Source organism: Roseivivax sp. THAF197b (assembly GCF_009363255.1).
In the GTDB taxonomy this organism is placed as follows: domain Bacteria; phylum Pseudomonadota; class Alphaproteobacteria; order Rhodobacterales; family Rhodobacteraceae; genus Roseivivax.
In genome coordinates this window covers 2,610,975-2,668,645 of sequence record NZ_CP045318.1, presented here as the reverse complement: position 1 = coordinate 2,668,645, position 57,671 = coordinate 2,610,975, and the positions used below count along the sequence as shown (strand labels likewise).

The window sequence follows — 57,671 nt, the reverse complement described above, 5'->3', positions numbered from 1 at the left end:
GGGTGATATTCTCGACCGTCTTGCTGAGCTCGAGGTTCGAGCCCTCCGACTGGCTGGAGAGACGGTCGGTATTGGTGTCCCGCTCCACGATGGTCGTGCCGGTATAACTTGTCTCGGCGGTGATCTCGAAGACATGCACCGCGCCGGTGCCGATGCCCTGATCGGCGGCAACGCGCGCCACGAGGCAGATCCGCGTGCCCTCCGTCACGGTCATGGGGCCGGTCACGGGCGAGACGGGCGTGCCGTCGCAGGCGGGATCGAGAAAGAGCGTGGCGCTGAAGCTGCCCGCTGGGACCTGGCTGATATCCACGAGCGCGAAATCCACATTGCCCGCGCTGTGCGCCAGGTATTCGTGGCGCAGCGCGACGATCTGGCCCGCGGCAATCGTGGCCTCCTGATCCTGTGTCAGGGTTGCCTCGCGGATCAGGCCGAAATCGAGCCCCGCGTAATCGGTCGCGGGATCCGGCAGAAAGCGGATGGCGCCATCGGTGGCGTCGGGCAGGACACGGCCCGGCAGGGGCGCGCCTGTTTCCGAGATGATCAGGTAATCGCCGGTGGCGGCGAGGGTCACGGTGACCGCTCCATTGTAGCCATCGGGCAGGGTGAAGGCCCAGGTGCCATCGCTGCCGGGCGTCGCGGTTCCGAGCACCGTGCCCGCCGCGTCGGCGATTGTGACGAGGGCGGCGCTGGTGCCGCTCTCCGCGCCTGCTTGCGTGCCGTCATGGGCGGTTGCTCCCCCCGCACCGGTATCGAGGAAGATCGTCCCTGACAAAGTCGCGGCGTTGGCCCGCAGGGTGACCGAAACGCTGGCCTCGTCATCGTCGGCAATCCCGTCGCCCAGATCGTCGCTCGCCGCACCAACGGCGGGATCACTGTCCGGATCGGGTACCGAGGACGCGATGATCTCCGCGCGGTTCACATGCACGCCATCGGCCTGCATCGTCGCCCGGATCGTCAGCACGCGGGACTGACCGGCGGGGACGCTGCCCACCTGCCACAGCCCCGTCGCGGCATCGAAGCTCATGCCCTGGGCTGCGGCATCGTCCAGGAGATAGGCGAGACCCGAGGGCAGGAGATCGCGCACCACCACACCATCCGCGGTGCCGGGGCCGTCATTGGTCACCGTCAGCGTGAAGTCGAGCAATGTGCCCGCCACCGCATCGCTGATCGCGGCACCCAAAGTGTCCTGCACGGTTTTGGTCAGGGACAGATCGGCCTCGGGCGGTGGGCAGGTCCTGGTTTTCAGCGTGAAGTCGTCCCACAACACGATCTCGGGGGCGAACTGGCCGAAATGCGTGCCGGAGCGCGTGTCGCCGTAGACATTGACGCGCACGTAATAGGTTTGATTGGGGTTGATCTGGACCACGGTGCCGTCGGCGTCGAAATGGCCGAAGCCGTAGATGTTCCAGCCGGTATCCTGTGTTTCGATGGCCTGCGCGCCGGGGAAGGTCACACCGTCGATCTGGCCCTGGGTCAGCAGCACATCGGCACTGCCGAAGGTCGGATCGTCATCGATGAGAACCGAGAAGCTGAAGGCGCCGCTGCTGTCGGCATACCGCCCATTGTCGTCGTCATATGCGCCGACGCCCACGCCCCAGATCTCCGCGATATCAGTATAGGCGCCGGTGGTGAAACTGTAATCGAAGGACCGCGCGGCATCGAAGCGGTCGGGCAGGGACGTCCGCTCGATCTCGGTCACCGTGTTGATCTGGGCCGTTGAGAGCCCGCGCACGATTTCGGGTCCGGGGATCGCGAAGATGTCCGGACGCGCGTTGTCGTAGCCCAGCGCGTCGTTGTTGTGCCAGTTGAGCCCGTAATCTTCCCAGGCGGTCGTGGGGGTCGTTGCGCCACATTGGCTGGCCGCGAGTCCCGGACCCGGCGTGAATGGGGTGGGGGCTGTCGTCACGACCGCAACGCTTGCGGTGGCGGGGCTTGATTGCAGGCGGTCCGCGAAGGTCTGACCGGGCAGGCCGATGGCCGCGATCGCGGTCGTGTCGATGCGGCCCGCGCCGGCATCCGCGCTCGTGGCGAGGGTCGTCGCCGTGCATTCCAACGTGCCGCCGGGCGCGATGTCTGTCGTGATCGCGGGACAGCTGACCGATCCCACGCGCGCATCCTGCACCACGATGGATTGCGACGGGTTCAGCGAAAGGTCCCCGGCATTGGTGATGGTGTAGGTGTAGCGCACCGTGTCGCCCACCAGATACTCCGTCTGGTCAGGCGTGATTGACAGGGTGATGCCCTGGTCCTGCGAGGAAAAAGACACCTCGCCCCAGACGGAGATACCACGCGCATAAGGGTCTTCGCGTCCATTTGGCGGCCGTATGGACCCGATGGATTCGTCATAGGTAATGCTGGCCTCGGTCAGACCGTCTGGATGCCTGACGATCAGAGTTCCGGTTCTGTCGTTGTCGGATGTCGGCGATACTCTTCGCCCTTCGACATACGCACATTGCGCCTGGTTCGCCTGCAAGGCGCCTGTGCGTCCAGCCCCCGGACCCGGCCCAAGCAGGAACACGGGCGTTGCCGAGGCCGCGCTCAAGATGGGAGGTCCGGAATCGCCGTTCACGGTCACGAAATCGCATCGGTCATCGAGGGCATCATTGTCCGAGGCGTCGATGTCGTGAATTTCATAGCGCAGGCCGTTGACCGCGTAGGGCGCACCGCCCGCGCTGAAGCGCAGCCGCGACAGGATCGAGGATTCTCCGACGGCGCCCCGGCCCAGAGGCGCATCGCCGATGAGCGCAAGCGCGGGCGCATTGCCACCGAATATCTGCAGATCGTCGGGAGTGGGCGGGTTGAAGGCCGGATCGGCAAAGGGACCGCCGCCATGTGAAAAGGTGGCCGCCAGTCGGTAACCATGTTCGTCGGTCAACGTGACACGAGCGTTGCCTGTGAAACCTGCCGGATAGTCGAGAAGCGTCCAGTCGACCGTGAATTCGCCGGCCTTAGCGCCGCTCAGCGCTGTTTGTGCCATGACAGCGGTCAGAAGCGCCGTACGGAGACGGCGCATGCGGGTCTTGAGGCGGGGCGTTTTGGCAAGCATGGCGGTGAACCAGACATTTGTTGGCAGGGGCGGTTGACGCAAAGTGTCACGAAATGCGGGCCGGGTGGCCTCGGCAGAAGTTCAGCGCGGGCGTTCTGCCGCATAGGCCGCTAGCCTTTCGTACAGTCGTGGTCTGCGTCTCCGGCGTGCTGATGACCGCAGACATGACACGCCCGGACCCGCCCCGCGCGAAGGACGCGGAACGGGTGGGGAGAGCGAGGGACGGAGAGAGCGATAGAAGACCTTCGGGGCGCGTCTGGTGGGCTATCCGGAGCGGCCTGGACGATTTTGTCTGTGGTGCACCTGCCCGGGAGGCGCGAGGCCATGCCGGACAGGGCTGTCATGCGCCGGCACTGGGGGCTGCCATTGCATGCGGGGCCTTTGGTTTCGTTCCGATGCGCCGCGACCTTCACCCTGTTTGTATCTCTTGCCTGTCGCGGGTGATGGGCGCTTTGCTGGGGTGGGGCACGCCAGGCGCGCGGCGCATCGGGGGGTCTCCGGGGACCGGACGGCATGAGGGGGGATCCGTCCCGTTCCGGAGTGTTCTTTTGCGGATGCGCCTCAGGCCGTGCCGGCGAGGGGCGCACCACCGTCAATATGGGCGAAGACGTTGCGGATGGTCATCTGAGCGCGGCGGTTGCGCGGCTTGTCCGCGAGAGCTGCGAGGGCCTTGCGGCGGTTCAAGCGGGCTGTCTGCTCAAGGTAGGACATCTGGTGTCTCCGGGTTGGGCTGCTGTGGTCTGTCTTCACAATAGCCCGACCCAGGGTGCCCAAGCTATCGCGCGGAGGAGGAGCGCCGACGTCTCGCGGCATAGGGGCGCTGTTCTTTCGTATATGGCGACATGCATATATCCCGGGATCGCGCGCATCATCCAACCCGTTGAAACGGATTTTTCCTGGTCGGGTTGGATGATCCGGGGTCTTTGCATCGCTGCTTCGGCGCGTCCGTGCCTGCTGGCGGTTCAGGCCGCCTGCAACTTGTCCATGTGCACCGCGATGACCTCGGCGAAGGGCATGCCGCGGGCGGCTTCGGCATTGGCGCGGGCCAGCGCCTCGGAGGCGTCCGTCTCGCGCAGGCCGCGCAGGATCGCCGCGGCCATGCCATCCACGTCGCCCGGTTCGTAATGCAGACCGGTCAGCCCTTCATCTTCGCAGAGATCGACGAAATCGCCGATGCGTGGGAAGACCGGAAGCGCGCCATAGCTCGCCGTCTGGTGCAGCACGCCCGACGAGCCGGTCGTGGTCTCGTAATCGAAGACGGAAATGCGCGCGGTCTCGAAGAAGTCGGGGATTTCCTCCTCGGCGAGATAGCCGCGGAAGCACACGCCGGGATCTTCTGCGCGTGCGGCGGCCAGCCCCGCCATGTAGCCCGGCGTATTGGGGTGATCGCTGCCGCCGATTTCCAGCGTGAGCCCTTCGAAACCTGGCGTTTTGCGCACGCGGTCGAAGGCTTCGAGCAGGGTCTCGAGCCGCTTGTAGGTGCCGAACTTGCCCATGGTCACGATCTTCAGAGGGCGCGTGGACAGCGGATGCCAAGGCCGCTGCTCGGTATCGAACGTGCCATGCGGCACGAGCGAGATATCGGCGCCGGGATAGCGTGCCTGCATCGTCTCGGCATAGCTGCGCAGCGTGACGGTCATGTAATTCGCCCCGGTCATGGCGCGGGTGATGAGCGACGCGCCCGCGCGCACCACGGCCTGCCGGACGGGCTGGCCTTTCAGGAGCGTCTGTTCGAGATCGACACCGGTGACGAGGTTGTGCGCGATGATGCCGCTTGGCAGGCCTGCCAGTCGCGTGGCCAGCGGTGTGCACAATCCCAGCGCCGCGGGAAGTTCGCGGTCGCCGAAACTGGCCATCTGGAGGTTGTAGACAATGCCATCGGGGCGTTCGCTGCGCAGCGCGCGCAGCAGATCCACCGGCGTGCCGAGCGCGTTGAACCGCCAGACCCGCCGCACGCGGATCTTGGGGCCGAGGTCCAGCTCGGCCATCGGCGCATCGAGCCTGTCGGCCAGCACCACCACTTCGGCCACGTCGGGCCTTTCGGCAAAGCCGCGGGCGAGGTGCAATCCGTATTCGTTGAGGCTGCCTTTTCCGGGCGGAAAGGCACTGACGAGGGCAATCTTGCGTGAGTGGATCATTGGGGGTCTCCGGTCTGGAAGGATTTGAAAGCGGTTCTGACGGTGTTGGCGGCGGGGCGGGGCGAGCCATCGGCGGCGATCAGGCCGAAATGGGATTGCAGCCCGCGCACCCAGGGGGAGGCGCCGATTGCGGTGGGATCGGGGTCGGGGAAGTCATGCAGCGTCCAGATCATCACCCCGTCGGCGTCCGACAATCCGGCCATCCGCTGGGCGAGTTTGCGATCCTGCGCGTTGGGCGAGCTCGGAACGCCTGCGGCGATATCCCAGGCGGTGACACCGATTTCGGTGACGAGAACGGGGCGCGCGCCGATCCGCGCCTTCAGTTCCGACAGCCGGTCGGCCGTGCCCTCAAGGGGGGCGTAATCGTGGTAGCTGACGGCATCGAGCTCGTACCAGAGCGCGTCTGCCGCCTCGGCTGATGCCCAGCCGATGGTCAGCGCCGTCTCGGGCGCCGCGCGCCGCACGATGCCGGTCATGCTCAGAAGCCAGGCCAGGACATGGGCCTCGCCATGGGCCTCGAAATCGAGGTCGGGTTCGTTTTTCAGATCGATCAGCGCGACCGCGGGCGAGGTTGCGAGAACCGGCAGCACCGCGTCGAGATACTGAACATCGCGGTTCCAGTTCGAGGTGGCGTAGCTGTGCTTGAGGTCGAACAGCGTGGGGATCACGTGCAATCCGCGGGCCTCGGCCTGGTCCAGAAGGTCTTGCAGATGCGCGAGGTTCGTCTCGAGCGCGGCAGAGCCGGGGCGGAAATCCTCCTCGGGCAGGAAGACCCGAACCGCATTGCCGCCCAGTGCCGTGACATGGTCGAAATCCGTGCCGATGGTCGCGGGATCGTAGTTCGGCCAGAACAGCCGCCACGGCGTTTCGGCGGGATAATAATTCACGCCGACCAGCGGCAGCGGCACCGAACGCGGCGCGCTGTCTCGCGCTTCGGGGGTCCAGCCCATGCGCTCATGGGATGCGATGTGCCAACCGGTCGCGCGGTTCACGAGCGTGCTGCGGTTATGATCGACGCCCAGCTCGTAGAAGGCCAGCCCGTCGGCATCGGCGGCATAGCGCACCGTCAGCGCGTCGGTCTCGAGCTGCATGATGGAGCCGTCGAGATGGTAGAAGCTGGGCCGCGCGGTCTGGCGCAGGACCACCATCCGGGTGTCTTCCCGAAAGGCGGTGTCCGCCGCGCGCTGGGCGCGTGTCTGGGCGCTGCCACCGAACCAATCGGCCAGCATCGCGGTCTCGCCGGTCTCCTGCGCCAATGCGAAGCTGACCCAGGCATCGCCCAGGCGCCGCTCCAACACGCGGCGGTCGGTGTCGTTGATCTCGCGTACGAGCGGGCGGGTCTCGGGCTCCCAGCGGATCGGCTGCAGAAGCTGTTCCGGGCGGCTCAGCGCCTCGTCGATATAGCGGTATTGCACCTGCCGTTCGAGCAGCGCCTCATATTGCGTCGAGACGCCCGTGAGCGGCAGAAGGTAAAGCAGGACCGCGCCGCAGGCGAGGCCGAGCATGGTCTGGATCGGGCGTTTCATTCGCGTGTCCTTTTTGGCCCTGCGAGGACGAGCCGGGGATGGGTGGTTTGCGCGCCAAGCGCGCTTGTGACGGTGACGCGGGCGGGCAGGCCCGCGCCCAGATCGGGCAGGATCGCCTCGGCCATGCCGTCGCGGATCCAGGCGTCGCGCACCTGCAGATTGCCGTGGCGTGTCTCCGTCTCGATCCGGGCGAGGGCGCCATCGTTGAGCACATGGCCCGCATCGGTCAGGAACGGTCCGACGCGCAGCTGCATCGCGTCGATCTCGGGCAGGGGCACCACCTCGGCACCAAGGGCACCGGCGGCCTGCATGCCGCGCAGATCGAACGCGCTCTTCGGTGCGCTCCGGTCTCCCAGCGAGGCCGAAAGTTCGGCAGGGCCGCGCAGCCCGCGGGTCAGCAGCCGCGCACGGGCGATGGCGCCCGAGGCGGTGCCGGTCAGCCGCGCCTGGCGGCCATTCGCATCCTCGATCCAGAGAGGCAGGGCCAGCCCGTCCTCGGCGCGATTGCCGAACCGGTCGACCAGCGGCTTTGTCGTAAGGTCGACGAAGCTTTCGAGTTGCGCCGGGCCGGGGCGCTCCAGCCGGGGCGCCATGCTCGAGATATCGGCGACCACGCGATAGATGGCGCGGCTGCTTTGCACCGTCCCGCTCGCTGCGCCCGCATGGTAGAGTGCGGCCCGGTCGCTCGGATCGTGCAGCAGATCGGCAAGCCCGCCTGTCGCGGCCCGGATGGCCCCGCGCCCGTCGCCGGTGGTCAGGGCCACGCGCGTGCCGTCCGATACGGCATTGCCATGCGCATCGAAGCCAAGCGCCACGATATGCACGCGGTCCTTGCCCGCGGGCTGGCTTTTGGGACCTGCGAAAATGGCGAGATCCTTGACCTCGTCGGGGGCGACGACCTTGCGGAAATCGGCATCTTCGCCAAGGACGAGCCCGGCCCAGCGGCCCCGCTCGGCATCGCTGCCCTCCCGGTAAAGACCGAAGGCGTCGCTGCGCCAATCCTCGGCGGCCGCCGGAACAGGCGCTGTCGCCGCGACAAGCAGGGCCGCGAGGGCGAAAAGAGACGCGCGCATCGTCATCGCAGCGGCTCATAGGTCATGGCAGTGAGGTGCAGACGCAGCGCGCCGCAGCCGCCGAGACCCGCAAGCGTCAGCGTGCCGTCCTCTGCGCCGGGCAGGGCGATGTCGATCTGCTGACGGCTGGCATTGACCACCAGGTCCGCCTCCGCGACCGACGCCACGACCTCGATGTCGCGACAGGCGGGCAGGGTCAGCCGGATGGGCGCGCTTTGTCCGGGATAGAGATTGCTTTCGACAAAGCCGGTCTCGCTCCAGATCGGCAGACCGTTGCGGTCGTAAAGAAGCGCGTTGACCGCCGGGATCGTGGCCGTCTCGGTGCCCGCGTTCGAGGCCAGCGCTTCCAGCACGAGGCCGTCTTCCGTCTCGCGGATGTCGAGATCGGTCAGGATGATACCGCGATAGAGCCCTTCGGTCCCGACCAGCGCGCGCGCCTCGATCCCCGCGCCATCGGGGGCGGCCTCGAATTCCGGCGGCACGAACATCTCGGGATCGAAGGCATCGTCTGCAGCGGCATCGGTCAGCGACAGAACGTTCTCGAAGGTGACGCGGAAGCCTGCCGCCTCGGCGGGAAGCAGGCGGTGGGCCGCGTCCACGCCCGCATTCTGGCGGCCTTGCGGCGTCTTGCCTGCAAGGGCGGTGGCTTCGATCGTGGCATGGGCGGGGTCCGCATCCGCGTTGGTCACCTGGCCGACCACCGAAAGCTTGCCCTCCGCCCGCACCAGCCGCGCGCCGGTGATGGCGATGCGGGGCCGGTCGAGGCGGTCGCGGTGCAGATCGGCCTCGGGGCGCGGCTGACGGCGTCCGACTGCGTTCCAGACCGTTGAGACCTCGCGCTGCAGCCGCACGGGCGTCTGCCAGGGCCGCAGGTCCATAGGCATGAGGTACCAGTCGCCATCGCGCCGGACGAGTTGCAGCCGCCGCGTCTCCTGCCGCATGTCGAGCGCGGTCAACCAGTCCAGCGTGACCTCTGCCGACAGGGTGCCGCCATCGCCATCGAGCGCGGTGATCGTGAGATCCGAGAGCTTGCCGTAGGAGGCCAGAAGCCCGCCGGTCCAGCGCCAGGCAAAGAGCGTGTCGTCAAGCGGCGCACGGGTTTCGGGATCGAGCAGTTCGTACGCGTCTTCGAAGCGGCGGAAATCGAGATGGGTGAAGAAGTTGGTGATCGCCTGCTCGGCGCTGACCGGACGATTGAGCTCTGCCACGATGCGTGCCGAGAGCGCGGTGCCGCCCGCAACCGCGAGGAACAGCAGCACGAGGATCACGCGGCGCAGCCGGTGCGGCGCGGGATATGCGGCCGCCTGGGGCAGGGGCTGCGGGCGCGGCAGGGCGGGCAGGTTGCGCGTGAGGCCGAAGGCGGCCCCGGTCATCGCGAGGGCTGCGAGAACCAGCGCGCTGGGCGGCACGATCCCCCACAGCAGCAGATGCGATGTCGGAAATTCGCGGCGGGGCATCAGCCGCGGCAGGGGCGGCGCGTCGGGGCGCTCCCAGACCACGACGCCGTTCTGCAGCCGGTTCAGGGGGTTCCAGCCCGCGAAATAGAGAAGGGGGTCGTAGAAGGCATCGTTCGAAAAGACGTATTTGAGGTTGTAATGCCCCGCATTGACCAGGAATTGCCGCAGCGATCCCAAGCCCGGCACGCCGAGATATTTGGCATTCTCCAGCCGCTCCACCGAATAGCGCGTGAGGTCGGGCAGGCGGCGGGCGGAATGGTAATTGCCGTCGACCGATTGCGCTGTGGTCTGCGCCGAGAGATAGGCGAACTGGTCCCCGAAGCCCAGCGTGAGATACCGCCAGCGGTGATGCTCATCGGTCTCGAGGAAGCGCACGATGGGGGCGGGGTCGATGAAATCGGGCTGCGTCGGCCGGATCGTCGGCAGGATGGCCGCGAAGACGGCGATGATGGCAAGGCCCGCGAAGATACCGCCGGTGATCGCGCGGCGCAGGGTGCGGCCGAACATCTCGTCGAGAAGGCGTCCCGAGCGGCCATGCAGCAGGCTGTCGATCAGCACGCCAAGGAAGGGCAGGATCAGGATCGTCGCCCAGAAGGTGAACCGGTCGAGCGTCAGGATGTCGAACGCGCCGCCGAGGATCATCCGCGAAATGGGCGTCGTCCCGCCCGTGCCCAGCACGAAGCACAATAGCACCGCTCCGCCCAGGGGCCAGAGCCGCGTGGTCAGCGTCTTCCACAGCACGTAAGGCAGGGCCAGAAGCGGCAGCCCCCAGGGCAGAAGGAAGAAGATGAAGCCGAGATCCTTGCGCTCGAGAAAGCTTTCGCGGGAGCCGTGCGGGATCGGCACCTGCGTGATCGGGTCCGAAATGGACCACAGCCAGTAGGGCAGCACGGTGGTGGCCACGGCACCGATCATCAGGATGGCGAGGAACACGCCCCGGCCCACGGGCTTCACGTAGCGCAGAGCGCGCCGCCAGGCGGGCTGGCCTCGGCGCGGATCGCGCAGCGTGACCTGCCGCAGGGTATCGAGCGCCAGCGGAATGATGAACAGCACCGCGCCGAAGATCGTGGTGACGTGATGCGCCGCGGTGGTGGCTGCCGAGAGCAGGATCGCCATGGCCAGGTTGCCCCAGCCGCCGATGACGAACCAGCGATGCACGTAGGGCAGGGCGTTGAGGAAGATGCTCAGCGACACGATGGTGGGCAATTGCCCGAAAAGATGCACCGTCTCCGACACTGCGGAGGAGAGCGCGAGCGCAATCGCGGCATAGCCCGCCGCCCGCGCGGGCACCCAGATCAGCGCAAAGCGGTAGACGCCCACGACCAGCAGAAGAACGCCGGTCAGCTGCACCGTGATGAAGGCGGCGCGCAGGGGCATCACATGCATGAGGGCGGCCTGCGCCATATGCGTGCCCGGCGGGTAGGAGGTGGTGGCAAAGCCCGTGTACCAACGCGGCTCCCACACATCGAACCAGCTGCGGTGATAGCTGTCGGCGAAGAACATGTGGATGAAGGCGTCGTAGGTGTTGCCGTGAGTGAACGGCAACAGCCCGCCATGCAGCACGAAGGCGATCATCAGCGCAAACATCAGAAGCTGCGTGCCCTTGGGCTGCGCGGCATCCGATTGCGCATGAGGGGGCTGTCCCCCGCATCGATGCGATGTGGCAGGTGTCATTGGCGGGGCCATGAAGATGAAGGTCAGGGCTTAAGCGACTGGCAGGTGCTCGGGCCGGGACGCGTTGGATTTGGGGGGATCAGACCAGGTAGCGGTCGCGTGCGATCATTGCAGCCTGTGTGCGATTGCGGGCGCCGAGCTTCCGGCAGAGCGTCTTGACGTGCAGCTTGATGGTCACTTCCTGCAGGTCGGTATCGCGGGCGATTTCCTTGTTGGACTTGCCCTGGCAGATGCCGCGGAGCACCTCGAGTTCGCGCTTGGTCATCGGACCCGTGCCATCGTCTTCGTTCTGCTGCATGAAGCCGAAGGGGGCGTAGATCTCGCCCGCGGCCATGAATTGCGCCGCCACGACCAGCGATTTGGCGGCCAGGGTCTTGGGAACGAAGCCCTGCGCGCCGGCCTTCAGCGCGGCTTCGGCCACTTCGCGCGGTGCCGTGCCCGACAGGATCGCCACCGGTTTTTCGTTGTTGGCCTTGCGCATCTTGGCCAGCCCGTCGAGCCCGTCCATGCCCGGCATGGAATAATCCAGAAGCACGAGGTCGAACGCGCCCACTTCCCGGACCGTGTCGAGCGCCTCGGGCAGGCTGGAAACGGTGGTCACTTCGGCAAAATCGTCGGCCTGCAAAAAGGCAGCAATCGCATCACGTACAAGAATATGGTCATCGGCAACAAGGATACGCAGGACATTCTATCCGCCCTCCAGGGGTCATCAGAGTTAAATCAATTTTGTTATCGCGCCCGAATTTGACGCCTTTGTGGTCAGAGCGGCAATTCCGAGACATTGCGATGTCTTTCGTCATGCCACCTTGCGCAAAGGGCCGCGTCAAGCGATCTGCGGTTACATTAACCCAATAAGTTGCACGTGACTTTCGCTCTTCTGAAAGGCGGCAACGCCACGCCGCATAGACAAACTATGCGAAAGTATAGGCCGAGCATACATTTGCAGTTGTGACTGCGCGAAGGCAATACGCCATGCTGTACGAGTTAGATGCGTTAACCATCAAGGATCCTGGATCAATGCAGAATATCACTGGCCTTCCCCGCGCTGCCATTGTCTCCATCGCGCTCGCGTGCTCCGGTTCGGCGGCTCTGGCCGCAGACCTCGCTCAGCCAGAAGGAGATGTGATCCTGACCGTTTCGGGAGAGCTCGCAGCGACGAATGTCGGCGACACCGCACAATTCGACCGCGCCATGCTGGAAGAGCTTGGCCTCGTGACGATCACGACCTCGACGATCTGGACCGAGGGCGAACAGGAATTCTCCGGCCCGTCGCTCAAGGCGCTGACCGATCTGCTTGGCATCGAAGAGGGCACGCTGACGGCCACCGCCGTGAACGATTACGCGGTCGAGATCCCGGTCTCGGACGCGGTCGAGGATGGCCCGATCCTCGCGCTCGATCGCAACGGAGAGCCGATGTCCGTGCGCGACAAGGGGCCTATCTGGGTCGTGTACCCCTATGACGCCAACCCCGACTACCAGAGCGAAGTGCATTACTCGCGCAGCATCTGGCAACTCGACCGCCTCGGCTTGGCGGACGGATCGTAACGAATGCGCCGCGCGGCGCGTAACGGAGGACAATCGTGTCCCTGACCGGTATCTTCAGCGTGAAACGAGGCCTTTTCGGCCTCGTCGTGCTTTTGCTTTGCGGTATCTGGCTGTTCCTGGCCAGCGACGTTTTGCGTCAGCTCGATCAATTGGCCACGGCCTCTTCGGACAACGTGCAATGGACCCTGTCGCAGGGCGAGGTTGAACTGGCCGCGCTGGACAAGGCCGTCTCGGTCGCCGCGCTGGACCCCGAGGCCTCCCTGGTCGAGCTGCGTCGTCGCTTCGATATCTTCTACAGCAGGGTGACGACCCTGGCCGAAGGTCCGTCCTTTGCCACGCTGCGTCGCGATCCCGATGCCAATGGCAGCCTGATGGAATTGCGCGAATTCCTGAATCGCAACGTGTCCTATTTCGACAGCGAAGATCCGGTTCTGCGGGAGGCGTTGCCGCGCATTCAAAGCGAGGTCGTGGCGCTGCGTCCGGTCATGCGGCGCGTCGCCCTCAAGGGCATAGAGCGTTTCGCCAATCAGAGCGATCAGAACCGCACCGGCGTCTCAGACACGCTGAGTTACGTGGCGCTGGTCACGACCGCCCTGATCGGCGTTCTGATGTTGATGCTGGTCGTCATGGCCCGCCTTGCGCGCGTTGCCGAACGAAATGCACGCAACAGCCGGGCCGTCAGCGACCGGATCGAGACGATCATTTCCACCTCGATCGACGCGGTCATCGTCATCGACCTCGAGGGAAAGGTGGTCGAGTATAACGGTGCGGCCGAAAAGATCTTCGGCTACACCCATGCCGAAGCCGTGGGGCAATCCATGGCCGAACTGATCGTCCCCGACCATCTGCGTCAGGCCCATAACAAGGGCATGGAGCGCTTCATCAAGTATCGCCAGGAACGGGTGGTCAATCAGGGGATCGTCCAACTCGAGGCGAAGCGTCGCGACGGCACGCTGTTTCCGGTGGAATTGTCCATCGCCAGCGTTCAGCGGCCCGAGGGCGAGATCTTCGTGGGCTATATCCGCGACATCTCCCGCCGGGTCGAAGCCGAAAATGACCTCAAATCCGCGCGCGACCGCGCCATCGCGGGCGAGAAGTCGAAGGCCAACATGCTGGCCGTGATGAGCCACGAGATGCGCACGCCGCTCAACGGCATGCTGGGCACGCTCGACCTGATGGAAACGCTCGATCTCGATTCGAAGACGGAGCGCTACGTCAAGACGATCCGGTCTTCGGGCAACGTGCTGTTGGGGCATGTGAACGACGTTCTCGACATCTCCAGCCTCGATGCGGGGCGGATGACGATGACGCCGCGGATCTTCGATCTCCACGCTTTCCTGGAGGAGCTGGTCGATACCTATTCCCAGCCCGCGCGCGAAAACGGCAACGTGATCGTTCTGAACGCCGCCGGACGCGAGCTGAAGCATGTCTACAGCGATCCGGTCCGCGTCCGGCAGATCCTGATCAACCTTCTGGGCAACGCGATCAAGTTCACGCGGAACGGCCAGATCACGCTGGAGGTCGAATGCCTGAACGGGCTCGACGAGGTGGAGATCCGCGTCATCGACGATGGCATCGGGATGGAGAAGGAAGACCTGTCGCGAATTTTCGAGGATTTCGTGACGCTCGACAGCTCTTATGCGCGCAACAACAACGGCACCGGCCTGGGCTTGGGGATTTCCGCGCGCATGGCCAAGGCGCTCGGCGCTGAGATTGGCGCGGACAGCGCGCCTGGCGAGGGAAGCCGCTTCTGGCTGCGCCTGTCGCTGAAGCCGCCCGCGGGGCAGGAATTGCCCGCGCCCGACGCATCCTCCGGCGGCGCCCGGAGCAAGGCCGCGAAGCCCGCCCACACGATCCCGGCCCGCAACGTGCTGTTGGTCGAGGACAATGCGGTCAACCGATTGGTGGCCCGCGAGATGCTGGAACGCGACGGCCATCGCGTCGAAGAGGCCCATAACGGTCGCGAGGGCGTCGCTTTGGCCAGCCGCAAGGCCTTCGACGTGATCCTCATGGACATCTCCATGCCCGAAATGGACGGGACCGAGGCGACCCGCGCCATACGCTCGGGCGGGGGACAATCCGCCGACAGCCCGATCATCGCCACGACCGCCCATGTGTTGCAGCATGACGTGCAGCGCTTCCGCGATGCGGGCATGACCGATGTTCTGGCCAAGCCGATCTCCATCGCGGCTCTGCGCCGGATCATGGAGACCTTCGCATCGGATGCCGACGACGAGGACGAGGCAGAGCTTCTGGAGGCCGAACAGCCGCTCTTTGACTGGGAGCAGGCCCGCACTGTGCGCCGCACGCTCAACAAGGAGCGTTTCGCCGCCGCGATGGATGCCGTCTGCGATGAGTTGGAAGCGTTCATCGACACGCTGGATGCGCAAGTCGCGGATCCCGCGCAGCATGACGCGCTGGCCGCCGAGGCGCATCGGCTGGCCGGGTCTTCGGGTATCTTCGGTGGGCTCCGGCTGGCCGAATTGCTTCGCGAGTTCGAGGTTCAGCTTCGCCTCGGGCCGGATGATACGCTCGATGAGGCGGCCGATGACATCAAGGCGTGCTGGTCCGAGACGGTGGAGATCTACCGCGACGAGAGGCAACTGGAGCTGACCTGAGACGGGCGCGTCGTCTCGGAACTGCCAAATCGCTCATGACCCCGCGGGCTTCGGCGCGCGGGGTTTTGCATGTCCGAAGGGCGGGCGGTTTTGTCGTCGGTGCGCGGCCAGCTCGGTGTCTGTCGCTCGGTAGGATCTCGGCGGCGCTGGGCTTGGACAGCGGCACTGCGTAGAGGGCGCGCACCCAAGCGCGGACGTGATGCCTTGAAGAGGCGACGGCAGGCCGTTTAACGGTCTTGCCCCGCGGTACAGGCGTCACGCCCAAAGATCACATCAGGGCACGATACTCGATATTTGATGCGCAGCGCGGGATCGCAATGGAGCTGAGCAGCCCATGCTCGGGCACTGCGACGACAAGGGGCAATGCGCGGAGATCGGGACGCGTATGGGGCTGGGAGCCATCTGGTGCTCACAGCCCTGCGGCCCGATGGCGGCAAGGTCTTGATCGCGCCCCGCCCCTACGCGACAGGCACGCCCCTCCGGAACGCCGTGCGGCCCCGAGCATCTTCCGCCACCGAACCGCATCAACGGAAAAAGGCCCCCGTGGTGTCCACCACGGAGGCCTCCGTTTAAGCGGCGGTCGGTGCTGCCACACCCGACCGCCTTTGCAGGGGGACGCCCCACGGGGTCACCAACCCCTGTACCACCCTGCAAATACCATGGGACCGACATCGAGTGTGTCCTCGACCCAGCGATAATCGGCCTCGATCTTGACCCCCGCGAACAGCTCGCCCTTGGTGATGGGGCGGCGCACTTTGACGCCTGCGGCCGGGATCAGCTTGTTGTTGTAATTGTTCTGGTCCTTGTCCCAGGCGAAATGCATGTCCGCGAAGGGCACCATCAGCCACTTGCTGTCGGCGATCTTGTATTCGAGCGAGTACTCGCCCCCGACGGTCAGAACGATATTGGTGTCGCCGGGCTCTAGCGAGCCGGGAGCGGCCAGCGTGCCGTAGCTCTTGAACACCGAGGAGACCCGGTCGAACGGGCCGAAACCGCCGCCTTCCTTGGGGAAATAGCGGTAGTAGTAATAATCCGCGGCAAAGCGCCAGCCCGACTTCTCGAGCCCGCTTTCGAGCTCGGTGTACCAATCGTGGCGCGCGGAGAAGGTCAGTTCCAGGTGGTCGCCCAGCCGCGTCGAAAGCTGCACGCCGAGGCCGTGCTTGGTGGAGTTGTTCCAGGGGTTCGGCTCGGTGTCGCGGACGTAGTTGCCGAGGTAGAAGAACTGCAGCTTGGTGTCGCCGCGCTGCCAGACCTGCACGCCCTGCTTGAGCCAGGCCTCGGCGAAGGCGTTGCCCTCATCGGAGTCCTGATTGGTGTTGGGAAAGCGCAGGATGCCGCCGGTGGCGCCGGGAAAGGTGATCTTCGGCAGACGGGCGGCGTCGTCCTCGTTGGCCTGCGCGGCGGGCGCGTTGAGACAGAAGAGGGCGGCGGCAAGAGCAATGGATTTCGCGAGATGGAGGCAGCGCATGGTGCGATCCTTTCAAGGGATGGTGATGATCGGCTGGTGAGGCCGGGATGTGGGGGCTTGGGTTTGGTCGGTGTGGCGGCCGGGCGGGCTTGGCAGGCCCGCCCGGCGCTGTCGTGCCGGGGTCAGTGGCGGTCGTAGACATCCTCGAAGCGGGTGATGTCGTCCTCGCCCAGATACGGGCCCATCTGGACTTCGATCAGGCGCATCGGGACCTTGCCGGAATTGGCCAGCCGGTGCTTGGCGCCGAGCGGGATGAAGACGTGGCTCTGCTCGGGCAGGAGCCGGACATCCTCGCCCACCGTGACGGTTGCCGTGCCTTCGACGACGATCCAGTGCTCGGCGCGGTGCATGTGGCTCTGCAGGCTCAGGATGCCGCCGGGATCGACAACGATGGACTTCACCTGGAAGCGACCGCCGAGCATCAGCGATTCGTAATGGCCCCAGGGGCGGTCTTCGCGGGTGACGGCAGGGGTCTCGGCCTGGATGTGCATGTGTTTGGTCATGGGCGTGGTCTTTCGTGGTTGGTGATTTGAGGGGCGTGCGGGGCTGCGCTCATCCGGGCATGGGGGCCGGGACGGGCGCGGGTCGTTTCGGGACGGAGCGGAAAGCGGCAAGGCTGAGCATCAGGAGGGCGAGGCCCAGCTGAACCTGCAGCTTGAGCGTGACGAGCAGGGCGAGATCGGCCTGGCCGGTCAGTTGCGCGGCGAGCGGTACAGCGCCCAGGTAAAGCGGCACCGCCACGGCGAGGAGCGCGATCCCGCGGTAATCGTTCTGGGCCGAAAGCCAGGTCGCCACGAGGTAGCTCAGCGTGAAGGCGGTGGCGGCGCCTGCGGCCTCGGCCAGATGGGGGGCGGCATCGCGGAAGGCGGGACCGGCCAGCAGCGTGAGCAGGACCTCGGGGATGAGGAGCGCGGCCAGCATCAGCGGCACCGAGACCAGCAGGAAGAGAAGCGCCACCGGGCGGGCCGCACGCAGCACGCTTTCGCCGCGGGCAAGGGCAAGGCCGATTGTGGGCAAAAGCACCGAGGCCAGGCCGAAACAGGCGAAGAACTCGATCCGCTGGAACAATCCGAGCACGGCAAGCTGACCGGTCTCGACGGGCGTCAGCAGAAGCTTGGCGAGCAGCAGGTCGCCATCCAGAAGCGCCACCTGGGCCAGTTGCAGAAAGGCGAAGGGCAGGGCGGCAATGGTCAGCCCGCGGATGAGCTGGCGGGAGGCGGGCTGTGCTGTGGCGCCAGGGTCAGTGGCGGGCACATCGCGGGCAATGACGGCCCAGCCCAGCACGATCGACAGGGCCAGCGCGGCACTGATCCCGGTCAATCCCCAGCCCATCTGCCAGGCCAAAGCGCCGCCCGCCAGACGCACGAGCATCTCGATCTGGGTGGAGCGGATAACGGCGCCGACCTGCAGCCTGCCGGTCAGCACCCCGCGCAGCAGACAAAGCGGCATCGCGAAGGGTAGGGCCAGTGCGAGAAGCATCAGCGCGCCCGGCTCCGACAGCGACAGGGCCTCACCGGCTTGCGCAATCCAGAGCGCGAAAAGGCAGATGGGCAACGCGATACCGCCCCAGAGGAGGGCGTTGCGGGCCAGTCGGGCATGGGCGCTCGTGACGGTCGCGCCGTCTTCGGCGGCCACGCGTTTGGAGACCGCCATCTGCACCGCCGTGAGCGCGGCCAGAATGCCCAGTTTCAGCGTCAGGAGCAGGGCCAGATCGCCGAACAGCTCCGGTCCGAGCCAGCGGCTGAACAGCATGTTGTAGGCGAGGTTGCCGACATTGGCGATGTTCGAGGACACGAAGATGGCCGCCGCCGGGCTCAGGGCGAGCGCAGTGGTCGAGAGCCGACCGAAAAGGGGCATGGGGCGGGGCATCGGATGATCCTCGGGGGGGCGGTCAGAGAAACGCGGCGCGCTGGGCCAGTGGGGCGATGCGGATCTCGGCGATCAGGCCCAGCATCTGCACACCGGCGCGCAGAACCGCGCGGGCGCTGACCTTGGAGCCGGGGATCTCGTACCATTCGGCCAGCGGCATTTCGTAGAAGGCGGCCTGCGTCGTCCCGTTCGTGCCGAGCCGCGAGAAGAGCTCGATGTCGAACAGCCATCCGGCCTGGAACGGTGCGGCAAGCGCGCGAGTCAGCGACGGGGTGGCGCGCAGCATCTTGGCGCCGCATTGCGTGTCGCCGATGGGCATGCGCAGCGCGACACGCGCCAGTGCGTTGCAGATCCTTGAGACGAGGCGACGATTGTCGGCGCGCTCGATCTTGTGACCCAGCAGCGGTCGGCGGGAACCGAAGATGACCTCGACATGGTCATGGCGGTTCAGAACCCGCAGCATGTCACCGATGGCATCGAGCGGCGTGGCGAGATCGGCATCCCAGTAGCCGGTGATGGCAGCACCGCGGGCCGTGGCTTCGATCAGGCCCTGCCGGACAGCCTCGGCCTTGCCGCCATTGCGGGGCAGCGCCAGCACCGAGATGCGGCTCGGTGCGCGTTTCGCCATGTCCTGCAGACGCTCGAGCGTCGCGTCGCGGCTGCCATCGTCCACAAAGAGAAAGTCGATACCGGGCAGCATCTCGAGCGCGGCATGAAAGGCACCGACATCGAGGCGCTGTGCCTCGTTGTAGCAGGGGACCACGATGATCGTGCGTCCGGTCGAATAGGAAAAGGACGGTGCGGTCGCGGCGGTCAGGGTGGGGTCGATGCGCATTTTCGGAAGTCCGTGAGCAGGTGACTGGTTGCTCCTGTCTTCCCATGCAGCGCGGCCTCCGTCGCTTGGGCGTCGGGTTACGGCGCGCACCATCGGCAGCGAATGGGGAGGCGAGTGGGTCGCCGGGCAGCCCAAGTGCCGCGCACGGCTATACGTTCGATTAGGGCGCTACGCCGGTGGGGGCATCAGGGGCCAGAATCGGGCGGTTCGCGCGGTCCGCGGGGCTAGTCGCTTGAAGGCGTCCCAGATCTGCGGTTTGCGTGGAATGTTCGCACCGCCGATCGAGACGCCTGGATCCCGGCCAGCGCACCGGCGCCAATAAGTCTGGCTGTGGGCAGAGCCTGCCTTCGATGCGCGAGGCAGCGGACACACCCCATTTCTGAGCGGTAGAACGCGGCCTCCTTATAGTCGCGCATCCGGACAGGCGTGTGAGCGGTGCAAATATCGTCTGGCACCGTCAGTCGGTCGTTGGATCAAATGCGATCACATCCGGCGCGCTAACCCGCGTTTCGCCGCAACATCGCGGGCGCATGGGCGCGCGGCGCTGAAGGCCGCGCGATGAAGACCGCTTGCCCGAATGCTGCCCATCACGCACCGTCCGCGCGCGGGCGCACCTCTTTCGGATAGGCGGAGTGCCCGATGCGATCGGTCGCTAGGCCTCTGGAGGGGGCACTGTCCGCATGCTGGTCTGCCGGGAAGATCGGGGCTCGGGCAGGTTGGATGGGTCGGCCCCACCGACATCACACCTGCCCATCACAACGTCCCCCTGCCACCTCGAAGGACCTTGCCCGATGCCCCGACTTTTCGATCGCTCCCGCCGCGCGTTGCTCTTGTCCTGCGCGCTTGTCCTGCCCGCTCTCAGCTCCGCTGTCGAAGCGGGCGATCTGCGCAGCGCGCCAAAGATGCCCCATGCGCCGATGGCCGATCTCTGGGATGGCAGCTTCCACAATCCCGTCTCGACGCCAAGCCTGCAGATCGCCAAACCGAAGCTTGCCAAGACGCGGCCCGGCCGGATCTCGACCATGGGTGCGGTGCGCCAGGGCGCGCCCATCCGCCTGGAAGGCGCAAATCGCGTGGCCAAGCTGAAAAGCCTGATCGCCGCCGCCGAAGCCGGACGTCTGGGCTATGACGCGGTGAATTACGGCGCCAAGCGCCTACCGCCGCGCCGCCCCACTGAAATGAGCGTTGGCGAAATCCTCGACTGGGTCCGCGCGACGCCCGGCCAGCCCCACGCCATCGGGCGCTACCAGTTTATCCCGAAGACCCTGCGGTCCCTGCTCAAGCGCAGCGGTACGCCGCATTCCGCGCAGTTCACGCCCGAGCTGCAGGATCGCCTGGCCGATCTGTTGCTGCTGGATGCCGGCTATGCCGCGTTCCATGACGGCGCGCTTAGCCGCAAACGGTTCATGCACAACCTCGCGCGCATTTGGGCGGGCCTGCCGACCAGCTCGGGGCGGTCCTATTACCACGGCTATGCCGGAAATCACGCGACGATCTCCTGGCGCGATTACGACCGGCACATGGCGGCGATCTTCGACTGATCGCGACGCGTCTTTTTCTACCCCTCGTGTTGACTTGCGGCGCTTCGGCGCCGTTTTTTTTGGCCGCTGGCTCTGAGAAGCACTTCGGGTCACCGAGGATACCGCGGGATCGTTCCCATATTCACTGCGATCCGGTGTCGGGCTGGTCCGCCGATGTGGCGCAGCAGGCCCGGTATCCCATGTCGTCCGGCCTCTGCGAAGGGCATCAGGGCAGTGAGAATGCCATGGCCTGCCCACGCTGTTAGAGTTCCTGGGTGGGGGAGCACCGGAACACGGCAGGCTCAAGATTCTGCGACGCGGCCAAGCCCAACAGAAAAACGCCGGACCCGCAGGCCCGGCGTTTCATGCATTCCGGTGGTGTTGCTCAGTCCAGCCAACGCTCTAGCCGGTCCCAGAGCGACGTGTCGAGCAGAAGGCGCAGACGGACGTAGAAGCCCTCGCCGATCAGATCCTCGGCGCCCGGGAGCATCTTGTTGAGGTGGTTATACCCCACCGCAAGAAGCGTGCCCTCGGCCATCGCGATGCCGAATTCGGCGCCGATCGCTTGTGTGGCGTAGCCTTCGGAATCCCACAGATGCGAGGCCTGCAGGCCGAGGCGGAACCGGTCATCGGCGAAATCCCAATCAAGCCCGGCCTGCACAAGCTGCGTCGTGGCGGCACTGGTCACGCCATCCTCGAAGCGCGTCTCGCGGTGGATGCCCGCATATTTTCCGCGCAGGTCGAGGTTTTCGCGCGCCCGGTATGCGGCGGCGAAGGACCACAGATGCGCATCCTCGCGCACACCGTCCTGCTCGAACCGGCGCTCGTACCAGGCCAGAACGTTAAGCCGATCGTCGTCCAGCGGACGGTAGGCCGCACCGATGCGGGCGCGCTGGCGGATGCGGACATCCTCGGCGCCGGTATCGTCGACCGCGTGCCGGACGCGGCCCAGAACGCTCAGCTCGGGCGTGATCTGACCCGCGACACCGAGATTGGCGTAGAAGGTGTCGCCTTCGTCCTCGAAGGTGGTCTCGAGGTCGAGATCCGCGATCCAGTTGCCATCCTCGGACATCCAGTCCATCCCGAAGGTTACGGCGGTCAGCCAGTCCTCGTCGGTGCCAAGCCCGTGGGTATGCTCGACCCCGAAGCGCAGGTCCACGCCGTGAATGGGCGACCAGGCGGCGCGCATCGACTGGATCATCCGCGCGGCTTCCAGATCGTGCCCCTCGGCATGCATCTCGCTGCGCGCGGTCACGTGCTCGGTCACGGCGTAATCCACCGAGAAGGCGAGATAGGACAGCCGCTCGGGGCTGTCATCGCCGAACAGCGTCACCTCGCCATCGAGGTTGAAGCGCAGCTTGTCGGTGGCGGCATATTGCGCCGAGAAGCGTGCGAAGCCGTCCATGCCGCCCGACACCGGCGTCAGCATGTCGAAACCGAAGGTCATGGGACGCCCGTCTTCGCCCGCGCTGCGCGACCAGGTGGCGCCAAGGATGCCGTAAAGCCGGATATCGGCGTCGGGGTCATGCATGTCATGCTCGAAGCGCAGGCCGGCGCGCAGGGTCTCGTCGGGATTGCGCGCGATTTCGACCGTGGCTTCGCCGTTCAGACGCTCGGTCTCGTTGATGCGATCGCGGACATATTGCAGCTCTGCCTCAAGCCGATCTTCGCCGAAGACCAGCGTCTCCACGCCCAGGCTGATCTGGTCGATGCCGGGGTCGACGGATGCGCCCGTGGGGGCGAAATCCTCGTCCGTCGAGGTTGCTTCTAGTCGCAGAGTGGCGCTCCTGCCGTAATGGGTGAGGGCCACGCGCGCACCGGTGCCCGCCACGCCTGCAGCGTCTTCGGAGCGCGCGATCTCGGCCTCGATCTCCGTGCGCTCGCCGATCCAGCTGCGCAGGAAGGCGGCCATGACGCGCTCGCGCTCGTCGGTCATTTCCTCGGCATCCGCATGGACGACCCGCAGGCCCATCTCGGTGCGCGCGCCTGCCTGCCAGAGCACCTCCGCCCCGTAGAGCCAGTAGCGTTCGGTCGTGTCGGCCTCGGTCTCGTAGCGGATGCGGATCGAGATCGGGTTGCCCGAGGCATCTGTCTGCGCCACGGGCGCGTTGAACAGGATCGCACCGCGGAAATAGTCGAGCACGTAATCGGTCAGCCGGATCTGGCTGCGTTCCTCGATGATCTCGCCGGAGATGCGGTCGCGGACCAGAAGGTCGACCCGTTCGCTGCCTTCCTGGATGTCCGTGAGGTCCAGATCATAGGGGCCGGAGATGCCGCGCGCGGGCACTTCCTCGATCTTCTGGCCCTGACGTGTGCGAGCGGCAAAGACCGTGACGGCGACATCCTCGCCCTGCCAATGCCCCTTGAGGCCGGTGGTCACCCGGTTATAGGCGCCAAGCTCATAGGCATCCGATGCAGGCTCGATCGCGAAATCGCCATAGAGGATGTAGGACGCGCCTTTCTCGATCTTGACGTAGAGATTGCTCGACGAGGCCGCATCATAGCCGCGCTCGGACGCATCTCCGTAGACCGGGTAATATTCATCGGTGCGGATATCGCGGAAGAGCCGATCCTCGGTATCGCGGTCCGACGAATAGCGCAGGGTCAGAAGCTTATCGCCGCGGATCCGGCCCTTGAGGTAGAGCTCGCCGCGCAGGCCCGTCGCCGTCTCCTCGAAGGGCGAAAGCTGATCCTGATCGAGGGCCACGTTCTCGCCGCCAAGGGCGACGGCGCCCTCGATAACCCCGACAAGGATGCGGGCATCGAGATCGGGCACCCAGTTCAGCCGCGCCTCGGCGGTGCCGAAGCTGCTGGTCGCGGTGATCCGGTCCGGGCCCGAGACTTGCGGTGCCAGAAGATCGAAGGTCGCTTCGCCATTGTCGAGATAGACCTGCGTGCCCGGCGTTTCGGGCCGAATATCGGCCACGTCCCAACGGCCATGGTGCGCCGACAGCGTCACCAGCGACGAGGTCTCGACCGGGCGGCCCGCGGCGTCACGAATCTGAACGAGCACGGGCACGGCCGTCCCGGCACTTGCGGGGGCCTCGTCCGGCGCGATGATCGCAAGCCGGGCAGGCGCGCCGGGTGCGGTGATCACGGCCTCCGCACTGGCGCGGGGGATGCCGAACGGATCGGTGCCCGAGAGCGTCAGCACGTTGCGACCGGGGCGCAGCTCAAGGGCCACGTATTCCATCGCCTGTACATTGCCCGCAGCCCAGCTTGTCCGCTCGCCGATGCGGCTTGCAGGCACCGGGCTGCCGTTCAGCGTGAGCGCGAGGTCCAGGTCGGCGGGCCCCTTTACGCGCAGCGACAGGGTGGAGCGGCGGGTCCGGCCTTCGGCGGGCAGGTCCAGGAAACCCAGCGTGGCATCCATCTCCGCGACCATCTCTTCAAGGCTCATCCTCGCCACATCCCGCGCGGGGGCCTCGGCATCCTCGGCCACGGCGCGCGCAACCCCTGCGGGGCTGAGCTGCGTCTGGGTGGCAAGACCCGCTTCGGTGCGCGCAGAAAGCGGCGCGGGACGGCCCGCCTGTAGCGGCAGATCGCCCAGACGCTCCGGACCGGTCTCCGCCTGGCGCGCGGCGAAGAGGGCGATGCGCTCGGCGGTCTCGGACCGGGCCGTGGCGGGGCAGCTCAGGGCGAAGGATTCGTTGCGCAGCTCGCCACGCTTGAGATCCACGAGCCGCGAGCCGCCGCGCCGCAGATCCATCGTCCGCGTGGCCAGCGCTTCCGCGCCCGCAGGCAGGGTGCGATGGTCGAGCACAAACGCATGGGTGACGGGGCGCAGACCGAAGAGCGAGAACTTGCCTTCATGGTCGGTCACGACCGTCAGGCCGGTCTGCGTGACGATGCGCACGCCGGGCACGCCGGGCTCGTCTTCCTGCAGGCCTTTCACGCCGTTCGCGTCGCAATCGAGGTACACCGTGCCGACAACCACGCCTTCGGGAGAGAAGACACCGCCGCGATCATCGAGCGTGACCTCCGCGCGCGCCTCGTTGGATGTGACGCGGTTGCCCAGCCCGGCACGCTGACCGGACAATTGCGCCACGTTGACGAGGCTGCCGGGATCGAGGGCGGGCGTGGCCCGCAACACGTAGCTGATCGTGACGCGCGCCTTGGGGGCCAGCGTGCCGAGCGAGATGCGCATCGCACCATCGGGGCCGGTCGCGGGGTCGGGCGCGGCATCGCCATCGACCCGCAGCGATCCTTCGACGTAATCCATGCCCGCGGGAAGCGTATCGGTGACAACTGCATCGACCAGCGCTTCGTCCATCTCGTTCGCGGCGACGAGCGTGTAGCGCAGGCTCTCGCCGGTCTCGATGCGGGCCTTGCCCGCGCTCTTTTCCAGCGTGACGGGCATCGTGTAGCCGGGATCGAGCGGGATGTCGCTCGGCGCGAGCGTCTGGCCGTCATGGGAGAAGGCCGCGCCGTATCCTGAATCGGCGCGTACGCTGCGGCCGAAATCGGGAAAGCTGTCGCGGTCCGACGGAAAGTTCAGGCCCGAGGGCGGCTGCACATCGTAGACATAGCGGCCCGCGCCCATCGTGCCGAAGGAAAAGAAGCCGCGCGCATCGCTCGTGCGGCGTGCGACTTCACGGCCCGACATGTCGCGCAGGATCACTTCGGCGCCAGCGACGGGCGCGTTGCTGACCGCGTTGAAGACGACATTGCCAGGCACCACGGGCAGCGTCGCGGACAGCTGCAGATCGCCGCAAAGGGCTGTGCCCGTCAGCGTGTCGCCCGCCTCCGTCGCCATCACGCCGTCATGATGCACCGGGCGCGACATCTGCAAAAGCGGCAGGGGACCGGTGGAGAAGATGCCGGTATTGGGTCCGGTCTCGGTCGCCGTCACTTGCTCCAGATCGCCGGTCAGCTGGCTGCGCACGGTGATCTCGACGCTGTCGATGGCGTCGCTCACATTGCAGGCGCCGCCGTTGAGCTTCAGGCTCTGATCTTCGTTCAAGGCAGCGATCGCGCGGTCGAACTGTAGCGCGGCGCCTTCGCCCGCCACGTCCAGAGTGACCGGGTTCGAGGGCACGATGTCGAAATCCGGACCGCCCGGGTGATAAGCGCCTGCCACATTCTCGACCTCGAGATCGCCTAGCGTGCCGGGCACGGTCACGGTGAATTCCAGATCCGCCGATTGGCCGACCTCGAAGATGCCGTCCCACGCCCAGGCAAGCGCATCGATCCGGGCGGGATCGGCGGGCGGGGTCGTGACATAGCTCTGCATCGGCGCGCCCGCGACGTGATAGATCGGCATGAAGCCAGAGGACGGCCCGGTTGCCTGAAAGACGGTATTCAGCGGGATCTCGTCACGCACCAGAACGACGCGGCGGGGCGCGCCGTCGATCAGGATCTCTTCCGTGCCGATGGTGGTGTAGGGGGGGATCGGCATCGTGGCGTTGTTGCGCACGGCGATCGTGTAGGTCAGGTCCGTGCCTGTCGCGGTCTTGCGGGCAGCCACGGATTTTTGCAGCTCGAACGTGCCTTCGGACACGATCACCCGGCCACGGCCTTCGCCACGTGTCACCAGCGGGATGTTCCCGCGCGCGATGGCCTGAGTATTGGTCTGGTCGAAGCCGAGCGAGGTCCAGGCTTCATCGCCAAGCCGCGCCTCGTCCCGAACCCGGAACTGGTAGATCATCTGCTGGCGTGCACCGACCTCCACGGGCAGTGGCGCGCCGCGTTCGACCACGGGGTCGTCAGCGTCGATGATGGCGTTGCGGTTGCGGTCCCAGAACAGCTTCTGATTGCCCAAGATGCCCCGCTCCATGTCCTGCACGAGCGTGAGGCCGATGCTGACATCGACATTGCCGTCATTGCGGACCTCGAAATAATGCTGGTCCACGGCGCCGCGTGTCAGGCGCAGATCGGTGAAGCCCGACAGCTCGACCGCGGCCACGGCCTGCACGGTCGCGACGACCGTGTTCGACCGGACCGTCTCCAGAAGGCCGAATTGCGGGTTCCAGTAGGTCGTGATCGCCTGGTTGGCGATCTCCGTCCCCGGCGCCGGGCTGCGCGCCGCGACCGGTGTGCCGAAACTGGCGACAAGCGCCAAAGCGAGGGCCATCAGGAAAGACAGCCAGGGGCGGACAAGACCGGGCAGCGGCATGTTGCGGGCTTTGGGCATGGGGGTCTCCGGGGCAGAGGCGCGGGGGCGGCGGGGTGGCATACTGAAGATGAAAAAGGGCTGGAGGGCGGCTGGTGAGGCCTGAACGGGACGGCTGGTGAGGCCTTTGGAAATCTGAGAAAATCTCGGGGAGAGGGGGCTCCCCCGCGCGCCGGGGCGGCGGGAGAGCGGTCTTTCGTGTCAGCGATCAGGGATCGACGCGGACCGTGAACTCGAGCGAGGCATCGGCGCCGGGGGCAAGCGCGCCGTGGCTGCTTTCGATCAGCGGATCGCCGGTCACATCGAGCGTTGCGGTCGCCGGGGTGACAGCCGCGTCGCAAGCCGCGCCGCAGGTCTCGTAGGCGGTGTAGGCCGGCACGATATCCTTGATGACGACGTCATCGACGGAGGCGGTGCCGGTATTGGCCGCAACGATCCGGTAACGGATACACTGGTTGGGCTCGACGGCCTGACGCTCCTTGGAGAAGGCGCCGGGATTGCCGTCGCAATCGGGGTCGATGGCCTGGTACTTGGTCAGGGTCACGTCACCCGAGACGACCACGATCTGGTCCTCGACCGCGTTGTCGAGCGTGTCGCCATCGGTCGCGGCACCGCTGTTGAGCGCCGTGTCGATCGAGATCGTGCCGGTTTCCGCGACGCCGGGCACCGGGCCCACCTGGACGCGGTAGATCAGCTGCACGCTGTCACCCGGTGCGATGCCGCCCGCGATGTCGTCGATGTTGTCGATCACCGGATCGGTCGGATCGAGCACGCCGTCCCCGTTCTGGTCGAGGTAGATCACGCCCGAGAACTGCGACAGGCCGGTCTGGCTCAGCGCACCTTCGGTGATCGTGATGTTGCCTTCGTTCGTCACGGTGTGGAGGATGTCCACGACGCCGCCCGGGGCTGCCTGGGTCGTCTGGTCCGCGGAGATCGCGAGGTCGACCACGGTGTTGACGGTTAGCGCGTCGACGATGCTGTCGCTCTGGCCCGAGATGGGCGAGGTGGCAACGATCTCGAAGGACGTGGTGCCCGGAACTTCATCTTCCGCGGGCGTGATGACGAGGTTGACCGTCGCGCTCTGGCCTGCGGGGATGGTGCCGGTGTTGGTCACGACCGTGCCGTCGGGAAGCTGGAATTCGTAGGTCCAGCCATCGGGCAGGGGGGCGTCCAGCGTCAGATTGTAGTTGTCCGACGTGGTGCCCTGGTTCGCAAGCTCGAGCGGGTAGATCACGGTCTCGCCCGGATCGGCGGTCGTGGTCACCCACGGGGCGCCGAGGTTATCGGGGTTGTCGCCCGTGCCTTCGGAGCCTGCGACCGCGTTGGTCAGGTCGACCGTGGCGGCCAGGACCGCGCCGGTGAACTCGGCGGTCGAGGTGTTGACGTTGCCGCTTTGCGTCGAGGTGGCCTCGATCGTGGCGGTGTAGTTCGTCGTGCCTGCGGCGGCGGGTGCGGCGTTGACGGGCAGGGTCGCGATCAGCGTGACCTTGGTGCCGGTGCCGGCCGCGAGCGGAACCTCACCGACGATGGGCGTCGCGCCATCGGCGCCGACGACGCGGAAGGTGGTGCCTGCCGGGAAGTCGAGGTTGCTCACGTCGAGCGTGTAGGCGTCGTCCTGGTTCGAGTCGTTGCCGAGCACGAATTCGAAGACGACCGTGCCGCCCTGTGCGGTATCCGTGGTCTCGAGCACGCTGTCATTCGCCGCGTCGTCATCGGTCGCGGAGCGCAGAACCGAAAGGTCGGACTGCGTGAAGCTGTCGTCGATGACGTGGACATATTGCGGATCGACTTCCACCGATGCGGTGTTGGAGTCGGGATAGGCGCCGGAGGCATCGGCTTGCGTCGCGGTGTTCTCGATCAGGCCCGCTTCGGCCAGCGCGCCGATCGTGGCTTCGAAGGTCACGCTGCCGGTCCGGCCGGGGGCGACGCTGGAGATTTCGAACTCCACGGTGTTGGAGGCCGCATCGGCCTGCCAGGCGATGGTCTCGCCCACGCCGTTCGTGGCATCGACCAGCGCGCCGTTCGATTCATCGAGCCCGCCTGCCACGGTCGCGTCGGACCACTGGGCCGAGCTGAGCGTGTAGGGCAGACGCGTGTCGATCACGTCGCTGACGGTGTAGCCGGTCGAGGCAGACAGACCGGTGTTGGAGTAGGTCAGCGTCACGGTGACCTTGTCGCCCGCATCGACGATGGTCGGGTCGCCCGCGCTCTTGTCGACGCTCATCGACTTCACGAGTTCCATGATCGCGCCGGTGGCCACGGTCAGGGTGTCGAGGTTGGTGACGGTCTCGGTGCCGTCGAGCTGGCTCGTGGCGGTCAGAGTGACCGTCTCGGTCTGGCCTGCTGTTGCGGTGGCGGGCGTGGTGGTCACGATGACGATGCCGAAGCGCTCGCCCGCGGCCAGAACCGGGGTCTCGGTGATCGGCGTTGCGTTGTCGGCCACACCGTCCATGTCGGCATCGGCGTAGATGACGACCGAGGCGAAATCGTAATCGCCGGCACCTTCGACGGCGGTCAGGGCGAACGCGTCGGCGCCGTTACCGGTATTGGTGACGATGTGCGGCAGGAAGGCCTTGCCGCCGGGCGCGATCTCTTCGCTGTTGTCGGAGGTCAGCAACAGGCCCGCGACCTGCTGAACGACCGTCTCGACCTTGTTCGAGGTCACGGTGATCGTGTCGCCCGCGCCGTTCACATAGGTCGCGGTGGCCTGGTTGCCGATGACGGAGCCCGCCTCGGGCGTCGCGGCATGTGCGGCGACCCCCAGGACGGAGGCCAGCGCAAGCGCGCTGGTCGTGCGGAAGAACGTTTGATGTTTCACAGAATTATCCATTTCAGAGACAAAGGGAGGGGGGAGGCAGCCGGGAGAGGCGCTCAGGGCTTAGTTGACGACGACCCGGTAGGCGTTGCGGGTCATCTCGCCACTCGGCAGAGCGGCTTCGAGATTCCAGCGCACGGCGGTGACCGCATCGGCAGGAAGGGGTTCGGTACGCGCCGTGCCATCGGTTTCGATCACGGTGCGCGAGGCGGGCAGGGTGGACCATTCGAGGCCGGGCGTTTCGGGGTCCATCTCGGCCTGGACTTCGAAGGCGGCAGGCACCGACGAGGTCTCTTCACCAAGGATCACGGTCACGCCTGCGGGCACGGGGAGTGCCACGCTGAGGCCGTCGATGCTGTCTTCGGTGCCGTTGGAATGGATGATCTCGAATTCGATCGTCTCGCCCGGGCGCACGCTGTCGCGCTCAATCAGGGTCTCGGTTCCGTCATCTGCCTTGGCAACGATGCGGTAGGCCATTTCGCTGGTCAGCGTCTCGGCATGGGCTTGCGCACCCACGAGCGAGAGACACACAGCCGAGGCCACCGATAGCAGGGTCGGAAGGGTCTGGGTCTTCATGTTGGTTCCTTTCAAGGCTGCCCATGGGCAGAGTTCGGGGGCTCCACAGGATCGGCCTTGCGGACGCGTTCTGCGGTGAAAGGAATGTGCCCGTGCAAGGCCTGACCGGGCAGTCGTGTAGCCGGATAGTGGCGCGTGCTTCTGGATGCTTCGCGGGCGATTGCGATGCTCCCGATATACTTTCGAGACTCTTGACGCGCGAAAGGTGTACCGCGCGCACACCTCTTTCGCCGACACCCAGCTCAGCTGGCGGCCATTCAGGAATTTGCGTCAGAATCGGTGGAAAGGAGAGGGGCGCTTCAATCCTTTGGATTTGGAGAGCTGCACCTTTTGTCGCGCGCCCCGCAAAAGGGAGGAGACGCGCCATTCGATCAATACGCTCTTATCCTTCTTTTGCGCGTATTCTCAATCTTTCGAATTCGAAATAAGCGGAATTGATATCCGATACCGACTTCCGTGCTCTTTCTCGATCTATTCGGTCCAGCGAAACTTCCACACTGAGAGGGTCGCCGTTCTTTTCCTATTCCGGCTATTCGTTTCGCAATCTTCATAAATAGCGCCATTCCGGTCGAATTGTTCCTGACCCGAACGCCATTCGGGACGCCTCAATTCACCAGGAGCGCAAAATGAAAACTGCCAATTTCTTTGATGCCGGGCCCGCGCAATCCGTGCCGGTACGTCGAATTGCCCAAACATGCAATTCCATTCACCTCGGATCGGGCGAGGTGGCGTCATGGTAAGTCTTGCTGCTCCCCAGGCACTCGATGCCACTTTCACTGACGCGCATTTCGGAGGAAACATCCTCGCGTCGCGGGACGAGCTTTCCGATGATACGGGCTTTGCCGATCTGGTCGATGACCTCGGGGTCACGTCGCTTCGGTATCCGGGCGGCTCGCTGACCGAAAACTACTTCGACATCACCAACCCCGACGCGGAACTGGTGGTCAAGGAAGACGGCGAGGAATGCAGCTTCATCGCCCTGTCGGACTTCATGTCCTTTGCCGAGGCGGAGGGTCTGTCAGCGGTCATCGTGCTGCCCACGCGCAACTTCTTTTCAGACGAGACCGACGAAAACGGCGACCGCTACGTGGATCTCGACGAGGCGGCGCTGCGCGGCTTCGTCAATGACGTGGTCAGCGGCGTCTATGGTGACGCAACCATCGACGCCTTCGAGATCGGCAACGAATACTGGGGCTCGGGCGAGATGTCCTCGGTCGAATATGGCCGTCTCGCCGCCGAGATGACGCGCATCATCGATGACGAGTTGCAGGGCATGGCCGACACGCATCCCGAGGCCGAAGAGATCGATCTGATCGTGCAGTCCGGCTACAATTACAATTATGCCTCGCTGACCAACGACTACGCGGAATACGAGACCGCCGAAGAGGTCGTGGACGCGCTCAACGAAGACTACGGAACCGATTTCGACGACGGCATCATCGGCTCCTCTGGCTCCGTGAACTGGACGCTGGTGGCCAACGAACTCATCCTCGACGCGTTCGAGACGGAAGAATCGAAAGAGGCCGTCGATGGTGTGGTCACACATCTTTATTCCAAGGGCAGCGTGAACCCTTCGAACCGCACCTTCCAGCTCGACATGGTCGAACAGACCTGGGGTGAGGAGTTCGACGAGATCGACGTCTACGTCACCGAATGGAACCAGGCGGGCAATTCCGGCCATTATGATCGCGAAGAAGATTACGGCCTGTTTCAGTCCCATGAAATGCTGAACACGCTTGAGGAAATGGTCTTCATGGGTGTCGATCAGGCGCAGGTCTGGCCGCTTCTTCAGAACACCGCCAACACGCTTTGCGAGGGCTTCACCTATGATGAGCTGACCACGCCCGGCGAGATGTTCTCGATGATGGCCGACAGCCTTCCGGGCAAGACCCTCCTCGATTTCGACGACAGCAGCCGCGAGACCGAGGCCGTGGGCGAAAACGCCGATGTGCACGGCTATTACGGCGAGGACGAGGTGGTCTTTTTCATCGCCTCGATCAGCGATCGGACCTCGATCGAAGAGATCGACATGTCAGAGATGTTCACCGATATTTCGTCCGCCACCATCAACATTCTGGGCGTCGCCGAGGGGCAATCACCGGGCGATAACAGCTCGGACGCGGTGGTCACCGAGATCCCGCTCGCGGAGGCGGTGCAGGACGGCATTTTGGTGGCGGAACTCAAGCCCGGCGAGATCATGCATGTGGTGATCGACGGCTTCGAGCCGACGGAGGATTTCGCGGCTGTCATGCGCGAGGTGGACGCCGATCCGCAGAATGTGGTGCCGCCTGCGATGGAGGCGGAAGAAGAGGTGGAGGTCATCACCCCCGCGCAAGCGCAAGCCGAACCCCAGATCACCGCCAGCGATGTCGACGCGCTGATCTCAGCGAGCGCGCCGTCCACTCAGGCCAGCGACGACGAAGACGACGAGGAAGACGACGGGGATGACAGCGGCGGCGGTGGCGGTGGCGGCGATGGGGGCGGCATGGGCGATATGAGCTTCGTGCTTCTGCTTCCGCTTCTGGCGCTCTTCGGGTTGGGCTGAAGCGCAGCACCGCTCGGCATGGCAGGACACGGAGGGGCGGCTGCGGCCGCCCTGTTCTTGTTCGCGACCGGCGTCGCGCGCGTGTCTCTTGAAAGGCTCGTCGAAAATAAAAGAGGACGCCTGATTGGCGTCCTGTCTTTAGCGCAGCAATAGGTTTTGTTTCAGCTCAACGTATAGACCAGCAGGGCTTGCGCGATAAAGCTTGTGGCCAAGGCCAGGCAAATCATCGTCAGGGTCGAGCATTTCCCCTGGTAGGTCTTTGCGCATTCTTTTGCGCGGGTCGTTTCCAATTTGCTTTCGTATTCCATTCTTGGCTGGATGCGGGAAATATGATCGCTGACCTGGTCGATTTCCTCGAACATGCTGTTTGGAGAAAAGGAATGATACGGCGGACGCATCGTGGGGATAAAGTCGAAATGCGACGCATGTTTCATGTTGTCGTCCTCCGCTCAGGACCGCCTGTTCGGAGATCCGTTTTTCAGAATGTCTTTTGCAAGAAGGTGATATGCCTTTTCACAGGAATGACATTAATTGACCGGGAAAGAGACGCGAAGTCTGCCGAAGGGGACTCTGCCGGTCCGGAGGGTCATTCCGGATGCTCGATCGTATAGTCGGTGTTTGCGACTGGTCGGCTGCGCAGGCGCAAATGGCCTCTCGATGGCGTATTAAGATCGCCAATTCGCCTGTTGTGCTGAACTTAAGGTCTGGCGGCAGAATCGACCGGCCTCGAATTCCGGTGCCTTGGCAGTCAGGCGGCCAATGACCCGCCACCGATCCTGCCTGATTGCGCTCTCATTGCCGCGATGCAGTGCGGAGCGCGGCGATTTCCGCGATAAATGCACAACATATCTGCGCAGATTCCGGTTTTGTGCGCTGGTCCTCGGGGCAATCGCGCTATCTTTTGACCTCTCGGCTCCTGGTTCGAATTCAAGAAAGCCCCTCATGCTGCGCGCCATTCTCCGTATCGGTCTTCCTCTCGGGCAATGCCTTGCACTCCTCGCCCTCTTGAGCTTGCCGCAAGACGCACAGGCGCAAGGCGGCCCGGCCAGCGTCGCCACGGAAGAGGTTACGATGCGCACCATGTCGGAGACCGTGTCGGTCTTCGGCGAGGTCGTCTCCGGCAGGCAGAGCGCGGTCGCGGCACGGGTGGCCGGTATCGTCACCGGAATGCCGCTTAGCGTCGGCGACCGGGTCTCGGAAGGCGCGATCCTGGCGCAGCTCGATACGGAATTCCTGGAGATCGACCGCGATCTCGCCCGCGCCGAGATCGAAATTGCCGAAGCGGGTGTCACTGTGGCCTCCGCTCAGCGCGACCGCGCCGAGAAGGCCTTGCGCAGGGCAGAGGCGCTGGCGGCGAATTCCACCATCGCGCAGGCCCAGTTCGACGAACGCTCGGGCGATTACAACGCGGCGCTTGGGGCGGAGCAACAGGCGCGGGCACGGATTCAGGCGGCGGAAACGGCGCTGGCCCAGGCCGAATACCGGCTGGAGAACGCGACGATCTTCGCGCCCTTCGATGCCGTCCTGCTGGAGGTGACCGCGCAGAAGGGCGAATATATCGGTGCGGGCGCGCAGGTCGCGACATTGCTCGATCTCGGCGCGACAGAGGTGGAGGCCAACGTGCCCGCGCGCTTCGTCCCGGCCCTGCGCGACGATCAACCGGTCGAGGCGCGTACGGATGCAGGCGGCGCGCTCGATCTGAGGCTCCGGGCCATCCTGCCCACCGAATTTGCCGCGACCCGTACGCGACCAGTGCGCTTTGCCATCACCAGCACCGAGCGCGATGTCGCAGTAGGACAGTCGGTAACGCTCGACGTGCCGATCTCCGCCCCGCGCGAAGTCATCGTCGTGCCGAAAGACGCGCTGGTCCAGGGCCGCGACGGGTGGAGCGTGTTCATCAACGCAGACGGCAAGGCCCAGCCGCGCACTGTCGAGATCGGGGCCGCGCTCGACGGCGGGTTCGAGGTGATCTCGGGGCTCGCGCCGGGCGACGAGGTTGTGGTGCGCGGCAACGAACGGCTGCGTCCGGGCCAGGATATCGCGCCTGCCAATGGCGGCAGCGCGCCCGGTGGCAATCAGGCCGGCGCATCTGCGCCCGCGCCGGACACGGCCGATGCCGAGGATGCCGCCACCCCACCGAGCCCCGACGCGGCAGAAGGTGGTGAGACGCCCGACAATGCCGACGGGCAGGGCTGAGCCATGGACCTGATCCGCGCCGCCATCGACCGGCCCATCGCCGTTCTTGCCGTGGTCATCATGGCCGTCCTCTTCGGCGTGCTGGCTTTGACCCGGATCCCGGTGCAGCTGGCCCCTGACGTGCGCAAACCCATCGTGGTGGTGGAGACGAACTGGGCCGGTGCCGCCCCCGCCGAGGTCGAGCGCGAGATCATCAATCCGCAGGAAGACGCCTTCCGCGGCCTCGAAGGCCTCGAGATCATGACGAGCCGCGCCCGCACAGGCCGGGCAGAGGTGACGCTCGAATTCGCGGTTGGCTCCGATATGGGGGATATCCTGCTTCTGGTGTCCAACCGGCTCGACCGGGTGGGGGGCTATCCCTCCGAGGCCGGGGAGCCCACGCTCAACACCTCGGGCTCCGACGACAGTCCGATTGCCTGGGTCATGGTCCGCGCGACCGAGGCGACGGAGCGTCCGCTGCCGCAATATGGCGATTTCGTCGAGGACGTGATCAAGGAACGGATCGAACGGATCGACGGGGTCTCGACCGTGAACGCCTTCGGCGGCGTGGCGCGTGAATTGCAGATCGTCATTCAACCTGCGGAACTGGCCCGGTTCGGCCTGACCATTCCCGCCGTCGTGGCGCGCCTGAGGGCCGAGAATATCAGCCTTTCGGCGGGCGATGTCGACGAGGGCAAGCGCCGCTATGTGGTGCGCGCGGACGGCAATCTGAACACGGCGGAAGCCATCGAAAGCGTCGTTCTGCGCAGCGAAAGCCAGGGACGCAGCGGCGCGCTGGGGCGTGTGCGCGTGGCCGATGTGGCCGAGGTGGGCTTTGCCTACAAGGAGGGTACCGCGCGGCTGCGCTTCCGGGGGGAGCCTGCGCTGGCGTTCAACATCGTGCGCGAACAGGGCGCCAATGTCATCACCACCATGGCCGAGGTGAAGACCGTCCTGCGCGAACTCGAAGAGGGTCCCGTCGCGGCCCAGAACCTGCAGCTCGAACAGGTCTATGACGAGACGGTCTATATCGAGGGCGCCATCGACCTCGTCACGCAGAATATCTGGATCGGGGGGCTTCTGGCCGCCTCGATCCTGCTGATCTTCCTGCGCAGCCCGCGCGCCACGTTGGTCATCTCCATGGCGATCCCGGTTTCCATCGTGGCGACCTTCGTGGCGATGGCAGTGACGGGGCGCACGCTCAACGTCATCTCGCTGGCAGGCATCGCCTTCGCCGTGGGCATGATCGTCGACGCGGCCATCGTCGTGCTGGAGAACATCTTCCGCCTCCGGGAGGAGGGCAAATCCCGCCGCGAGGCCGCCTATATCGGCGCGAAACAGGTCTGGGGCGCGATCCTCGTCTCGGCCCTGACCACCGTGATGGTCTTCATCCCGATCCTCGTGATGCAGCTTGAGGCGGGGCAGCTTTTCCGGGATATCGCTGTTGCGATCTCCGTCTCGGTGCTGCTGTCGCTCGTCGTGGCGGTCACGGTGATCCCGGCCCTGTCGAGCCGCCTTCTGAAGGAGGGGCAGACCAAGACCTTCCCGCTGCCGGGGATCGATCATTTCGGGCGCGGATTTTCCTGGCTCATCATGGCTTATGTCCGCTTCACCGTGCGCTTTCGCGCGGCGGGCCTCGTCATGGTGGCGGCCATTGGCGGTGGCGCGCTGATCGCCGCATGGGCGTTCTTGCCGAAGCTCGAATACCTGCCCGAGGGCAACCGCAACCTCGTCTTCGGCCTGCTGATCCCGCCGCCGGGCTACAACCTCGACACGACCGAGACCATTGCCCAGCGGATCGAGGCGGTGGCCGAACCCATGTGGGAGGCGCGCCCCGCGACCGAAACGGAGGATGGCCGTCCCGCGCTCAGCTCGTTCTTCTTCGTGGCAACACCGGGCAATTCCTTCGTGGGTGCGGCGGCAGTCGATGGCAGCCGCGTGGCGGACGTGATCCCGATCCTGTCGCGCCCCATCTTTGCGGAGCCCGGCACGTTCGGTTTCATGACGCAACCATCGCTTTTCGGGCGCGGTGTGGGCGGCGGACGCACGATCGAGGTCAATGTCTCGGGCGATGAGCTTGAAGATATCCTGGCCGTGGCCGGGCAGGCGGCCGGTATCATCAGCCAGAAATTGCCGCGCTCCGAAGGGCACCAGTTCCGGCCCATTCCCGGCCTTGAGCTGGGCGCGCCGGAATTGCGACTGATCCCTGACCGTGTGCGTCTGGCCGATGCGGGCCTGTCGACACAGGATCTGGCCGCGACGGTCGACGCCTATAATGACGGGCTACGCGTGGCGGAGATCAATGTGGGCAATCGCCGTCTGGACCTGACGCTGAAGGGCGACGACACGATCCTCAGCGGGTTGCGGACGCAGGATGTGGGGGCCTTCCCGGTGGTTACACCCTCGGGACGGATCGTGCCCGCGTCGGAGCTCGCCGAGGTGCGCGTCACCGCCGGTCCGACGGAGATCCGGCATCTGGAGCGTCTGCGCACGGTCACGCTCGAAGTGCGGCCCTCGGATGCGCTGCCGCTTGAGGCGGCGGTCGAGCTTCTGCAATCGGACGTGATCGGCGTGCTCGAGGAACAGGGCCTGCCCCCCGGCGTGCGCCTGTCCGTGTCGGGCACGGCGGATCAGCTGTCGCAGACGTGGAACGCGATCCAGATCAACCTCGCCGTGGCGATGGTGATCGTCTTTCTGGTCATGGCCGTGCTGTTCGAATCGTTCGTTCTGCCGCTCGTTGTGATGATCTCCGTTCCAGTGGCGGCGGCAGGCGGGGTCGGCGGGCTGGCGGTGCTGAACCTGATCGGCACGCAGCCTTTGGACATGCTGACGCTTCTGGGCTTCGTCATCCTCGTGGGGATCGTGGTGAACAACGCGATCCTGATCGTTCACCAATCGCTCTATCATCTGCGCGAGGAGGGCATGGCCCCGGTCGACGCGATCGAGGAGGCGACGCGCAACCGTATCCGCCCGATCTTCATGTCGACGCTGACCTCGGTCTGCGGGATGCTGCCGCTGGTGCTGTTCCCCGGCGCAGGCTCCGAGCTTTATCGCGGGCTGGGCGCCGTCGTGGTGGGGGGCTTGTCGATGTCGGCATTCCTGACCCTGCTGACCGTGCCGCCGCTTCTGCGGCTCGTGCTGTCGGCGCGTCCGGTCGCCGATACGGCCCCGAGCCCGGTGGCCGCGGAATAAGCCTCACGAACCCAAGTCGCATGATGCTTTGTATGCAGATAGGGGGTTCGTACGCGATAATGTCTGGAAACGGTCATATTTTGCATGCAGAATGTCCCGCGAATGACAAAGCGTGACCCGATGCAAAGCCCGAATCCGCCCAAGATGAACGCCACCGAGCAGGCCTATCACGGTATCCGCAACGATATCCTGACCGGCCGCCTGAAGGAAGGGGAACGCCTGACCGAGACCCGCCTCTCGGACGATCTGGGCCTGAGCCGCACGCCCATTCGGGAAGCGATCGGGCGGCTCATCCTCGAAGGCTTCATCGAGCGGCAAAGCGGCTACACCACGCGGGTTGCGCATTTCCCCGAAGACGAGGCCGAACAGGTCTACGAGATCCGCCGCCTCGTCGAGTGCTATTCCGTCCAGCGCGCCGCGCGTCTTGCCACCGAGGAGGATATCGCCGCCCTGCGCCGGATCCACGCCGCGATGCAGGCCGATACGCCGCCCCGCGATCAGGCCGCCTATCAGCGTCTGACGGAGGCCAACGAGGAATTTCACCGCACCATCGTGGCGGCTGCGCGGTCTCCGCGCCTGACCGCGCTGATGACCACCGCGCTCGATGTCAGCATGGTCGTGCGGACCTATTCGATGTTCTCCGAAAAGGACCTGCGGCGCAGCCTCAACCACCATGCCGAGATCATCGACGCCATCGAGGCGCGCGCGCCGGACTGGGCCTCAAGCGTGATGTCGGCCCATCTGCTGGCCGGGGCCTCGCGTGTTGCAGCCCGGCTCAAGACCTCCGATGCGGGAGGCGACGCGGCCTGAGCCGCGCGCGCCCGCGCCTTTACGAACCCGAGCGTTTACGCGCCTGCGCGTTTCCGGCTCGCGTTCGCATCGGAGAACAGCCCGTCAAAGGTCTGACGCAACGCGTTTTTCTGCACCTTGCCCATCGTGTTGCGCGGCAATTCGGGCACCGTCACGTAATGCTTGGGGCGCTTGTAATTGGCCAGCCGCAACGCCACCTCGGCGCGGATCGCGATCAGGTCGGGCGCGGGCGCATCTTCTGCCACGAGAACCGCAACCACCCCTTCGCCGAAATCCGGGTGCGGCACGCCGATCACGGCGCTTTCCCGGATACCGGGCTGCGCGTCGAGCAATTGCTCCACCTCCTTGGGGTAGATGTTGTAGCCGCCCGAGATGATCAGATCCTTCTCGCGGCCCACGATGGTCACGTAGCCATCGTCATCGATGCGCCCCAGATCGCCGGTGATGAAGAACCCGTCGTCGCGCAACTCCTCGGCCGTCTTCTCGGGCATCTGCCAATAGCCCTTGAAGACGTTGGGGCCGCGCACCTCGATCATGCCGGTCTGGCCGCGTGGTGCTTCCTCGCCGCTTTTCTCGTCGATGATCCGGATCTCTGTGCCCGCGAGCGGGAAGCCCACCGTGCCCGCGCGGCGTTCGCCGTCATAGGGGTTCGAGGTGTTCATCCCCGTCTCGGTCATGCCGTAGCGTTCGAGAATGGCCTGACCGGTGCGGGCGCGGAAACGCTCATGCGTCTCGGCCAGGAGCGGCGCACTGCCCGAGGTGAACAGGCGCATATGCCCTGCCGCCTCGCGGGTGAAGCCGGGCGCGTCCAGAAGACGGGTATAGAAGGTCGGCACGCCCATCATCGTCGTGGCGCGCGGCAGGGCATCGAGCACCCCATCGACGGTGAAGCCCGGCAGCCAAATCATCGAGGCGCCCGCGATCATCACCACGTTGCAGGCAACGAAAAGGCCATGGGCATGGAAGATCGGCAGCGCGTGCAGCAGCACGTCCTCCCCGGTGAAGCGCCAGGTCTCTGTCAGGATCTGCGCATTGGACAAAAGGTTGCCCTGCGTGAGCATCGCCCCCTTGGAGCGGCCCGTCGTCCCGGAGGTATAGAGGAAACACGCGAGATCGTCGGTGTCACACTCCGCCACGTCGGTCATGGGCGACACGCCTTCCGCGGCCTCGACAAAGCTGCCCTGGCCTTTGTCATCCAGGGTCAGAAGGGCGGCGCCTGCCTTGTCGCAGACGGGCTGCAAGGCGGCTGCGGCGTCGGGGTCGGCCACCACGATCTTCGGCGTCGCATCACCCACGAAATACGCGATCTCGTCCGGCGTGTAGGCCGTGTTCAGCGGCAGGAAGATCACGCCCGCTTGCAGGCAGGCGAGATAGAGCGCGAAGGCCTCGGAAGATTTGGGGCATTGCATCGCCAGCCGGTCGCCCTTGTCCAATCCCCGCGCGCGCAGAAGTCCTGCAAACCGGGCGGCCAATGCGGCGATATCGGCATAGCTGCGCGTGGTGCCATCTGCGAGGTGCAGAAGCGGGGCCGCGCTGCCAGCGCGCTCTCCGATCAGCGTGTCGTAAAGCGGATTGGTCATCGGATTATCTCCCGGTTGGTCATGGCGCGGCCTGCAGCGTCACGGTCATGGCGATGGTGTCCTCGGGCGTGCGCGCCCAGAGATCGACGCCGGTCTCGGTCCGGCGGCCTTCCAGCGTGAAGGGGGCCGTTGCGAAAAGCGGCGCCATGGCGCGGATATCGAACGCGCCGAGGGTGCGGCCCGCCATGTGCGACAGGCCCAGTTGCACCAGCAATGTCGCGGTCAGCGGTCCATGCACGACAAGGCCCGGATAGCCTTCGACATCGCGGGTGTAATCTGCGTCGTAATGGATGCGGTGGCCGTAGAAGATCAGCGCGGAATAGCGAAAGAGCAGAACCGGATCGGGCGAGATCACCTGGCGGAACTCGGCATTGTCCGGCGCGGCTTTGCCCGGCGGCGGGGGGGCATCCGGGGCAGGGGGATCGCGATAGACGATGTTCTGCCTTTCGCGCAGGCGGTGGACCCCATCCACGCTGAAATCGTGATCCACGGTCACGAAACAGAGCCGCCCGGACCGGCCCTCTTTCTCTTCGATCGCGCGGATCGTGGAGACCTTTTTCGCAGCCTCGCCCAGGCGCAAGGGCGCGTCGATGCTGACCCGTCCGCCCGCCCACATGCGGCGCGGCAGACCGAAATCCGGAATGAAGCGGCCGAGGCGTTCATGCCCGTCGGCCCCGAGATCCGACGCCCGGATGCGCGGATTGAAATAGAGGTAATGCCAGAAGGGCGGCAGCGGATCGCCCGCCTCAAGGCTCACCGGCGCATCGAGCGTCAGCTGCATGAGCTGCGCCTGGCGCAGATCGAGCGTGTCACGCGCCTCCTCGGTGCGCCCGATGGCACTGTCCTGCGGCCCCCCGGACATGGTCATTTTCCCTGGAACACGGGCGGGCGCTTCTCGGCGAAGGCCTGCTGGCCCTCCTGGTAATCGGCGCTGTTGTAGCAGGTCTCGATCATCGCCGCGATGCGCGCGGGATCCTGGGTGGTCTCGGGCTTGGCGAGTTCCAGAAGGGCTGCCTTGGCGGCGCGGATCGTGAGCGGGGCATTCGCGGCCATGGTGGCCACGTAAGCCGCGCAATCGGCATCGAAGCTTGCCGGCGGGTAGACGAAATCGCAGATACCCCGGCTCAGCGCCTCGGCGGCCGGCACCTTGCGCCCGGTGAACAGAAGATCCGCCGTCACCGCATGGCCCAGCCTGCGATTGAGCGACGCGACCCCGTCAAACCCGTAGCCGAGGCCAAGCTTCGCCGGGGTGATCGCAAAGCGGGCATCCTCGCGCGCCATGCGCAGATCACAGCGCATCGCGATGCCCAGCCCGCCGCCCACGCAATAGCCTCGCACCAGCGCCAGCGTCGGCACCGGCAGCGCCTCGAGCAGGGCCTCTGCCCGCGCGACGGTTGCGTTATACGCCGCTGCCGCATAGGCGGAGCCACGCGTTTTGCCGAATTCGGAGATATCCGCACCCGCGACAAAGGCCTTCTCGCCCGCGCCTTCCAGGGTCACGACGCGCAAGCTGTCGTCTTCACCGAACTCTGCGCAGACATCGCCAAGCGCCTGCCACATGGCCATGCTCATCGCATTCAGCCGGGCGGGATTGTTGAAGACGATCTTCGCAACCCCGTCCTGCCGCGTTAGCTGCAGCTTGCCCTCCGCGAGGTCCCGCGTTTCGTTCATGTGCCCGTCCATTGTCCGCCTCCATCGAGATCAACCACGCACCCATTGAGGTATCCCGCATGCGGAGACAACAGCATGCAGGCCAAGGCCGCGACCTCTTCGGGCTGGGCGGGGCGGCCATAGGGGAAGCGGTCCGGTTCGACCATCTCGCGCCAGCGGCTCTCATCGCCATATTCGGCCTGCGCCTTGCGCTTCATGAAATCGGTCATCCGGTCGGTCAGCGTGGGCGACGGGTTGATGCCGAAGACCCGAAGACCTTGCCCCTGCGCCTCGGCGCCAAGCGCCTGTGTGAAGGCGATCAATGCGGCATTGGCCGCGGAGCCCGAGATATAGGCCGCCCGGTTCGCCCGTCCCGCCATACCGATGATGTTGAGGATCGTGCCCGTGCCGCGCTTGGCCATCGCGGGCTGCAGGATCTGGCACAGATGGATGTAGCCGAAGACCTTCAACTCCCAATCCTGCCGCCAATCGTTGATCGCGAGATCGCCGAGCTTGCCCGCCCGGATCGCGCCTGCATTGTTCACGAGGATATCCGGCGTGCCCGCGGCCTCGACCAGGGCCAGGCGCCCCGCATCGGTGCCGAGATCGGCCGCGACGACCTCCACCCGGCCCGGAGCCTCGGCTGACAGATCCGCCCGGGTCGCCGCCAGGATGTCCGCATCGCGCGCTGCCAGCGTCACATGCGCGCCTTCCGCCAGAAGGGCCGCCGCGATGGCGCGTCCGATCCCCTTGGAGCCGCCAGTGATCAGCGCTCGTTTGCCCGCCAGGTCAAGATCCATCGTCATCTCCGATGTAATACTGGATCTCGAAGAAGATGCAGCCCTCCGCCGAGGTGAAGGGCCCATGCTCCGTTCCGGGCGGGCGGCAGGCATAGGCGGGGGCGGTGAATTCCGTGCCGCCTTTTGCGTCCGCGTCGCAGCCATTCACGAGCCGACCCGAGATCAGGTACACCTCCTCCCAGTAATCGTGCAGGAAGACGTTCGGCGCGATCGTGCCCGGCTGAAACCGGATGAGCCGCGTGCGCACGCCCGTTTTCGCCGTCTCGTCGAGCGCGCCGGACAGCATCTTCTGCTCCACACCCGGCGCACCGCCGGGCACGGGCTCCCAGCCGCTATCGGGGTCGAGCACGTGGAAGGGAACGGCGGGCTTCAGATGCATCAGGCATACTCCGGTGCAGGGGAAAGGGCGGCGGTCAGCGCTTCTTTCAAGTGGGTCAGATCGGGCGCGTCGGGCAAATCGAGGAGCGCGTCCACGAGCGGGGAGGCCGCAGCCTCGGGCACGCTCCCATGGCGGATATTGGCGCGGAACTTCGTCACGATTTCCGCCTCCGACATCGGGTTCTCGGGATCGCCCCAGGCTTGCGGGCAGTCCGCAACCTGCACCGCGCCCTGAGCCCCGGTGACCGAGACGGATGCGCCATAATCGCGCGGGAAGGCCGCGTCACAGGCGGGATCGACATGCAAATGCACCTTCTCGCGCAGGGCCGCCACATCGGGGGCCGTGAGCACCGCGCCTTCGAAATCCGCAAGACCGGGCGCGCCGCGCAACAGCGATATGGCAGCCGTGTGCTGGAGGCTGAAGCGCGCCTCCCCCGGCGTTTCGGGCTCGGGGTTGTCGCAGAAATCGAGCGCGGCGCGATAGGTGTGAATGTCGATCCGCGCGATGGCTGAACTGTCGATGCGCGGGCGCAGGGACAGGAGGGCTGAAATCGCGGGATGGGTATGACGGCAGGCCGGGAAGGGCTTGACGCTCATCTCGGTCAGGGCCCAGGCCTCGCGCGCGGGCAGTGCGGTCAGATGGGCCAGATCCGCTCCGGGGTAGTAGCTTGCGAAGAAGCCCATCTTCCCGGTGAGGATCGCCCGTGGCCCGGCGAAACCCGCGCCGCCGAGCTCTGCTGCGAAGACGCCCGCCCGGGCGGCATGAGCTGTTGCGAGCTGTTTCGAGAAGCCGGGCTCCAACCGGCATTGCCAGATGCCCGCCGCCTGCATTCCGGCCTGTCCCAGCGCATCGGCCAGGGCGCTTTCATCCAGCCCCGATACCTCGCTCGCCGCCATGGCCGCGCCGAAAACCCCGCAGGTTCCGGAATTGTAGAAGGGCGTATAGCCGCCCGCCGCGGCGGCGGTGCCGATCCGTATGGCAATCTCGTATCCGCGCACGAGCGCGTCGAGAAGCGCGCGGCCCGTTACCGGACGCCTCAAGGCCGTGGCCAGCGCCGCCGCGCAGACCGTATCGCCGGGATGCAGGATGGAGGCCCGGTGCAGATCGTCCATTTCCAGCACGTTGCCCAAGGTCCCAAGGCACAAGGCCGCAGTTTGCGCATCCAGCCGCGTGGCCGACAGACCTGCGGTCAACAGATCATCAGACTCGGTCAGTACCGCGCGCGCCATGCGTTCCGCCGCCTCCGAGCGGCGCGCGGCAAGGATACAGCCCAGCCAATCGAGCAGGTGCAGCCGTGCTCGCGCCGCGACCTGTGCGGGAATGGGCCTGCGGCAGATCTCGATCAGCTGTGATTCGACTGATGGCGATTTTTTGGTCATTTCGCATACAAAAATGGGTTTATGAGCGTTACGTTCTGTCTTTTTCGTCCGCAGATCAAGGAAAATTCCAGTGTCATACTTCCTGAATGCCGCCCGTTATCTGCGACTATCCTCTTAAATTCAGCGATTTATTGAGATCGTCAGCTGTATACAGAAATATTTTGCCATATGATTTTTTTGTCGACATAATCTTTGCAGTGCTCGGCGGTGTCTTCAGCTGGAAATCCAGGGCTGCGCCATGTCCGGGCCGCGATCACGCGCCCAGGCCGACGGGAAGATCGGACGAGGCTCATTTGTCCGCCGCGTAACGGCAGACCCAACAGGAGTGACACAGATGAACCAAGCAGACTTCACCCGCCGACAGCTCATGGCCTTGATGGGCGCCGCGGCCGCCGCAGGCGCGGTCGGCATGCCGGCCCGCGCGCAGGAGGCGCTCAAGCTCTGGGCGCCGGGCATCGCCAAGGTCGGTGCGCAGGATTGGTCCGACATGGAAGGGCAGTCCGGGATCGGCATCAACGCCATCGCCAAATCCGCCCGCGCGGACGAGTCGATCCAGAAGATGGTCGTGGGCGATGGCAACGCGCTTTACGACGCCATGACCGACAATGGCGGCGGCATGGAGGATGCGCTGGCGAGCCAGGGCGCGATCGTCCCGCTCGATACCTCGAAGATCCCGAACTGGGCGAACATCCTGCCGAGCTACCAGGAGGGCGGCATGTCCGCCGACACGATCCGCTATGACGGGCAGGTCGTCGCGGTGCCCTATATCTCGAACGCCGACAGCCTTGCCTTCAACTACGGCGAGATCGGCGAGGAGCTGACTTCTTGGGAGGCGCTTTTCGACAGCCAGTTCCGCGGCCGTGCGGCCATGCAGAACGATTTCGGCCCGACGCTCACGAACACCGCGATCTACCTCAAGCAATCGGGCAAGGGCTCGATCGACAACCCGTCGGACATGTCCGAGGACGAGGTGCGCCAGACCTGCGAATTCCTCATCGACCTCAAGAAGAAGGGCCATTTCCGCACCTTCTGGGATGGTGTGCAAAACGGCGCAGACCTTCTGTCATCCGAAGAGGTGTTGGTCAGCTCGTGCTGGGAGGTCATCCAGATCTTCGCTGCCCGCAAGAACGGGCAGGACATCCGCTACGGCACCATGAAGGAAGGCCATCAGAGCTGGAACAACGTCGTCATGCTGACCCGCGGCGGACAGGAGCGCGGGATGGAGGAGGCCTTCTACAGCCTCGCCAACGTGTACCTCTCGCCCTGGTTCGGCGCGCAGACGCTCGCGGGCCTCGGCTTCACCCCGCAGATGGAGGGCGTGCAGCACTACGTGGATGCCAATCCCGACATGTTCGACGATGACACCAAGGCCATCATGGCCGAGCGGCTGGAGCGCAAGCAGGCCCGCCGCGCGGTCGCGGGCAATTCCTGGCAGAACGTCTTCCCCACGAACATTCGCGCCTACCAGGATTGGTGGGCTCGGGTGCAGGCGGCCTGATCGCCAATGGCCGAGCTGTCGAGCAGCAGCGCTGGCGGGCTCGCCCCCGCCAGCCGAACCCGGACCCCATGGCGCGAACGTCTCGCGCCATGGGCGTTCCGCGCGCCTCTCATCTTCATGGTTTTGTTCTTCGCCATCCCGATGGCGGCCACCGTGGTGTTCTCGGTCTTCGAACGCACGATGTTCTGGATGGAGCCGGGCTTCACGCTTTTCTCCTACGAGAACTTCTTCTTCTCCGCGCGGCTGACGAACTTCCTGAACTCGATGAAGTATTCGCTGATCTCGGTCGCGATCTGCTTCGTCTTCGGCTTTCCCATCGCGGTCTTCGTGCGCAAGTCGATCCCGCAGGTGGCGCAACACCGGGTGGTGCTGCTGTTCATCCTGCCGTTCATGGTCTCCGAGATCATCCGCGTTTTCGCCCTGCGCCCGGTCTTGCAGCGAAACGGGCTGGTGAACACGACGTTGATGGATCTCGGCATCATCGACGAGCCGATCACCGCGCTTCTCTACACCCATACCGGCGTCGTGATCGGCGAGGTGCTGTCCTTCCTGCCGTTCATCGTCTTCTCGGGCTTCCTCGCCATGGAGGCGGTGCCGAAATTCATCTTCGAGGTCTGTGACGATCTGGGCGTCGGCCCGTGGCGGCGCTTCAAGGATGTGATCCTGCCGCTCGCAGCGCCGGGTATCTTCGCAGGCTCGGTCTTCATCTTCGTCAACGGTCTGGGCGTGGCGCTTCTGCCGAATATCCTCGGCGGGGCCGGGGCGGTGAATGCGGGGCTGATTGCCACGCAGGCGATCACCGCGCTCGATTTTCCGCTCGCCATGGCTGTCAGCGCGATCATGATGGCCACGCTGATGACGCTGCTCTGGATCGGTCACAAACTCTTCGATCTGACCAAGATCCTGACCCCGCTGAGCTGAGGCGTTCCATGAACGATTATGACAATCCGTGGCTGCACAAGCTGAAATGGGCGTATCTGCTCTTCGTCGTGCTGACCCTGATGACGCCGGTGATGTACGTCATGTACGTTTCGTTCAACCAGAACGGCTTCGGGGCGAACGAATACGTCTTCACCTGGGAATGGTATGGGCTGATCTTCTCGGACGAGTTGCTGATCGGCGCGCTGCGCTGGACGCTGATGCTGGCGCTGGTGGTCACGGTAATCACCGTGCCGATGGCGCTTCTGGCGGCGAAATACTACAAGGCGGCCGATAACAAGCTCTTCCCGGTCTTCCTGCTGCTGGCCCCGCTTTTCGTGCCGCCGGATATCCTGGGCTCTGCGCTTCTGGTGTTCTTCAAGAACCTCAACATCGCCTTCATCTGGCTTGGCGATCAGATCGGCACCGGGATTTTCGACAGCTGGTTCCGCCTGTCCTTCCTGACCGCCACGATCGGGCTGATCATCTACACGATCCCCTACAGCTTCGTGGTGATCCTGATCACCATGGGCCGCTACCGCCCCGAACAGACCGAGGCCGCGCGGGCCTGCGGGGCCAATGGCTGGCGCGCCTTTTGGGATATCGAGTTTCCACAGATCCGCGCCGGGGTCTTTTCAGCCTGCGCATTCACGGTGATCCTCGTCTTCAACGAATACACCCGCACGAGCCTTCTGAAGGGCGGGTTCGACACCTTTACGACGGTGCTGATCAGCCAGATGCTGAATACCGGCATGTCGCCGCAAAGCTACGCCATGTCCGCCATGGTCAGTTTCGTCGCCATCGCCGTGATCGGCTCCATCATCCTTTTCACCATGATCCGCGCCGAGACGCTGAGCCGCGTTGCCCGCGCCAAATCCGAACCGGTGATGTCATGACCAACGGAACGAACGCCATGAATGACCAGACTGTCCCTGCCGTCGAGGTGCGCAACCTAGCCAAGCATTACGGCGATTTCGTCGCCCTGAAGGATGTGAACGTGACCATTGCTGCGGGCGAGTATTTCGTGCTGCTGGGTCCGTCCGGCGGTGGCAAGACGACGCTTCTGCGCACCATCGGCGGGTTTCACAAACCCACCAGGGGCGAGATCCTGCTGCATGGCAAATCCGTCGGGCATCTTCCGCCCGACAAGCGCCCGACCACCATGGTCTTTCAGGCCTACGCGCTATTCCCGCATATGACGGTCACGCAGAACGTGGGCTACGGGCTGAAGGTGGCGGGAATGCCAAAGGCACAGATCGCGGAGAAGGTGGATTACGCGCTCGAACAGGTGGGGCTGTCGCAATTCACCCACCGCAAGCCGCATGAGCTGTCGGGTGGTCAGCAGCAGCGGGTGCAGCTTGCCCGCGCCATCGTGCTCGACCGCGATATCCTGCTTCTGGACGAGCCGCTGGCGGCCCTCGACGCGCAGCTCCGCAAGGATATGTGCCTTGAGCTCAAGCACCTTCAGGAAAAGGTGGGCATCACCTTCATCCACGTCACCCACAACCAGGAAGAGGCGATGACCGTCGCGGACCGCATCGCGCTGATTGCCAATGGTGATCTGGTGGAGTTCGGCCGCGCGCGGGACATCTACCGTGCGCCCGAAAAGACCTTCACGGCAAGCTTCGTTGGCGAGAACAACATGCTGAAGGGCAAGGTGGCCGAAGCCAATGGCAGCGCGGTCACCGTGGATGTGGCGGGCTCCAAGCTAAAGGTCGACAAGCGCGGGCTCAGCGTCAGGGACGGGCAGGAGGTCAACCTCTCGATCCGGTCCGAATGCGTGGCGCTCGACCGGGTGAATGGGACGAACGCCCCCGCCGACGGGCTGTCGATCATCGGTTCGTACGACGAGAGCGTCTATCTGGGCCTCACGACCTCGCATATGGCGCGCCTTCCGGACGGGACGGAGATGGTCAGCCGTGTTATTGCCGATAGCAATGACAGCCTGCCCGAAGCTGGCGCACCCGTGCGCCTGTCCTGGAAGGCCTCCGATATCCGCCTGCACGTGGAGTAAGCCCATGCCGTCGAACCCGCGTATCCCGTTCCAGCTGTCCTCGGACCGCGCGCCCCTGACAGGGCCCGAGGGTAAGAACCTGATCGTTCATATCGTCATGAACATTGAATACTGGCCCATCGAGCGCGCCATGCCGCGCGGCATCATTCCCGCGCCGCACGGGGCCACGCCCGCGCCGCCCGATGTGCCGAACTTCTCCTGGGTGGAATACGGTCTGCGCTGCGGGATGCCGCGCATCCTCGACATGCTGGATCGCAAGGGGCTGCCATGTTCGGCGTTTCTCAATGCGCAGGTGGCGGACGTCTATCCAACGCTGATGGAGGCGGTGATGGGCGCAGGCTGGGAGCTGGTGGGCCACGGCTTCTTCCAGCAATCGCTGAAACAGGCCGAGGATGAGGCCGACGTGATCCGCCGCTGCCTCGACCGGCTGGAACAGGCGGGCGGCGCACGGCCCCGCGCCTGGCTGGGGCCGGGCCTTGGAGAGACGGAACACACGCCCGACATCCTGAAGTCCGAAGGCATCGAGTTCCTGCACGATTGGGTGCTCGACGACCTGCCAACATGGATGAAAACCAAACACGGGCCGCTCATGGCGCTGCCCTATTCGTTCGAGCTGAACGACGTGCCGGTCTACGCGATCCAGAATGGCAGCACGGATGAATATCTCAAACGCGTCGAGGCGACGCTCGCGGTGTTCGAACGCGAGCTGAAATCGCAGCCCCGCGTCATGACCCTCGCGCTGCATCCGCATATCATCGGCGTGCCGCATATCGCGCATCATTTCGAGCAAGCGCTCGATCTGCTGACGGCGCGCGATGACACGATCTTTCTGACCTCGAGCGGGATCGGCGACTGGTACGCCGCCGCCGACCCCGATGGCGCCGCCCGCGTGATGGAGGCGGCGTGATGGCAGAACGCTCCACCGCGCTGGGCAATCTCAAGGTGCTGGACCTGACGCGCGTGCGGGCAGGGCCCACCTGCTGCCGTGTGCTTGCGGATTTCGGTGCGGATGTGATCAAGATCGAGGCCCCGGTTGGGGCCGATCCGTCGGCGGGCGTGTCAGGCGCACGGCACGGCTACGACATGCTGAACCTGCACCGCAACAAGCGGTCTCTGACGCTGAACCTCAAGGCCCCGGAGGGTCGCGCGCTGTTCCTGCGCATGGTCGAGAGCGCCGATGTGGTGGTCGAGAACTTCCGCCCCGACGTGAAGGTCCGGCTTGGCATTGCCTATGACGATCTGGCAAAGGTGAACCCGCGCATCATACTCGCCTCGATCTCGGGCTTTGGGCAGGATGGCCCCTATGCCAAGCGCGCCGGTTTCGACCAGATCGCGCAGGGCATGGGCGGGCTCATGGGCGTCACGGGCAATCCCGAAGAGGGCCCGATGCGGGCAGGGGCGGCGGTGGCGGACAGCTCCTCAGGCCTTTACGCGGCCATTGGCATCCTCGTGGCACTCCAGGAACGCAGCGTGTCGGGTCAGGGGCAATGGGTGCAAAGCTCACTTCTCGAAGCGCAGATCGCGATGATGGATTTCCAGGCGGCGCGCTACCTTGTCGAGGGTGAGGTGCCACAAAGCTCCGGCAACGATCACCCCTACGTTACGCCGATGGGCGTGGTGGCGACGAAGGACGGCTATCTCAATCTCGGCGTCGGCAGCGACGCGCAATGGCAGGCCTTCTGCGAACTCATAGACATGCCCGACTGGGCCACGGATGAGAAATACGCCACCAATCCCGCACGTTTCGAACATCGGCCCGAACTTTGGAACCTGCTGAAGCCCATCTTCGCCAAACGCACGACGGCCCAGTGGGTCGAGGCGCTGGAAGAGATGGGCGTGCCCGCCGGTCCGATCTACATGATGGACGAGGTCTTCGCGGACCCGCAGGTGCAGCATCTCGGCATGGCTGCCCCGATCGAACACCCGGCGCGCGGTGAGACGAAACTCGTCGCGCAACCCGTGAAACTGTCGCGCACGCCCGCGTCGGTCTATGTCTCCGCCCCGGATGCGGGCGAGCATTCCGATGCGATCCTCGGTGAGGTCGGTCTGAGCGCCGACGAGATCGCCGCGCTGCGCGCCAAGAACGTCATCTGAAGGATGCCAGACATGAACCAATACGACCCCGACATGACCTCGATGCCCGTGAACCCTGCCTGGGGCGATATCCGCGACGCGGTCGGGCGCCTCTGCGACGATTTCCCGAACGAATACTGGCTGAAGCTCGACAAGGAAGATGCCTATCCGCATGACTTCGTGAATGCGCTGACCGAAAGCGGCTTCCTGGGTGCGCTCATCCCCGAGGAATATGGCGGCTCGGGCCTGCCGTTGGCCGCCGCCGGTGCGGTGCTTGAGACGATCCACGTCAAAGGCTGCAACGCCGCGGCCTGCCACGCGCAGATGTACACGATGGGCACGGTGCTGAAGCACGGCTCGGAGGAGCAGAAGCAGAAATACCTGCCCAAGATCGCCACCGGTGAGCTGCGCCTGCAGGCCTTCGGCGTGACCGAACCCACGACGGGCAGCGACACGACTCAGCTCAAAACCAAGGCTGAGAAGACCGAGAACGGCACCTATATCGTCAACGGCCAAAAGGTCTGGACCAGCCGCGCTTTCGAGTCGGACCTCATACTGCTTCTGGCGCGCACCACGCCCGCTGCGGAATGCAAGAAACGCTCCGACGGCATGTCCGTCTTCCTGATCGACATGAACGAGGCCAAGAAGAACGGCCTCTCGCTGTCCAAGATCGACGCGATGATCAACCACAACACCTGCGAGGTGTTCTTCGACAATGTCGAGATCCCCGCCGATACGCTCGTGGGCGAAGAGGGCAAGGGTTTCCGCTACATCGTCGACAGCATGAACGCGGAGCGGATCCTGATCGCCTATGAATGCATCGGGGACGCGAAATACTTCATCGAGAAGGCCTGTGAATATGCCAATGACCGCTCGGTCTTCGGCAAGCCCATCGGTGCGAACCAGGGCATCCAGTTCCCCATCGCCGATGCCTATGCCAAGGCGCAGGCCGCCGAGCTGATGGTCACCAAGGCCGCCGCGATGTTCGATGCGGGAGAGAAGGCGGGGGCGGAGGCCAACATGGCCAAGCTGCTCGCCGCGGACGCGTCCTGGGCTTGTGCCGAGGTCTGCATGCAGACCTATGGCGGCTTTGCTTTCGCACGTGAATACGGGATCGAGCGGAAGTGGCGCGAGGCGCGGCTTTACCAGACGGCGCCCATCTCGAAGAACATGATCTACGGCTTCCTCGGTCAGCACGTCCTCGGCTTGCCGCGCAGCTACTGAGCCGGGTGAGTATTGCAGAGGAGACGGAGGGTGCGGCGTCCGCGCGCTGGCCGGTGCTTGCCGGGGTATGGGGCGTCTATTTCAGCTTCGGCGTGATCATCGCCTCGACCGCGCCTCTGGTCACCGAAATCCGCGAAGACATCGCCGTGACCAATGCGGGCATGGGCCTCATTTTGGGCGCCTGGCCGCTGACGTATATCCTGTGCGCCGTGCCGTGCGGCATGTTGCTCGACCGGATGGGGGCGCGGCGGATGCTGGTCATCGCCTGCCTCCTGATGGCGGCGTCTGCGGGCCTGCGCGGGCTGGCGGAGACGCCGCTGCAGCTCTTTCTCGCGGTGGCGCTCTTCGGGGCCGGGGGGCCGATGATTTCGGTCGGGGCGCCTGTCGTGATCGCCAAGCTTTATCAGGGCAAGGCACGGGCGAGCGCGATGGGGCTCTACGTGACCGGGCCCTATCTCGGCGGGCTGGTGGCGCTGGCGATCACCAATTCGGTGGTCATGCCGCTCGTGGGGCAGAACTGGCGCGCCGCCATGGTCGTCTATGCCGGGCTGGTGCTACTCTCGGCGCTGATCTGGTGGGCCGTATCACGCCGGCGTGCCAGCGAGATCGGACCGGGCGCAGGCGCCAGCAAGTACAACCTCTCGGCCTTTGGCGAGATCGTGGGCCTCAAGCAGGTGCAACTGATCCTCGTGATGTCCGTGGGCGTGTTCTTCATCAATCACGGGCTGAACAACTGGATTCCCGAGATCCTGCGCAGCTACGGCTTTTCGGCGGTGGCGGCGGGATACTGGGCGGCGCTGCCTTCGGCGATCGGCATCCTCGGCGTGCTGGTGATCCCGCGTCTTGCCACGCCCGAGCGGCGGCTTCTCGTCATGGCCGGGCTGTTCGGGGCCGTCCTTGCCGCCAGCCTGATGCTGCAAAGTGCCCATCCGGCGCTTCTCGCCCCCGGTCTCATGCTGCAGGGCATCGCGCGCGGATCGATGATGACGGTGGCGATCATGCTTCTGATGGAGACGCCGGGCGTGCCCGAGGAGCGGCTTGGCCTTGCGGGCGGCATGTTCTTCACCGCCGCCGAAATGGGCGGTGTGCTGGGGCCGGTGACGCTGGGCGCGCTTGCGCACCAATCGGGCAGTTTCGCGCTGCCGCTTCTGTCGGTGACGGCCGTGTCGGCGCTGTTGCTGATCCTGCTGGCCCGGTTGCGCCGCCAGATGGCTCGGGAGGCGGGGCAGGGCGGCGCTTAACGTTCGGGCGGCAGGCCGCCAAGGCGGCGCGTGATCTCGTCGGCGGCATTCTTGACGGCCGTGCCGAAGGCCGCGATGCGATCCTCGTCGAAGCGGATGCTCGGGCCCGAGATCGACACGCCTGCGCAGGGATTGCCCATCTCGTCGAAGATCGCGCTGCCGATGCAGGACATGCTTTCGTAGCGTTCCTCCCGGTCGAAGGACCAGCCGCGGGCGCGCGTGCGCTCCAGATCCGCAAAAAGATCGGCAGGCGTCGTGCGGGTGTTGGCCGTGAACTGCTCAAGGCCTGCGGACGTCAAAAGCCGCTTTACCTTGTCCTCTGGCAATTCGGCGAGGATCGCCTTGCCGGTACCAGAGGCATGCATCGCCGTCCGTGTGCCCGGCGGGAAGAAGGCGCGGATCGGGTTCAGCGTCTCGATTTGTCCAACGAACACCACTTCGGCCTTCTGAGGTACGGCGAGGTTCGCGGTCTCGCCCGTCTCCTCCATCAGAAGCTGCATGACCGGTCGCCCGATCTCCACGAGGTTGGAGCGTTTGAGGAAGGCCGCCCCCGTGCGGAACGCCTCGATCCCGATAAGCCAATCCTGCCGGTCCTCGTCGAAGGCCACGAAATCGTGCTTTTGCAGGGTCATCAGGATGCGGTGCGTGGTGGCGGTGGGCACGCCCACGGCCAGCGCCAGATCGGTCAGGTTCATCCGCCCCGCGCGCGACAAGGCGACCAAAACCGACAGCGCGCGATCGAGCGATTGCAGCGTCCCGGCGGAGCTTTCGGTGAATTGCGACTTCGGGCGGCCGCGCTGACGTTTCGGGGCTTGCATGGCGAATGGGGTGTCCTGCGCGTCGTTTCCCTTGGTGTATAATTCTGAAAAAGATTTTCAATAAAATTCTGCATCGCAGAAATGGAAATAAGATATGAACTAATTTCAATTACTTGCGTGCCTGCCCTGCGGGTCATCACAGGGTATCGAGAAAATTGAAAAATATTTCCGAAAGTCTAGGTGTAGCGCATCCAATCGGAGAATCGCACGATGAGCACCCAGAACCCCGTCTTCATTCCCGGCCCCACCAACATCCCCGAGCGGCTGCTGTCGGCCATGCATGTCCAGACCCGCGACCACCGCGCGCCGGACTTCGTCGAGACCTTCGCACCGGTTCTCGAGGACACCAAGAAGGTGTTCGGCACCAAGGACGGCACCGTCATCACCTTCCCGGCATCCGGCACCGGCGGCTGGGAAGCGGCGGTCACCAACACGCTCAGCCCCGGAGACAAGGTTCTTGTCGCGCGCTACGGCATGTTCAGCCACCGCTGGATCGATCTGTGCCAGCGGCACGGGCTCGATGTGCAGATCATCGAATGCGCCTGGGGCGCCGGTGCGCCCGCCGACAAGTTCGAAGCCACGCTCAGCGCTGACAAGGGCCACGAGATCAAGGCCGTCCTCGTCACGCACAACGAAACCGCGACGGGCGTGAAATCCGACGTGGCCGCCGTGCGCGCCGCGATGGATGCGGCCAGTCATCCGGCCATGCTGTTCGTCGATTGCGTCTCCTCGCTGGCCTCGATGCCCTTCGAGATGGATGCCTGGGGCGTCGATATTGCCGTCTCCGGCTCGCAGAAGGGGTTCATGCTGGCGACCGGCATGGCGATTTTGGGCGTCAGCCCGAAGGCGCTCGATGCGATGGAGAGCGCGAAACTGCCGCGCACCTTCTTCGATTTCCGCGACATGACCAAGGCCAACGCCTCGGGCGGGTTTCCCTACACGCCCCCGCTGCAACTGATCTACGGCATGCGCGAAAGCCTGAAGATGCTGTTCGAGGAAGGCCTCGACAACGTCTATGCCCGCCACACGCGCCTTGCCGAAGGCGTGCGCCGCGCAACCAAGGCCTGGGGGCTTGAACTGGTGGCGCACAGCCCGGATCTTTACTCCGACACGGTCAGCGCCATCTATGTGCCCAAGGGCTTCGACAGCAATGTCCTGACCGAGCATGCCTTCGACGGGTATGGCGTGTCCTTCGGCATCGGCCTTGGGGAGATGAACGGCAAGGCCTTCCGCATCGGTCATCTGGGCAGCCTGACCGACGTCATGGTTCTGTCGGGCCTCGGCGCCATAGAGATGGCGATGGCGGATCTCGACTACCCGATCACCCTGGGATCGGGCGTGGCCGCGGCACAGGAATTCTATCGCAGCGGCAATGCGACCGCCGTGAAATCGGCCGCCTGAGAGGAGGAGACGCGATGCTGGACGCAACCACCACAGCCGCCGAGCTGACGATCGACGACATGCGCGCCGCGCATGAGCGGATCAAACCCTATATCCACAACACGCCGGTCCTGACCTCGTCCTATCTGAACGAGCTGACGGGGGCAGAGCTGTTCTTCAAATGCGAGAACTTCCAGAAGGCCGGCGCCTTCAAGGTGCGCGGTGCGACGAATGCCGTGTTCGGCCTGTCGGACGCGCAGGCCGAGAAGGGCGTCTGCACGCACAGCTCGGGCAATCACGCGCTGTCCTTGTCTTACGCGGCAGGTCGCCGGGGCATTCCCTGTTACGTGGTGATGCCCAAGACCGCGCCCGAGGCAAAAAAAGCCGCCGTGCGCGGTTATGGCGGTATCATCACCGAATGCGAGCCCTCGACATCGAGCCGTGAGGCGGTGTTTGCCGAGGTGCAGAAGGAAACCGGCGCGGAATTCGTGCACCCGTATAACGATCCGCGCGTGATCGCGGGTCAGGCCACGTGTTCGGCGGAGCTGATGGCGCAGGTCGAGGGGCTCGATACCATGGTCGCGCCCATCGGTGGTGGCGGCATGATCTCGGGCACCTGCCTGACGCTGTCGAACCTCGCGCCCGACGTGAAGATCTATGCGGCCGAGCCCGAACAGGCCGATGACGCCATGCGGTCCTTCAAGGCGGGTCACATCATCGCCGATGATGCGCCGGTGACGGTGGCCGACGGGCTCAAGGTGCCGCTCAAGGAGAACACCTGGCATTTCGTGTCGCAATTCGTGACCGATGTGCAGACCGCGTCCGAGCAGGAAATCATCGACGCGATGAAGCTCACCTGGCAGCGCATGAAGATCGTGATGGAGTCTTCCTGCGCGGTGCCGCTCGCGGTGATCCTCAAGAACCCGGACGTGTATCGCGGTCGCCGCGTCGGCGTGATCGTGACCGGCGGGAATGTCGATCTCGACAAGCTGCCTTGGATGACCGGCGCCTGATCGCGCCCCCGAACACTCCGTAGGGTGGGTGAAAACCCACCATCCCCCAACAAGGAGAGAGACTATGAAAGATACCGTTAATCTCGACGATTTCGAAGTCGGCTACGACATTCCCGCGGCCATCGGCATGGACGAGGCCGAGGTGCAGACGCCCTGCCTCGTGCTCGATCTCGACGCGCTGGAGCGCAACATCAAGAAGATGGGCGATTACGCCAAGGCCCACGGCATGCGCCACCGGGTCCACGGCAAGATGCACAAATCGGTCGATGTGGCGAAACTGCAGGTCGAACTGGGCGGCGCCGTCGGCGTCTGCTGTCAGAAAGTGTCCGAGGCCGAGGTCTTCGCCCGCGGCGGCATCAAGGACGTTCTGGTGTCGAACCAGGTGCGCGACCCGGCCAAGATCGACCGTCTGGCCCGCATGCCGAAGCTCGGCGCGCGCATTATCTGCTGCGTCGACCAGATCGAGAACGTCGCCGACCTGTCGGCGGCCGCGCAAAAGCACGGCACCGAGATCGAGTGCCTGGTGGAGATCGATTGCGGCGCGGGCCGCTGCGGCGTGACGACGACCCCCGCCGTGGTGGAGATCGCCAAGGCCATCGATGCGGCACCGGGCCTCAAGTTCGCGGGCATCCAGGCCTATCAGGGCGCCATGCAGCACATGGACAGCTACGAGGATCGCAAGGCCAAGGTCGATGTCGCCATCGCCATGG

Annotated in this window: 39 protein-coding genes and 1 pseudogene (2 of these 40 cut by a window edge); 18 read left to right on the top strand and 22 right to left on the bottom strand. The window is 65.2% G+C overall.

All coding sequences use genetic code 11. The features are described from left to right. The 7 genes from FIV09_RS12780 to FIV09_RS12755 all read right to left on the bottom strand — a co-directional run. Window positions 1-3,013, bottom strand: the 5' portion of a protein-coding gene (locus FIV09_RS12780) for a DUF11 domain-containing protein (protein WP_172975721.1). 308 nt of this gene lie to the left of the window's left edge; the window shows 3,013 of its 3,321 coding nt (coding positions 1-3,013); its start codon is at window positions 3,011-3,013; its stop codon lies beyond the left edge, outside the window. Between the two features lie 594 nt (window positions 3,014-3,607). Further along, window positions 3,608-3,757, bottom strand: coding sequence for a hypothetical protein (locus tag FIV09_RS20435; protein WP_172975720.1), 150 nt, complete (start codon window positions 3,755-3,757; stop codon window positions 3,608-3,610). A gap of 251 nt (window positions 3,758-4,008) precedes the next feature. Further along, window positions 4,009-5,184, bottom strand: coding sequence for a glycosyltransferase (locus FIV09_RS12775; protein ID WP_152450339.1), 1,176 nt, complete (start codon window positions 5,182-5,184; stop codon window positions 4,009-4,011). Then, window positions 5,181-6,710 (bottom strand): hypothetical protein, encoded by a 1,530-nt coding sequence (locus FIV09_RS12770; RefSeq protein ID WP_152450337.1) that lies wholly within the window; start codon window positions 6,708-6,710, stop codon window positions 5,181-5,183. Before FIV09_RS12770 ends, FIV09_RS12775 begins: the two co-directional genes overlap by 4 nt. After that, entirely contained in the window at window positions 6,707-7,789 is a 1,083-nt protein-coding gene (locus tag FIV09_RS12765) for a hypothetical protein (RefSeq protein WP_152450335.1), read from the bottom strand. The genes FIV09_RS12770 and FIV09_RS12765 overlap by 4 nt, the downstream gene beginning before the upstream one ends. Beyond that, complete coding sequence (locus FIV09_RS12760; protein ID WP_152450333.1) at window positions 7,786-10,914, bottom strand: hypothetical protein; 3,129 nt, start codon at window positions 10,912-10,914, stop codon at window positions 7,786-7,788. The genes FIV09_RS12765 and FIV09_RS12760 overlap by 4 nt, the downstream gene beginning before the upstream one ends. 79 nt (window positions 10,915-10,993) lie before the next feature. Further along, window positions 10,994-11,596 carry a response regulator transcription factor gene (locus tag FIV09_RS12755; protein WP_152450331.1) on the bottom strand — a complete coding sequence of 201 codons (603 nt, stop codon included), beginning with the start codon at window positions 11,594-11,596 and terminating at the stop codon, window positions 10,994-10,996. 335 nt (window positions 11,597-11,931) lie between these two features. On the opposite strand from FIV09_RS12755, the gene FIV09_RS12750 reads away from it, so the two are divergent. Next, window positions 11,932-12,459: a molybdopterin-dependent oxidoreductase gene (locus FIV09_RS12750; RefSeq protein ID WP_152450329.1), complete on the top strand. Its 528-nt coding sequence runs from the start codon at window positions 11,932-11,934 to the stop codon at window positions 12,457-12,459. A 35-nt stretch (window positions 12,460-12,494) separates the two neighbouring features. Further along, on the top strand, window positions 12,495-15,077 hold the full coding sequence (locus FIV09_RS12745) for a PAS domain-containing hybrid sensor histidine kinase/response regulator (protein ID WP_152450327.1): 2,583 nt from the start codon (window positions 12,495-12,497) through the stop codon (window positions 15,075-15,077). A gap of 628 nt (window positions 15,078-15,705) precedes the next feature. On the opposite strand, the gene FIV09_RS12740 is transcribed toward FIV09_RS12745, so the two are convergent. From FIV09_RS12740 to FIV09_RS12725, 4 genes and pseudogenes are all read right to left on the bottom strand, one after another. Beyond that, window positions 15,706-16,545, bottom strand: coding sequence for a hypothetical protein (locus FIV09_RS12740; RefSeq protein WP_152450325.1), 840 nt, complete (start codon window positions 16,543-16,545; stop codon window positions 15,706-15,708). A 122-nt stretch (window positions 16,546-16,667) separates the two neighbouring features. Then, window positions 16,668-16,997 (bottom strand): annotated as a pseudogene (locus FIV09_RS12735) (cupin domain-containing protein); the annotation flags it as partial. Between the two features lie 100 nt (window positions 16,998-17,097). Next, the gene (locus FIV09_RS12730) at window positions 17,098-18,414 is read right to left on the bottom strand and encodes a hypothetical protein (protein WP_152450321.1); all 1,317 of its coding nucleotides are present in this window, start codon (window positions 18,412-18,414) and stop codon (window positions 17,098-17,100) included. A 22-nt stretch (window positions 18,415-18,436) separates the two neighbouring features. Next, a complete protein-coding gene (locus tag FIV09_RS12725; RefSeq protein ID WP_172975718.1) occupies window positions 18,437-19,249 on the bottom strand; it encodes a glycosyltransferase in 813 nt (270 codons plus the stop codon). A gap of 791 nt (window positions 19,250-20,040) precedes the next feature. Between FIV09_RS12725 and FIV09_RS12720 the strand changes: the two genes are divergently transcribed. Then, a complete protein-coding gene (locus FIV09_RS12720) occupies window positions 20,041-20,790 on the top strand; it encodes a hypothetical protein (protein ID WP_152450317.1) in 750 nt (249 codons plus the stop codon). A 364-nt stretch (window positions 20,791-21,154) separates the two neighbouring features. On the opposite strand, the gene FIV09_RS12715 is transcribed toward FIV09_RS12720, so the two are convergent. The 3 genes from FIV09_RS12715 to FIV09_RS12705 all read right to left on the bottom strand — a co-directional run bounded on the left by FIV09_RS12715 (window position 21,155) and on the right by FIV09_RS12705 (window position 30,272). Then, window positions 21,155-26,902, bottom strand: coding sequence for a DUF11 domain-containing protein (locus FIV09_RS12715; protein WP_172975717.1), 5,748 nt, complete (start codon window positions 26,900-26,902; stop codon window positions 21,155-21,157). A gap of 187 nt (window positions 26,903-27,089) precedes the next feature. Further along, complete coding sequence (locus tag FIV09_RS12710) at window positions 27,090-29,699, bottom strand: NEW3 domain-containing protein (protein WP_254702431.1); 2,610 nt, start codon at window positions 29,697-29,699, stop codon at window positions 27,090-27,092. Between the two features lie 60 nt (window positions 29,700-29,759). After that, entirely contained in the window at window positions 29,760-30,272 is a 513-nt protein-coding gene (locus FIV09_RS12705; protein WP_152450311.1) for a hypothetical protein, read from the bottom strand. 733 nt (window positions 30,273-31,005) lie between these two features. On the opposite strand from FIV09_RS12705, the gene FIV09_RS12700 reads away from it, so the two are divergent. After that, window positions 31,006-32,817, top strand: a complete 1,812-nt coding sequence (locus tag FIV09_RS12700) for a type I secretion protein (RefSeq protein WP_152450309.1) — start codon at window positions 31,006-31,008, stop codon at window positions 32,815-32,817. Window positions 32,818-32,978: 161 nt separating this feature from the next. Here FIV09_RS12700 and FIV09_RS12695 read toward each other — a convergent pair whose 3' ends face one another. After that, complete coding sequence (locus FIV09_RS12695) at window positions 32,979-33,251, bottom strand: hypothetical protein (RefSeq protein ID WP_152450307.1); 273 nt, start codon at window positions 33,249-33,251, stop codon at window positions 32,979-32,981. A gap of 508 nt (window positions 33,252-33,759) precedes the next feature. Here FIV09_RS12695 and FIV09_RS12690 point away from each other — a divergent pair. The 3 genes from FIV09_RS12690 (at window position 33,760) to FIV09_RS12680 (ending at window position 38,994) form a co-directional block, all read left to right on the top strand. Then, window positions 33,760-35,013 (top strand): efflux RND transporter periplasmic adaptor subunit, encoded by a 1,254-nt coding sequence (locus FIV09_RS12690; protein ID WP_172975716.1) that lies wholly within the window; start codon window positions 33,760-33,762, stop codon window positions 35,011-35,013. Between the two features lie 3 nt (window positions 35,014-35,016). Continuing rightward, entirely contained in the window at window positions 35,017-38,184 is a 3,168-nt protein-coding gene (locus FIV09_RS12685) for an efflux RND transporter permease subunit (protein ID WP_152450304.1), read from the top strand. Window positions 38,185-38,304: 120 nt separating this feature from the next. Continuing rightward, window positions 38,305-38,994 carry a GntR family transcriptional regulator gene (locus tag FIV09_RS12680; protein ID WP_152450303.1) on the top strand — a complete coding sequence of 230 codons (690 nt, stop codon included), beginning with the start codon at window positions 38,305-38,307 and terminating at the stop codon, window positions 38,992-38,994. Between the two features lie 35 nt (window positions 38,995-39,029). Here the strand turns inward: FIV09_RS12680 and FIV09_RS12675 are convergent, their stop codons facing one another. Genes FIV09_RS12675 through FIV09_RS12650 form a run of 6 tightly spaced genes read right to left on the bottom strand, consistent with a single transcriptional unit; the run spans window position 39,030 to window position 44,782 of the window. Continuing rightward, a complete protein-coding gene (locus FIV09_RS12675) occupies window positions 39,030-40,574 on the bottom strand; it encodes a malonyl-CoA synthase (RefSeq protein ID WP_152450302.1) in 1,545 nt (514 codons plus the stop codon). 19 nt (window positions 40,575-40,593) lie between these two features. Then, window positions 40,594-41,436 (bottom strand): MaoC family dehydratase N-terminal domain-containing protein, encoded by an 843-nt coding sequence (locus tag FIV09_RS12670; protein ID WP_152450301.1) that lies wholly within the window; start codon window positions 41,434-41,436, stop codon window positions 40,594-40,596. 2 nt (window positions 41,437-41,438) lie between these two features. Further along, window positions 41,439-42,245, bottom strand: coding sequence for an enoyl-CoA hydratase (locus FIV09_RS12665; RefSeq protein WP_172975715.1), 807 nt, complete (start codon window positions 42,243-42,245; stop codon window positions 41,439-41,441). Continuing rightward, complete coding sequence (locus tag FIV09_RS12660; protein ID WP_152450298.1) at window positions 42,242-43,024, bottom strand: short-chain dehydrogenase/reductase; 783 nt, start codon at window positions 43,022-43,024, stop codon at window positions 42,242-42,244. Before FIV09_RS12660 ends, FIV09_RS12665 begins: the two co-directional genes overlap by 4 nt. Beyond that, a complete protein-coding gene (locus FIV09_RS12655; protein ID WP_152450297.1) occupies window positions 43,014-43,403 on the bottom strand; it encodes a cupin domain-containing protein in 390 nt (129 codons plus the stop codon). Before FIV09_RS12655 ends, FIV09_RS12660 begins: the two co-directional genes overlap by 11 nt. Then, entirely contained in the window at window positions 43,403-44,782 is a 1,380-nt protein-coding gene (locus tag FIV09_RS12650) for an MmgE/PrpD family protein (protein ID WP_152450296.1), read from the bottom strand. Before FIV09_RS12650 ends, FIV09_RS12655 begins: the two co-directional genes overlap by 1 nt. A 334-nt stretch (window positions 44,783-45,116) precedes the next feature. On the opposite strand from FIV09_RS12650, the gene FIV09_RS12645 reads away from it, so the two are divergent. From FIV09_RS12645 to FIV09_RS12610, 8 genes are read left to right on the top strand one after another with little or no spacing between them, the layout of a single operon-like run. Then, window positions 45,117-46,280 (top strand): PotD/PotF family extracellular solute-binding protein, encoded by a 1,164-nt coding sequence (locus FIV09_RS12645; protein ID WP_152450295.1) that lies wholly within the window; start codon window positions 45,117-45,119, stop codon window positions 46,278-46,280. 6 nt (window positions 46,281-46,286) lie between these two features. Then, complete coding sequence (locus FIV09_RS12640) at window positions 46,287-47,201, top strand: ABC transporter permease (RefSeq protein ID WP_152450294.1); 915 nt, start codon at window positions 46,287-46,289, stop codon at window positions 47,199-47,201. Window positions 47,202-47,209: 8 nt separating this feature from the next. Then, window positions 47,210-48,094: an ABC transporter permease gene (locus tag FIV09_RS12635; protein WP_152450293.1), complete on the top strand. Its 885-nt coding sequence runs from the start codon at window positions 47,210-47,212 to the stop codon at window positions 48,092-48,094. A gap of 17 nt (window positions 48,095-48,111) precedes the next feature. Continuing rightward, the gene (locus tag FIV09_RS12630) at window positions 48,112-49,212 is read left to right on the top strand and encodes an ABC transporter ATP-binding protein (protein WP_216646474.1); all 1,101 of its coding nucleotides are present in this window, start codon (window positions 48,112-48,114) and stop codon (window positions 49,210-49,212) included. 4 nt (window positions 49,213-49,216) lie between these two features. Further along, on the top strand, window positions 49,217-50,119 hold the full coding sequence (locus tag FIV09_RS12625; RefSeq protein ID WP_152450291.1) for a polysaccharide deacetylase family protein: 903 nt from the start codon (window positions 49,217-49,219) through the stop codon (window positions 50,117-50,119). Continuing rightward, entirely contained in the window at window positions 50,119-51,306 is a 1,188-nt protein-coding gene (locus FIV09_RS12620; protein ID WP_152450289.1) for a CaiB/BaiF CoA-transferase family protein, read from the top strand. Before FIV09_RS12625 ends, FIV09_RS12620 begins: the two co-directional genes overlap by 1 nt. Window positions 51,307-51,318: 12 nt before the next feature. Next, on the top strand, window positions 51,319-52,509 hold the full coding sequence (locus tag FIV09_RS12615; RefSeq protein ID WP_152450287.1) for an acyl-CoA dehydrogenase family protein: 1,191 nt from the start codon (window positions 51,319-51,321) through the stop codon (window positions 52,507-52,509). 5 nt (window positions 52,510-52,514) lie between these two features. Next, the gene (locus tag FIV09_RS12610) at window positions 52,515-53,750 is read left to right on the top strand and encodes a CynX/NimT family MFS transporter (RefSeq protein WP_152450286.1); all 1,236 of its coding nucleotides are present in this window, start codon (window positions 52,515-52,517) and stop codon (window positions 53,748-53,750) included. Here FIV09_RS12610 and bhcR read toward each other — a convergent pair. Next, window positions 53,747-54,568 (bottom strand): HTH-type transcriptional regulator BhcR, encoded by an 822-nt coding sequence (bhcR, locus tag FIV09_RS12605; protein ID WP_152450284.1) that lies wholly within the window; start codon window positions 54,566-54,568, stop codon window positions 53,747-53,749. The genes FIV09_RS12610 and bhcR overlap by 4 nt on opposite strands. Window positions 54,569-54,778: 210 nt before the next feature. Between bhcR and bhcA the strand changes: the two genes are divergently transcribed. From bhcA to bhcC, 3 genes are all read left to right on the top strand, one after another. After that, on the top strand, window positions 54,779-55,969 hold the full coding sequence (gene bhcA / locus FIV09_RS12600; protein WP_152450283.1) for an L-aspartate--glyoxylate aminotransferase BhcA: 1,191 nt from the start codon (window positions 54,779-54,781) through the stop codon (window positions 55,967-55,969). 14 nt (window positions 55,970-55,983) lie between these two features. Then, on the top strand, window positions 55,984-56,961 hold the full coding sequence (gene bhcB / locus FIV09_RS12595) for a beta-hydroxyaspartate dehydratase BhcB (RefSeq protein ID WP_152450281.1): 978 nt from the start codon (window positions 55,984-55,986) through the stop codon (window positions 56,959-56,961). Window positions 56,962-57,025: 64 nt separating this feature from the next. Then, a protein-coding gene (gene bhcC / locus FIV09_RS12590) for a 3-hydroxy-D-aspartate aldolase BhcC (RefSeq protein ID WP_152450279.1) crosses the window boundary here: on the top strand, window positions 57,026-57,671 show its 5' portion. Its footprint extends 518 nt past the window's final position; only the first 646 of its 1,164 coding nucleotides appear in the window; it begins with the start codon at window positions 57,026-57,028; its stop codon lies beyond the right edge, outside the window.

Bases quoted from the DNA above. Each gene is read 5' to 3' on its own strand.
- FIV09_RS12700 (WP_152450309.1), top strand. From the start codon at position 31,006: ATGGTAAGTCTTGCTGCTCCCCAGGCACTCGATGCCACTTTCACTGAC.
- FIV09_RS12695 (WP_152450307.1), bottom strand. From the start codon at position 33,251: ATGAAACATGCGTCGCATTTCGACTTTATCCCCACGATGCGTCCGCCG.
- FIV09_RS12675 (WP_152450302.1), bottom strand. From the start codon at position 40,574: ATGACCAATCCGCTTTACGACACGCTGATCGGAGAGCGCGCTGGCAGC.
- FIV09_RS12720 (WP_152450317.1), top strand. From the start codon at position 20,041: ATGCCCCGACTTTTCGATCGCTCCCGCCGCGCGTTGCTCTTGTCCTGC.
- FIV09_RS12725 (WP_172975718.1), bottom strand. From the start codon at position 19,249: ATGCGCATCGACCCCACCCTGACCGCCGCGACCGCACCGTCCTTTTCC.
- FIV09_RS12760 (WP_152450333.1), bottom strand. From the start codon at position 10,914: ATGACACCTGCCACATCGCATCGATGCGGGGGACAGCCCCCTCATGCG.
- FIV09_RS12740 (WP_152450325.1), bottom strand. From the start codon at position 16,545: ATGCGCTGCCTCCATCTCGCGAAATCCATTGCTCTTGCCGCCGCCCTC.
- FIV09_RS12750 (WP_152450329.1), top strand. From the start codon at position 11,932: ATGCAGAATATCACTGGCCTTCCCCGCGCTGCCATTGTCTCCATCGCG.
- FIV09_RS12640 (WP_152450294.1), top strand. From the start codon at position 46,287: ATGGCCGAGCTGTCGAGCAGCAGCGCTGGCGGGCTCGCCCCCGCCAGC.
- bhcB (WP_152450281.1), top strand. From the start codon at position 55,984: ATGCTGGACGCAACCACCACAGCCGCCGAGCTGACGATCGACGACATG.
- FIV09_RS12770 (WP_152450337.1), bottom strand. From the start codon at position 6,710: ATGAAACGCCCGATCCAGACCATGCTCGGCCTCGCCTGCGGCGCGGTC.
- FIV09_RS12645 (WP_152450295.1), top strand. From the start codon at position 45,117: ATGAACCAAGCAGACTTCACCCGCCGACAGCTCATGGCCTTGATGGGC.
- FIV09_RS12625 (WP_152450291.1), top strand. From the start codon at position 49,217: ATGCCGTCGAACCCGCGTATCCCGTTCCAGCTGTCCTCGGACCGCGCG.
- FIV09_RS12660 (WP_152450298.1), bottom strand. From the start codon at position 43,024: ATGGATCTTGACCTGGCGGGCAAACGAGCGCTGATCACTGGCGGCTCC.
- bhcA (WP_152450283.1), top strand. From the start codon at position 54,779: ATGAGCACCCAGAACCCCGTCTTCATTCCCGGCCCCACCAACATCCCC.
- FIV09_RS12775 (WP_152450339.1), bottom strand. From the start codon at position 5,184: ATGATCCACTCACGCAAGATTGCCCTCGTCAGTGCCTTTCCGCCCGGA.
- FIV09_RS12665 (WP_172975715.1), bottom strand. From the start codon at position 42,245: ATGAACGAAACGCGGGACCTCGCGGAGGGCAAGCTGCAGCTAACGCGG.
- bhcR (WP_152450284.1), bottom strand. From the start codon at position 54,568: ATGCAAGCCCCGAAACGTCAGCGCGGCCGCCCGAAGTCGCAATTCACC.
- FIV09_RS12620 (WP_152450289.1), top strand. From the start codon at position 50,119: ATGGCAGAACGCTCCACCGCGCTGGGCAATCTCAAGGTGCTGGACCTG.
- FIV09_RS12630 (WP_216646474.1), top strand. From the start codon at position 48,112: ATGAATGACCAGACTGTCCCTGCCGTCGAGGTGCGCAACCTAGCCAAG.
- FIV09_RS12715 (WP_172975717.1), bottom strand. From the start codon at position 26,902: ATGCCCAAAGCCCGCAACATGCCGCTGCCCGGTCTTGTCCGCCCCTGG.
- FIV09_RS12635 (WP_152450293.1), top strand. From the start codon at position 47,210: ATGAACGATTATGACAATCCGTGGCTGCACAAGCTGAAATGGGCGTAT.
- FIV09_RS12705 (WP_152450311.1), bottom strand. From the start codon at position 30,272: ATGAAGACCCAGACCCTTCCGACCCTGCTATCGGTGGCCTCGGCTGTG.
- FIV09_RS12650 (WP_152450296.1), bottom strand. From the start codon at position 44,782: ATGACCAAAAAATCGCCATCAGTCGAATCACAGCTGATCGAGATCTGC.
- FIV09_RS12685 (WP_152450304.1), top strand. From the start codon at position 35,017: ATGGACCTGATCCGCGCCGCCATCGACCGGCCCATCGCCGTTCTTGCC.
- FIV09_RS20435 (WP_172975720.1), bottom strand. From the start codon at position 3,757: ATGTCCTACCTTGAGCAGACAGCCCGCTTGAACCGCCGCAAGGCCCTC.
- FIV09_RS12680 (WP_152450303.1), top strand. From the start codon at position 38,305: ATGCAAAGCCCGAATCCGCCCAAGATGAACGCCACCGAGCAGGCCTAT.
- FIV09_RS12615 (WP_152450287.1), top strand. From the start codon at position 51,319: ATGAACCAATACGACCCCGACATGACCTCGATGCCCGTGAACCCTGCC.
- FIV09_RS12670 (WP_152450301.1), bottom strand. From the start codon at position 41,436: ATGTCCGGGGGGCCGCAGGACAGTGCCATCGGGCGCACCGAGGAGGCG.
- FIV09_RS12730 (WP_152450321.1), bottom strand. From the start codon at position 18,414: ATGCCCCGCCCCATGCCCCTTTTCGGTCGGCTCTCGACCACTGCGCTC.
- FIV09_RS12690 (WP_172975716.1), top strand. From the start codon at position 33,760: ATGCTGCGCGCCATTCTCCGTATCGGTCTTCCTCTCGGGCAATGCCTT.
- FIV09_RS12765 (WP_152450335.1), bottom strand. From the start codon at position 7,789: ATGACGATGCGCGCGTCTCTTTTCGCCCTCGCGGCCCTGCTTGTCGCG.
- FIV09_RS12655 (WP_152450297.1), bottom strand. From the start codon at position 43,403: ATGCATCTGAAGCCCGCCGTTCCCTTCCACGTGCTCGACCCCGATAGC.